This is a genomic window from Pantoea sp. UBA5035 (assembly GCF_002415245.1).
Lineage (GTDB): Bacteria > Pseudomonadota > Gammaproteobacteria > Enterobacterales > Enterobacteriaceae > Pantoea > Pantoea septica.
This window is the reverse complement of record NZ_DICD01000015.1, coordinates 284,884-340,818: the sequence shown is the minus strand read 5'-3', so window position 1 is coordinate 340,818 and position 55,935 is coordinate 284,884. Positions and strand designations below refer to the sequence as shown.

Here is a 55,935-nt window from a genome sequence, read left to right as displayed (position 1 = left end):
CAAAGCGGGCATCGAGTATCTGCTGTTCAAAACCGGTCCGGTGACCACCACCGGCGTGGAAACCTGCGCCTTCTTCGATCCGCTCGATTTCAGCGCGACGCCGACCATACAGATGTTCTGCGTACCCACCGTTTATCTCGATCGCGACGTTATGGGCCGGGATCCGGGCCATGGCGTGACCATTAACTCGCTGCTGCTGCGGCCGAAAGCGACCGGCCGCGTCACGCTGCGCGACGCGCATCCCGCCTCTCTGCCGGTTATCGATACGCAAATTTTCGGCCATCCCGACGATCTGGCCCGCACGCTGGCCGGCTTCAATTTTGCGCGCGGCGTGATGGCGGCATCGCCGATCGCCGACATGATTGAGCACGAAATATTTCCCGGCGCGGAGGTCACAGGCGATGAGGCGATCGCCGCGCACTGCAAGCGCATGGTGAAAACAGGCTACCATCCGGTCGGCACCTGCCGCATGGGCCATGAACAGGATCCCATGGCGGTGGTAAGCGCTGATTTGCGGGTGCGGGGCTTAGAAAAACTTCGGGTGGTCGATGCCTCGGTGATGCCGAATATTATTAGCGGCAATACCAATGCGGCCGTCATGGCGGTGGCTCACCGCGCCGCCGACCTGATTGCGAGGCGCGAACGCGTCGTTGAAGAGACGCGCCGCGCGGAGGTATCGTTATGAGCGAAAGGCTACACACCCTGCAGCGCGCCCTTGCCGGGTGGCAGCTGGATGCGCTGCTGCTCACCCGACGGGATAACATCGCCTGGCTCACTCAGGGCGCCAGCTATTATGTGGTGGAGCGGGCGGAGACCGGCGTCGCCAGCCTGCTGATCTTCCCCGATCGGGTACGGCTGCTGGCGCCGGAGAACGAAATGCCCCGCATTCTGGCGGAAGAGCCGCTGCCGTTCGCCTGCGAAACCGGCTGCTATCCCTGGTATACGTCGCTGGAAACGGCGCTTGCCTCGTGCCGGCCGGCGCGGCTGGGCAGCGACGCGCCGCTCGCCTCGACGGTGAATATGGAACCTGAGCTTCCCCGGCTGCGCCAGGGATTGAGTGAGGATGAAAAACAGCGCTTCCGCCAGCTGGGCCGGGAAGCCGCCCGCATTGTCGAAGAGGTGGCGCGCGCGCTCTGTCCGGGCATCAGCGAGCGCGAGGTCGAAGCGGCGATCGTCGGACGCTGCCTGGCGTGCGGCATTCGCCCGGTCTGCACCCTGGTGGCGGCTGACGAGCGCATTGCGCTGTATAAACATCCGGTGCCGGGCACCAAACGCCTGGCCAGAAAGATGCTGATCACCCTGGGCGCGGAGCGGCTGGGCCTTAACGTCAGCCTGACCCGGATGGTGCATCTCGGCGAACCTGATGAGGCGCTGAAACAGCGTATCGGCACGCTGGCCGGGATCCATGCCGATATTCTGCAGGCTATCGCGGTTAACCGGCGCTGGCAGGATTTCTTTGCGCAGATTCAACAGGCCTACCGGCGCCACGGCTGGACGGAGGGCTGGCGCGAGCACCATCAGGGCGGTCCGGCAGGCTACGGCTGTCGCGACTGGATTGTTACGCCGGACACCGCGGGCGCCATTGCGGCCGATACCGCGCATGCCTGGAATCCTACGCTGAGCGGCGTTAAGAGCGAGGATACGCTGCTGGTCACTGAAGAGGGCGTCGAATGGCTGACCCGCAGCGGCGACTGGCCCTTGATCGAGGAAGCCCGCGACGGCCGGCGCTGGCAGCTTGCCGACTGGCTGATTTTACCGTTGTCATCATAAGGAAGCGAAAATGTCAGAACGTTTAAAACAGAAGACCGCCGTCGTAACGGGCGCGGGCAGCGGCATCGGCAGCGCTATCGCCTCGCTCTTCGCCCGGCAAGGCGCGCGCGTCGCGCTGCTTGATTTGACGACGGAGACGACGGAGCCGCTGGCCGCGCAGCTGCAGCAGCACACAGGCCAGCCGTGCATCGCCTGCGTGGCGGACGTGACGCAGCCGGAACAGGTTGCGGCGGGCGTCCGCCAGGTTGAGGACGCCTTCGGCCATATCGATATCCTGATCAACTGCGCGGGCGTGAATGTCTTTCGCGACGCGCTCGCCCTGACGGACGACGATTGGCAGCGCTGTATCAACGTCAATTTACAGGGGCCCTACAACCTGATACGCAGCGTGCTGCCAGGCATGCTAAAACGCCACTACGGCAATATCGTCAACGTCGCGTCGGTGCACGGACATAAAATCATTCCCGGCGCCTTTCCCTATCCCGTGGCGAAACATGGCCTGATCGGCCTGACCCGCTCGCTGGGTGTGGAGTACGCCAGCCAGGGCATTCGCATCAACAGCATTTCGCCCGGCCTGATCATGACGCCCGCGGCAGAAGCCTGGCTGGCCAGCTGCCCGGACCCGGCGGCGGAACGGCAAAGGCAGCAAAATCTGCTGCCCTGCAAAAGGATCGGCGAACCGGACGAGGTCGCCTACACCGCGCTGTTTTTAGCCTCTGACGAAGCGCGTTTTATCAATGCGACCGACATTGTGATCGACGGCGGCCGCAGCCAGGTCTATCACGATTAAAGGCGCTGGCGCGCTTATCGCACTCTGTCGCCGCCGATAAGGCTCGGCGTCAAAATCATGTGCTGGCTGGCGGTCTCCGGCGCGCTAAGCCGCAGCAGGATGCGCGCCGCTGCCGCGCGGCCCATCTCCCGCGCCGGGCTGCAGACAAAGGTGAGCGGCGGATCGCTCAGGTTCGCCTGCGGCTCGTCGCTGAAACCCACCAGCGCCATCTGCTGCGCGTAATAGCTGTCAACCGCGCCCTGACCCAGCGTGCGCCCGCTGCGCAGCAGCGCGAAGTAGCCGCCCAGCGCGGTGGCGGTGTTGGCGGCGATGATGGCCGTCAGCCGCGGATGGCGCTGCAGCAGCTGTGTGGTCGCCTCGGCCGCCGCCTTCTGGCTCTCTTCGCACTCGATAATCCACTCCGGCTTAAAAGGCAGGCCGTACTGTAGCAGCGTGGCGCAGTAGCCGCCGATGCGCTCGGCGCGCGTCAGCGACGCGCCGCTGCCGCCTAGCCAGGCGATATGCTGATGTCCCTGACGAATGAGATATTCCGTCGCCATGCGCGCGCCCAGCGCGTTGTCGGGCCGCAGGCTGTCCGTCCCCTCCAGATAGCTGGCGCGCGAGGCGCAGATCAGCGGCAGCCCGAGCTCGGCGGCGCGCGTCGCCAGCGCCGCGCCGTTGCCCGCATCGCCGCCCAGCACCACGCCGTCGACGCCCTGCGCCACCAGCGACTCGAAGCAGCGCGCCAGATGCTGACCCTGCGCGCCGCTCTGGGTCAGCACCAGCATCTTGTCCTGCGCCTCCAGCGCCTCGCTGAGCCCGGCCGTCATCTCAGCGTAAAAGCGCTGGCTCAAATCCCTGACGATCAGGCCGATTACGCCGCTGGCGCCGCCGCGCAGCGCCGCCGCCGTGCGGTTACGCACATAGCCTGACTGCTCGATCGCCTCGTTGACCCGCGCCGCCGTGGCGGGCGAGATGCGCCCTTTGCCGGAAAGCACCAGCGAAACGGTGGTGACGGAGACGCCCGCCGCCTCGGCGACGTCGTTAATGGTGATTTTTTGCTGCGACATGTTGCACGCCTGCGGAAAGCTCTTACATGGCCGTATCATATAAGTAAAACGTTAAACCTGCCGAATAAACTTAACTTTATCGCACCAGCGCACAATGTGACAGGCCGCTCAAAACAGCATGGTAAAACGTTTTATCATCTTTTCACCACCATGTACTGTCACTTTCTTTCCAGGAGAAAATATGTCCGCTCCACTTCCGCGCCTGTCGCTCTGGGAGTTCTTTCAGAGCCTGGGCAAGACCTTTATGCTGCCCGTCGCCCTGCTGTCGTTTTGCGGCATTATGCTCGGCATCGGCAGTTCGCTCAGCAGCCGCGACGTGCTGACGCTGATCCCGCTGCTGGACCAGCCGCTGCTGCAGCATCTGTTTGTCTGGATGGCAGCGACCGGCGCCTTCGCCTTCCGCTTTTTGCCGGTGATGTTCGCCATTGCCATCCCGCTCGGCATGGCGCGCGAGAATAAAGGCGTTGCCGCCTTCGCCGGGTTTGTCGGCTATACGGTGATGAACCTCAGCACCAACTTCTGGCTCACGATGAAAGGCATTTTGCCCACCAGCGACGCCGCGCTGCTGAAGGCCAACAACGTGCAGTCGGTGCTGGGCATCCAGGCGATCGACACCGGCATTCTTGGCGCGGTGATTGTCGGCGTGGTGGTATTCTGGCTGCATGAGCGCTTCCACACCATTCGGCTGCCGGACGCGCTGGCCTTTTTCGGCGGCACGCGCTTTGTTCCCATTATCACCCTGCTGGTTACCGGCCTGCTCGGCCTGGCGGTGCCGCTGATCTGGCCTTTCTTCGCGCGCGGCATCGCCGGTCTCGGCTGGATGATTAACGGCGCAGGCGACTTTGGCCCGATGCTGTTCGGCACCGGCGAACGCCTGCTGCTGCCGTTTGGGTTACAGCATATTCTGGTGGCGATTATTCGCTTTACCGACGCGGGCGGCACCATGGAGGTGTGCGGTAAAAGCGTCAGCGGCGCGCTGACCATTTTCCAGGCGCAGCTCGCCTGCCCCGAAGTGCAAGGCTTTTCGGAAAGCGCCACCCGCTTTCTCTCGCAGGGAAAAATGCCCGCGTTTCTCGGCGGCTTGCCGGGCGCAGCGCTCGCCATCTACCACTGCGCCCGGCCGGAGAATCGCCACAAGATTAAAGGCCTGCTGATTTCCGGCGTGGTGGCCTGCGTGGTCGGCGGCACCACCGAGCCGATCGAGTTCCTGTTTCTGTTTGTCGCGCCGGCGCTCTATCTGCTGCACGCGCTGCTCACCGGGCTCGGCTTTACGCTGATGGCGGTGCTGGGCGTCACTATCGGCAATACCGACGGCAATATCATCGATTTTGTGGTATTCGGCATCCTGCACGGCCTCGCCACTAAATGGTACTGGGTGCCGGTCGCCGCCGCGCTGTGGTTCGCGGGCTACTATGCGCTGTTCCGCTTCGCCATCATTCGCTTCAATATCGCCACGCCAGGGCGTGAAAAAGAGAGTGGCGTCGAGCGTCAGGTGAGTCGCGCCGGCGCGGGCAAATCGGGCTATAACGCGCCCGCGATCCTCGAGGCGCTGGGCGGCGTGGAAAATATCAGTTCGCTGGATAACTGCCTGACCCGCCTGCGTCTGCGCATCGTCGATATGAGCAAGGTCGATGACGCCGCGCTCAAGGCCAACGGCGCCATCGGTGTGGTGCATCTCAGTCCGGTTACGCTGCAGGTGGTGATCGGACCTCAGGTGCAGTCCGTTAAGGAAGAGCTGGCGTCGCTGATGAATGTGACGGTGTAACGCATATGACGGAACATTTCGATTTTAACCAGGTTATTGACCGGCGCGGCAGCTACTGCACCCAGTGGGATTTTGTCGCCGATCGCTTTGGCGCGCCGGATCTGCTGCCTTTCACCATTTCGGATATGGATTTCGCCGTCGCGCCCGCGATTCGCGCGGCGCTGCAGCAGCGGCTCGATCACGGCGTGTTCGGCTACAGCCGCTGGCAGCATAGCGACTTTCTCTCGGCAGTCTGCCACTGGATGCAGACGCGATTTAACACAACGCCGGATGAGAGCTCGCTGGTCTACGCACCGTCGGTGATCTATATGGTGGCGCAGATGGTGCGCCGCTGGAGCGCGCCAGGGGACGAAGTGCTGATCCACACGCCCGCCTACGATGCCTTTTACGCCTTGTTGACTGCCAGTCAACGCCAGATTCTGACGCAGCCGCTGCAGCGTGACGCCCAGGGCTGGCGCTGCGATATGCAGGCGCTTGAGCAGCAGCTCGCCCGGCCGCGCTGCAAAGTGATGCTGCTCTGCAGCCCGCACAACCCCACCGGCAAGGTCTGGACGCGCGACGAGCTGACGCAGATGGCGGCGCTGTGCGAACGTTATCAGGTCCGCGTGATCAGCGATGAAATCCATATGGATATGGTCATGGCTGATGTTGTGCATTTGCCCTGGAGCGAAGTGGCGCGCAGCGACTGGGCACTGTTCACCTCGGCATCGAAGAGTTTTAACGTGCCGGCGCTGACCGGCGCATGGGGAATCATTCCCGACCCTGCCGATCGTCAGGCGTTTCTGCGCCAGATGAAAGCGGCGGACGGCCTCTCTTCCCCTGCGGTTCTTGCCGTCGCGGCGCACATCGCCGCCTATCGCCATGGCGCGCCCTGGCTCGACGCGCTGCGCGACTATCTGCGGGCGAATATGCAGTGGTTGGCGCAGCGGCTCAACGGCGCCTTTCCGCAGCTTGGCTGGCAGCCGCCGCAGGCGACCTATCTGGCGTGGATCGATCTCAACCCGCTCGGCGTCGACGAGGCGGCACTTCAGCAGCAGCTTATCCAGCGGCAAAAAGTGGCGATGATGCCTGGCTCGACCTACGGCGACGCAAGCCGGGGCTTTCTGCGTCTTAACGCCGGCTGTCCACGCAGCAAGCTGGAGGATGGCGTCAGCCGCCTGTTGGCGGCGCTGCACGCGCTCAGGGTGTGACAACGGGCGGCTGAACAGCCGCCCTTTCGCTTACTATCCCAGCAGTTGCGGCGCGGGTTGCGCAAAGGACTCGCTATGTTGCGCAAGTTGTTTCTATAATGGTCTGCACTTTTATTCCTGTCAGAGAGTGCAGCATGTTCGATTCCAGCCTTCCCGTTACCGATATCCATCGCCATCTTGACGGCAACATCCGCGCGCAAACCATTCTGGATTTAGGCCGCCAGTTTAACCTCGCCCTGCCCGCCGCCACGCTGGAAGCGCTGCGCCCCCACGTTCAGGTAGTGGAAAACCAGCCCGATCTGGTGAGCTTTTTAAATAAGCTCGACTGGGGCGTTAAGGTGCTGGGCGATCTCGACGCCTGCCGCCGCATCGCGCTGGAAAATGTGGAAGATGCGGCGCGCGCCGGCATCCACTATGCCGAGCTGCGCTTCTCCCCGGGCTATATGGCGATGAACCATAATCTGCCGGTGGCGGGCGTGGTGGAAGCCGTTATCGACGGGATTAAAGCGGGCTGTCAGAAATATAACGTCGACGTGCGCCTGATCGGCATTATGAGCCGCACCTTCGGCGACGAAGCCTGCCTGCGCGAGCTGGAAGGCTTGCTGGCGCACCGCGATCATATCACCGCCGTCGATCTGGCAGGCGACGAGCTGGGCTTTCCCGGCAGCGAGTTCCTGAGCCACTTTACTCAGGCGCGCGACGCCGGCTTCCGCGTCACGGTGCATGCGGGCGAAGCGGCCGGACCGGAGAGCATCTGGCAGGCGATCCGCGAGCTGGGCGCCGAGCGTATCGGCCACGGCGTGAAGGCGATTGAAGACCGCGCGCTGATGGATTTTCTCGCCGAGCACCGCATCGGCATCGAGTCCTGCCTCACCTCCAATATTCAGACCAGCACCGTCTCCTCGCTGGCACACCATCCGCTAAAACAGTTCCTGGAGCACGGCATCCTGGCGACTATCAACACCGACGATCCGGCGGTTCAGGGCATTGAGCTGGCGCACGAGTATCAGCACGCCGCGCCCGCCGCCGGGCTGAGCGCCGCGCAGATCCGCCAGGCGCAGGAGAATGGCCTGACCATCGCCTTCCTGAGCGACGCCGAGAAAACCGCTATCCGCAATAAAGTGCAGGCGTAAAAAAAGGCCGCCAAGGCGGCCCTGTTCGGCAAAAGCCGGCTGCACGCAGCCGGTTCTTTCGTTACTTCAGCGAAAGCGTCTGGCGCTTTTCCGCCGACTGCAGTCCCAGCTCGATCAGCTCCATGACCTGGATCGCCTCTTCCGCCGTTACCGGATTATTGCCGCGCCCGCTGATCGCGTCGCGCACCGCCGCATAATAGGCAGGATAGTTGCCCGGCTGTGTCATCAGCGTCTCTTCCTTGACGCCTTCGCCGTCGGCCAGCGTCAGCACGCCGTCGCGCATATCGTAGCCCCAGTCCTCGGCCGGCGGAAAATCGCCCGCCTTCAGCCGGTCTTCCTGCGGATCCAGACCATATTTCACATAGCTGCCGCGCGTGCCGTGCACCACATAACGTGGCGACTCGGCCGCCACCAGCATGCTGGCGTGCAGCACCACGCGACGCTGCGGATAGGTGAGCGTGGCGTGGAAGTAGTCGGTGGTCTGCGCGCCAGGACGCATCTCCGCCATATCGACATTGATGGCGACCGGCGCGCCGAACAGCTGCAGCGCCTGATCGAGCAGATGCGGCCCCAGATCGTACCAGATGCCGCTGCCGGCGCCTTTCATCTCGCGCCAGCGCTGACGCACTTCAGGGCGGAAGCGATCGAAATGCGATTCAAAATAGCGCACTTCGCCCAGCGTGCCCTCTTTCAGCAGCTGTTTCAGGGTCAGGAAATCGCTGTCCCAGCGGCGGTTGTGGAATACGGAAAGCAGCAGGCCCTTGGCCTTCGCCAGCGCTTCCAGCTCGCGCGCCTGTGACAACGTCACGGTAAAGGGTTTATCCACCACCACATGCTTGCCGGCGTTCAGCGCAGCCTTGGCCAGCGGAAAGTGGGTATCGTTGGGCGTCGGGATCACGATCAGCTGCAGCGACGGGTCCTCTAACAGCGCCTGAGGATCGGCCACCACTTTCACCTGCGGCCAGTCAGCGTGCACTTTCCCTTCGTCGCTACTGGAGATGGCGGCCAGCTCGACGTCCGGCGTGCCCGCAATCAGCGGCGCGTGAAACGTCTTGCTCGCGAAGCCGTACCCTATCAGTCCAACACGAAGTTTGTCGCTCATTATCACTCCTCTTATTCGCATACCCGACTGATTTAAGACCATAGCGTCGGTTAGAACAAGCAGGAATCCCCCGAAAAATCAGGAGATAGCACTCTGCGCCATCGGCCAGGGCGTTTCCGCGAGCAAGGTATCCTGCGCATCCTGATTGCGACGGCGAAAATCGCTGGGGCTGACGCCGACCCGTTTGCGGAACACGCGTGAAAAGTAGAGCTGGTCGTCATAGCCTACTTCGCGCCCGACGCTGGCGATCGGCTCCTGAGTGGTTTGCAGCAGCAGCTTGGCGCGGATGACGCGCTGATCTTCGCGCCAGCGCAGCAGATTGACGCCCATCTGTTCGCGGAACAGGTGCGCCAGGCGCGACGGCGACAGGCAGACGTGGCGCGCCACCTCTTCAATCTTCACTTCGCTGGCCAGATGGTTGGTGACGTACTGGCAGGCCTCGATGATGCGCGGGTCGCGCACCTGCTGATGGCTGCGCGGATCTTCCTCTACCGCGCGCAGCAGCAGGCGCTCCAGCAGGTTCATCGCCAGCTCTTCGGCGAAGCGGCGGCCGGAATTATGGGTTTGCTCGATGCTGGCGAACAGGCGGTCGAACTCGGCGCGCAGCGTCTCATTGAGATGCAGCCGCCCGACGCCTTCGCGCGCGTCCTGCCACTGCAGCCAGTCGTTCCAGTAGGCGCGCGGACGGAAGTAGACCCAGCGGTGATGCCACTCCGGGCTGTCCGAGGCGCGCCCGTAGTAGTGCGGCGTTTTGGGCTGAAACAGCAGCATATCGCCCGGCAGGCAGTCAAAGCCGTTTTCGCCGTCGAACACCCGGCCCTTGCCTTTAATGGTGAGGTTTAGAATGAAGCCTTTCATACCGTGCGGACGGTCAATAAAAAAATCGAGCGGACCGTCGGCCGCAATCGGCGTCAGCCCGGCGACCAGCCAGGCGTTGAAGGGATAACCGGGCAACAGAGGATTTTGCTGCGCCGCTGTGGATTCACGGTGATACATAACGTCCTCACTCAGTCAGGGTTAAACAGAGCGCGGCGCCGGGGCGCCGCCTCTTTTTGCCGTCAGGCTTTATGCTTTTGCTTGTAGCGGTCGAAAATCACCGCCGCTAACAGTATCAGACCACGCACCACGTACTGTGAGAATGGCGAGATATTGAGTAAATTCATCGCATTTTCAACGGTGCCGAGGATCAGCACCCCCGCCACCACATAGGAAATTTTGCCGATGCCGCCCTTCAGCGAGACGCCGCCCAGCACGCAGGCGGAGATCACCACCAGCTCATAGCCCAGCGAGGTCATCGGCTGGCCGCTGGTCATGCGCGAGGCGAGAATAATGCCCGCCGCCGCCGATACCAGCCCGGAGAGAATAAAGATGATGATGCGGGTGCGCACCACCGGCACGCCCGCCAGCCGCGCCGCCTCTTCGTTGCCGCCGATCGCCAGCGTGTTGCGGCCAAAGGTGGTTTTGTTGAGCAGGAAGCCGAAAATCAGCATGGTGGCGATGGTCAGCCAGATCGGCGCAGGCACGCCGAGCCAGTTGGCGAAGCCGAGGGTAAAGAAACGCTCATCTTCGATGCCGACCGCCTTGCCGTCAGAGAAGATATAGGCCAGGCCGCGCACGATCTGCATGGTCGCCAGCGTGGTGATCAGGGCGTTGATTTTCAGACGCGCAATCACAAAGCCGTTGACAAAGCCGGTGGCGACGCCGATCAGCAGACCGGCGAAGACGCCGATCCACAGGCTTTCGGTCATGTTGATCACCACCGCGGCGACCACGCCCGCGCAGGCGATCACCGAGGCGACCGACAGGTCGAAATCGCCGGAGGCGAGGCAGAACAGCATGCCGCAGGCCACCATGCCCGACATCGACATCGCCAGGCCCAGCCCCTTCATATTGATAAAGGAGCCGAAGTTAGGCACGAACACGGCGCAGGCGACGAACAGCAGCGCGAACACCACCAGCATGCCGAAGTTATCCCAGATACGCCCGAAGCGCATGCCGCTGCGCTGCTGCACCGGCGGCGTACCTGAAGTTGTGGATGAAGACATAATATTTTCCTCTGTCAGGCCACAGCGGCCGCTTGGGTGGTTTTGGGCATCGCCAGGCTCAGCGTCTGCTGCTCCGTGGCGGCGTCATGCAGCAGTTCGCCGGCGATGGCGCCTTCGCGCATCACCACGATGCGGTCGGCCAGGCCCATCACTTCCGGCAGATCGCTGGAGGCGAACAGCACCGCGATGCCTTTGCTCGCCAGCTGATAGATCAGGTTATAGATTTCATGCTTGGCGCCAACGTCGATGCCGCGCGTCGGCTCGTCCAGCAGGATCACCTTCATCTCTTCCGACAGCCAGCGGCCGAGAATCGCCTTCTGCTGGTTGCCGCCGGAGAGATTCATGATCAGCTGCTCGGCGTGAGGCGTTTTGATATTGAGCGAGCGAATATGGCTGTCGGCGTTGCGCGTCTCCCACTGATTTTTGATCAGGCAGCCGGCGGTCAGGTTGTGACGTCGCGCGCTGATATTGATGTTGTCACGCACCGAGTGCACCGGGATGATCCCTTCGGCTTTGCGGTCTTCCGGGCAGAGCATTACGCCGGCGCGGATCGCGTCGATCGGCTCGCGCAGCTTCAGCACCTCGCCGTCCAGCAGAATGCGGCCGCCGCGCAGCCGGGTCGCGCCGAAGATGCCCTTCATCAGCTCGCTGCGTCCGGCGCCCACCAGCCCGAACAGGCCGACGATTTCACCGGCGCGCACCTCGAGCGAGATGGGCTCGCGCACGCCCTTCGCCTCGACCTTCTCCAGCACCAGGCGCACCGGCCCGTGCGGACGCGGCGTATAGCCGTAGATATCGCCCAGGTTGCGTCCCACCATCGCCTGCACCAGATCGTCGTGATGGGTGTTGGCCATATCGGTAAAGGTGCGCACGTAGCGGCCATCTTTAAATACGGTAATGGCGTCGCTGAGGGCGAAGATCTCCTCCATGCGGTGCGAGACGTAGAGCACCACGCGCCCTTCCGCGCGCAGCTGGCGGATCACGCGGAACAGGTTCTCGATTTCGCGCGCCGACAGCGAGCTGGTCGGCTCGTCAAAGGCGATAATGCGCGCGTTGCGCGCCAGCGCCTTGGCGATTTCCACCATCTGCCACTGGCCGAGGGAGAGATATTTCAGCGGCATATCGGGATCGATATCCATGCCGAGGTTTTTCAGCTGCAGGCCCGCTTCGTAGCGCAGCACCTTGCGGTTCACCAGGCCGCGTTTGTGCGGGATCTGACCGAGGTAGATGTTCTCCGCCACGCTCATTTCCGGCACCAGATGCAGCTCCTGGTAGATAATGGCGACGCCGGCATCCAGCGCCTCGCTGGTATGCTGAAAACTAACCGGCTCGCCTTTAATGCGGATTTCGCCGCCGCTGGGCTGATAGCTGCCGCTGAGAATTTTCAGCAGCGTCGATTTGCCTGCGCCGTTCTCGCCCATCAGGGCGTGCACTTCGCCGCCGCGACAGTCGAATGAGATATCCTGCAGCGCTTTAACGCCGGGAAACGTCTTGCTGATGCCATGAAACGACAGAAAGGTTGGCTCGCTATTCATGGTAACTCCTCTGGTTTACCGTAAAGGTGCCGCCGCGCAGGCGGCGGCACGGTACGCGGGTTTACATCAACCCTTTCTTCGCCAGTTCGGTTTTGAAGTTGTCGCGGGTAATCAGCACCACGTCGGTGACTTCGGTGAATTTCGGCGGCTCAGCCCCTTTGCTCACCCACTCATAGAGCATCTGGCTGCTCTTGTAGCCGTGCACGTCCGGGCTGGGCAGCAGCGATCCGTAGAAGCCGGTCGCTTTGTCTTTCGACAGTTCGCTGATGGCGTCGACGCCGTTGATGCCGATGCCGATCACGTCCGCCGCCTTAAAGCCCTGGCCTTCGGTGGCGCGTACGCCGCCCAGCACGGTGTTGTCGTTCATGCCGACAATCAGCCAGTGTTTCACTTCCGGATGCTGCACCAGCAGCGAGTTACCGGCGTCAAACGCGCCAGGGATATCGTTGGATTTGGTGGGCACCTGATAGATCTGCGCCGCCGGGAAGCCGGCCGCTTTCAGCGCATCCATCGATCCGCCGGTGCGGCGGCGCGCGGTATCGAGCTCGTTGGCGGTAATCGCCATCACGCCGGTCTCTTTGGCGTTCCAGCCGCGCTTCTGCATCTCTTTATAGAGTTCCTGCCCCTGACGCTCGCCGATTTTGGTGGCGGCCATCATTACCAGCGGCACGCTGTCCATCGGCTTGCCTTTCGCGTTGACGAACTGGTCGTCGACGGCGATCACCTTCAGATCGTAGCCGCGTGCCTTAGCGACGATAGCGGAGCCGAGTTTGGGATCGGGGGTACAGATAACAAAGCCCTTCGCGCCGCTGGCGGCCAGGCTGTCGATGGCGTTAAGGGTCTTCTCGCCGTCGGGAATGGCGATTTTGATCACTTCAAAGCCTAAATCCTTACCGGCTTTGTCCGCGAATTTCCATTCGGTCTGGAACCAGGGTTCTTCAGGCTGCTTAACGAGAAAACCCAGCTTCATGGTTTCGGCGATAGCGGAATGTGACATAACCGCTGCCAGGCCGATGGCCGCGAACGCTTTAGTGAATTTATGCATGATGCTCTCCGGAGCCAGGGTGTTTTTCCCTGCTGTTAACGAATCGGTGTAAACGCTACCAGTCAATTTTCTTTTTTGGGTACAGATGAAAATCAGCGCGTTAGACGGGCGAATGAGTAAAGCCTGTGCAAACGCTGGGCTAGTTGTAGCGGGAAAGGCGATGAAAAATGTAGAGCGGTATCACACCCTGAAATCACGACAAAATGTTCCATATATTCAGCAATTTTAACCGACCGGTAACTTTTGTCGGCGATCACAAAATCGCTGCTCATGACAGAAAAGTGCATATTCTCAGCGATTGGGGAATAACGTTTCCTGCGCCGCCGCCACAGGATAAGAGTCGATTATTCATAACAGGAGATTTCCGATGCGTGCTGGAGCCATCACTCTGGGCCTCGACTTTGGTAGTGATTCGGTGCGTGCGCTGGCGGTAGACTGCGACAGCGGCAGCGAGCTGAAAACCGCCGTCGTGAACTACTCGCGCTGGCAGCAGGGACTGTACAGCGATCCCCACACCAACCGCTTCCGCCACCATCCGCTGGACTATATTGAGGCGATGGAAAAGGCGCTGCTGGGCGTGCTTGACGCGCTGACGCCGGAACAACGTGACAGTGTCACTGGTATCGGCGTTGATACCACCGGTTCGACGCCCGCGCCCATCGACCGCGACGGCAACGTGCTGGCGCTGCGTCCCGACTTTGCCGACAACCCCAACGCCATGTTCGTGCTGTGGAAAGATCACACGGCGATTGAAGAGGCGGAAGCGATTAACCAGCTCTGCCGCAGCGGCCGCTTTACCGACTACAGCCGCTATATTGGCGGCATCTACTCATCTGAGTGGTTCTGGGCGAAAATTCTGCACGTCTCGCGCGCCGACGCCGCGGTGCGCGACGCCGCCGTATCATGGGTTGAGCTGTGCGACTGGGTGCCGGCGCTGCTGAGCGGCACCACCGCCCCAGCCAGCCTGCGCCGCAGCCGCTGCGCCGCCGGGCATAAGGCGCTGTGGCATCCCGACTGGCAGGGACTGCCCGACCCCGACTTTCTTAACGCGCTCGACCCGCTGCTGACCCAGCAGCTCGACTCGCCGCTGTTTCACGACACCTGGACCGCCGATATTCCGGTCGGCACGCTGAGCGCCGACTGGGCGCAGCGGCTCGGCCTGAAGCAGACCGTCACCATCGCCGGTGGCGCGTTCGACTGCCATATGGGCGCCGTCGGCGCAGGCGCGCAGCCTTATACGCTGGTGAAAGTGATCGGCACCTCTACCTGCGACATCCTGATCGCCGATGCAGAACAGGTCGGCGACCGCGCCATTAAAGGCATCTGCGGCCAGGTCGACGGCAGCGTCATGCCGGGCGCCATCGGCTGCGAAGCGGGCCAGTCGGCGTTCGGCGATATTTACGCCTGGTTCAGCCGCCTGCTCGGCTGGCCACTGCAGCAGGCGGCGGCGGCGCATCCTGAACTTCAGCCGCAACTGGCTGAGCTGCAGCGCAACCTGATCCGCCAGCTGACCGAAGCCTGGGCTGCCGATCCGCAGCTGGATCATCTGCCGGTGGTGCTCGACTGGTTCAACGGTCGCCGCACCCCCAACGCCAACCAGCGCCTGAAAGGGGTCATCACCGATCTGAATCTCGGCACCGACGCGCCCGCGCTGTTCGGCGGTCTGATCGCCGCCACCGCCTTCGGCGCGCGCGCCATTATGGAGTGCTTCGAACAGCAGCAGATCCCGGTCGAGAACATCCTCACGCTGGGCGGCATCGCGCGCAAATCGCCTGCCATCATGCAGGCGTGCTGCGACGTGATGAACCGTCCGCTCGATATCGTCGCCTCTGACGAGTGCTGTGCGCTGGGCGCGGCGATCTTCGCCGCCGTCGCCGCGGGCGTTTACGCCTCGGTGCCTGAGGCGCAGAAAGCGATGGCCAGCCCGATTGCCGTCACGCTTCAGCCCGACGCCGCCCGAGTCGCGCGCTATCAGCAGCTTTACGAACGTTATCAACTCTGGTGCGCGGCGGCTGAGCCGCAGTATGCGTCGCGCCCCGCCAACGCTAATTAAGGAGTGGTTTTATGGATCAGTACAACGCGCACAGCGTATGGTTTGTGATTGGCACCCAGCATCTTTACGGCGCGGAAACCCTCCGTCAGGTAGAAGAGCACGCGCGCCAGGTGGTCGACGGCCTGAACGCCTCTTCCGCCTTGCCGTTAAAGCTTATCGCCAAACCGCTGGTGAAGTCGCCGGATGAAGCGCTGGCGGTCTGCCGCGACGCCAGCCACGACGATAGCTGCGTCGGCATCATTACCTGGCTGCACACCTTCTCGCCCGCCAAAATGTGGATCGGCGGGCTCAGCGTGCTGAACAAGCCGCTGCTGCAGTTCCATACCCAGTTCAACGCGGAGATCCCGTGGGACAGCATGGATATGGACTTTATGAACCTGAACCAGACCGCGCACGGCGGCCGCGAGTTCGGCTTTATCGGCGCGCGCATGGGGCTACAGCACAGCGTAATCACCGGCCACTGGCAGGATGCGGCAAGCCAGCAGCGCATCGGCAACTGGATGCGCGCCGCCTTCGCGAAGCAGAGCAGCCAGCAGCTGAAAGTGGCGCGCTTTGGCGACAATATGCGCGAAGTGGCGGTGACCGAAGGGGATAAAGTCGCGGCGCAGATCCAGTTCGGCTACGCGGTCAACGGCTGGGGCGTCGGCGATCTGGTTGAGGTGATTAATCAGGTAAGCGACGGCGAGGTCAACGCGCTGATCGACGAGTATGAAAGCCTCTATCGCTTCAGCGACGTGGCGGCCAGCGGCGGCGAGAAGCGCCAGAACGTGCTCGACGCGGCGCGTATCGAGATCGGCATCAAGCGCTTCCTCGACAGCGAGGGCTGCAAAGCCTTCACCACCAACTTCCAGACGCTGCACGGCATGACGCAGCTTCCAGGACTGGCGGTGCAGCGCCTGATGGGCCAGGGCTACGGTTTCGCCGGCGAAGGCGACTGGAAAACCGCCGCGCTGCTGCGCATTTTTAAAGTGCTGGCGGGCGATCGTCCTGGCGGCACCTCCTTTATGGAGGATTACACCTATCACTTCTCGCCAGGCAACGATCTGGTATTAGGCTCGCACATGCTGGAGGTCTGCCCCTCTATTGCCAAAGAGGAGAAGCCTCTGATCGACGTGCAGTTCCTCGGCATTGGCGGCAAAGCGGATCCGGCGCGCCTGATCTTCTCTACCCCGGCCGGCCGCGCGGTGAACGCCAGCGTGATCGATATGGGCGACCGTTTCCGCCTGCTGGTGAATGTGGTAGATGCGATTGAGCAGCCGAAGCCGCTGCCGAAGCTGCCGGTCGCGCGCGCCCTGTGGCGTGCCCAGCCGTCGCTGGCCACCGCGTCCGAGGCCTGGATTCTGGGCGGCGGCGCGCACCATACGGTGTTCAGCCAGGCGCTGACGCTGGAGGATATGTATCTCTACGGCGAGATGAACGACATCGAAGTGCTGGTGATCGACGAGCACACACGACTGCCGGCGTTTAAAGACGCGCTGCGCTGGAATGAGGTGTATTACCGTTCGAAGCGCTAAGCTGCGGGTTGAGAGCAATCAGCGCCGACTTTTAAAGTCGGCGCTGTTGTTTAAGAAAGACCGCGCTGCCCAGTCGGGAAGATGGGCAGTTCCGTGAAGACGGCGTAAATCCATCCCTGGAGCCTCGGCCTCGCCATCCCTGGCTCGGACGCTTCACTCCACTGCCCATCCTCCCTCCTTTATGAAACTCTGTGCGGTTTGTTTTAACAGCCCTAAAAATGCTTATGCGTGGAAGAAATTTTGGGCGAAGAGTAAAGCGCCAGAGCCATGGACAAAACGCCGGGAACGTATTTGAACTACGCGTGGCTGTTGCCCGTTTGCGGGCGTGCCACAAGGATGGGGCGAGTAAGACAAGGCCGATCGGCATAAATACGATGGGTTTAAACAGCCATAAAAATGCTCAACCGTGGAAGGGGGTTCTGCCCGAAGAGCAAAGCGTCCGAGCCACATAATTGCGATGGTTTTAAACAGCCATAAAATGCTCATCGTGGAAGGGGGTTCTGCCCGAAGAGCAAAGCGTCCGAGCCATGGACAAAAACGCCGGGAGCGTTTTTGAACAACGCGTAGCGTTGGCCCGCGTGCGGGCGAGCCCCAGGGATGGGGCGAGTAAGGCGAGGCCGATCCGCATGGATGCGGGAATCCTTTGCGATCGGGCAGAACCCCCTTTCACGCCGCACACTCTTACAGCCACACCGCATATTTTCCCAGACACAAAAAAAGCCGCCCGCAGGCGGCTTAACTCGACTCCGACTGGTCAGGTCGCTATACGCTTCACCGGCGCATTCTTCTGCCGATCCCACATCACCGTCAGCAGGCGCTGCAGCGCGATAAAGGCGAACAGCAAAATGCCGATGGCGATCTTGGTCCACCAGGAGCTCAGCGTACCGTCAAAATTAATCCAGGTCTGAATCAACCCCTGAATCAGCACGCCAAACAGCGTGCCCAGCACCGTCCCGACGCCGCCGGAGAGCAGCGTGCCGCCAATCACCACCGAGGCGATAGCGTCAAGCTCAACGCCCAGCCCCGCCAGCGCATAGCCCGCCGAGGTATAAATCGAGAAAACGATGCCCGCCAGCGTCGCCAGCGTGGTCGACAGCATATAAATGCGAATCGTGGTGGCGCGCGTGGAAATGCCCATCAGCTGCGCCGAGGTCACATTGCCGCCTACCGCATAAACCTGATTGCCGAAGCGCGTACGGTGCGCCAGCAAAATGCCGCCCGCCACCACCAGCAGCATCACCAGCGCCAGCAAACTCAGACGACCGCCGCCCGGCACCTTCCACGCCAGGCTGGAGAGCGTGGCGTACAGCGGATGATCGATGGGAATCGAATTCTCCGACACCAGATAGCTACAGCCGCGCAGAAAAAACATCCCCGCCAGCGTAATAATAAACGCCGGGATCTTCAGCGCGTCGATCAGCCAGCCCATCATGGCGCCGAACAGCGCGCCCGCCGCCAGAATAATAGCGAACGCCAGCAGCGGATGAATATGCAAATCGCCGATGGCGCGCGCCAGAAACACGCCGGTAAAGGCGATCACCGCGCCCACCGACAGATCGATGCCGCCAGAGAGGATCACAAACGTCATGCCGACGGCGATAATGCCCAGAAAAGCGTTATCGGTCAGAATATTGCAGATCACGCGCGTCGAGGCGAAGCCGGGAAACTGACTCAGACAGAACAGATAGCCGGCGACAAACACCAGCAGCGTAATCATCAGGGGAAGATGACGTTTAATCATTGAGGCCGTCTCCGTTTCAATATCGCCAGAAAGCGCGGCGACTGCAGCAGCAGCACGCCCATTACTACCACCGCCTTCACCACCTGATTCAGCTCCGGCGGAAAACCGGAAAGCAAAATGCCGGTATTCATCGCCTGAATAATCAGCGCGCCGATCAGCGACAGCACCAGATTAAAACGGCCGCCCATCAGCGAGGCGCCGCCGATCACCACCGCGAGAATCGCATCCAGCTCCAGCCAAAGGCCGGCGTTATTGGCGTCGGCGCCGCGAATATCGGCGGTCACGATCAGGCCCGCCACCGCCGCGCACAGCCCGCTAATCACATAGGTGGACATCACCACCAGCCAGCCGGTCACGCCCGCATTGCGCGCGGCGCGCAGGTTAATCCCTACCGCCTCGATAAACAGCCCGAGCGCGGTCTTGCGCGTCAGCAGCCAGACCAGCAGCGCCGCCGCCAGGGTAATCCACACCGGCACCGGCAGCAGCCACAGCGACCCGCTGCCCAGCCATCCGAGCGCCGCGCTGTCGAAGGTCACGATCTGCCCCTGGGTAATCAGCTGCGCGATGCCGCGCCCCGCCACCATCAAAATCAGCGTGGCGACAAAAGGCTGAATGCGCAGCAGCGCCACCAGCACGCCGTTCCAGAGCCCGCACAGCAGCCCGGCGCCCAGCGCGGAAAAAATCACCGTCGTCAGGCTATGACCCGACACCGTCAGAGTAGCGGCGGTCGCGCCCGCAATCGCCATCACCGCGCCCACCGAAAGATCGATACCGCCGGTAGCGATCACCAGCGTCATGCCGATCGCCAGCAGCGCCACCGGCGCGGCGCGGTTAAGAATATCGATCGGGCTGCCGAACAGACGGCCGTCCTGCAGATGCACGGCGAAAAAATTATTCGCCACCAGGCTATCTACCAGCAGCACCAGAATCAGCGCGGCGATCTGCGGCAGGCCCGGCGGCAGGCGAAACTTACGGCGTTCTGGCTTCGTCATATGGGATTCAAGCATGTTGTGCCCCTCCGTCCGCGATGGCGTTAACAATCGACGCCACCGAAAGCTGCTCAAGCGGGATCTCCGCCACCTGTTTCAGGTCGCGCATAATCACCACGCGATCGGCGTAGCCCACCAGCTCCTCCAGCTCGGAAGAGATCACCAGCAGCGCCAGGCCATCGGCGCACAGGGATTCGATCAGGCGAATAATCTCGGCGTGGGCGCCGACGTCGATGCCGCGCGTGGGTTCGTCCAGGATCAGAAACTGCGGTTTGGTCACCAGCCAGCGCGACAGCAGCACCTTCTGCTGATTGCCGCCGGAAAGCAGCTCCACCGGCTGGTCGGCATGCGGCGTGCGGATGCCGAGGCTCTTGATAAAGCGCTCGGCGATCGCCTGCTGCTCGCGCCGCTTGATCGGCCGCAGCCAGCCGCGCTGCGCCTGCAGCGCCAGGATAATATTTTCACGCACCGAGGCGGCGCCGATAATGCCGTCGGTCTTGCGATCCTCCGGACAAAAACCGATGCCGAGCCGCGACGCCTGCGCCGGCGAGCGGATCGTCTGGGGTTTGCCTTTAATGGTCGCCGTGCCGCGATCGGGCCGGCGAATGCCGAACAGCACTTCGGCGGTCTCGGTGCGGCCGGAGCCAAGCAGCCCAGCCAGTCCCACCACTTCCCCTGGACGCACCTCAAGGTCGAAAGGCTCAATGGTGCCCTTCTTGCCGTAGTCGCGAAACGACGCCACCGGCTGATTGCTGCGCAGCGTGCTGCCCTGGCGCTGCAGCGCGGTCTCCAGCAGATCGCGCCCCAGCATCAGCTTGATCAGTTCAATCTGCGGCAGCGTGGCGGTATCGCGCGTGGCGATAAACTGACCGTTGCGCAGCACCGTAATGCGGTCGGTGATGCGGTAGACCTGATCGAGAAAGTGAGTGACGAAGATCAGGCTCATCCCTTTGGCCTTCAGCTGCGCCATCAGGGTAAAGAGCATCTCTACTTCGCTGGCGTCGAGGCTGGCGGTCGGCTCGTCGAGGATTAGCACCTGCGCCGAGAGATCGACCGCGCGGCAGATGGCGATAATCTGCTGCATCGCCACCGAGTAGTGTCCCAGCGGACGCGTCACGTCGAGAATAAAACCGTAATTGCGCATCAGCGTGTCGGCATCGCGCACCATCTTGCGGCGGTCCACCATGCCCAGTCGGCGCGGCTCGCGCCCGATAAACAGGTTGTCGGCCACCGACATATTCGGCAGCATATTGACCTCCTGATAAACGGTGCCGATGCCCATCTTTTGCGCATCGGCGGTGCTGCGCGGCGCAATGGTCTGCCCGTTCAGCGTCAGCGTGCCCGCATCGCGACTGTAGACCCCGGTCAGCACCTTAATCAGCGTCGACTTGCCCGCGCCGTTTTCGCCCAGCAGCGCCATAATTTCGCCTTTGCGCACGCTAAACGACACGTTATCCAGCGCCTTCACGCCGGGAAACCCTTTGCTGACGCCGCTGATGGTGAGCAGCGCATCGTCATTGTGCCTAATCATCTTGTCAGCCCCGCCTCAACAGATAAAAAGCCGCTCCTGAGAGCGGCTCGCGGCTCAGTAACCCATGCCTTTTTTCAAATCCAGCTGCGCCTGCGCATCGGCTGGCAAAAAGAGCCGGGTTTCGGTTTTGGTGATCTTCGGCGGCAGCGTGCCGTCTTTTTTGAACTTCTCCAGCGCGTCGAATGCCGGGCCTGCCATGTTCGGCGTCAGCTCGACGTTGGCGTTGGCCTCGCCCGCCAGCATCGCCTTATAGATATCGGGCACGCCGTCGATTGAGCCGGTGAGGATGTCTTTGCCTGGCTTGAGCCCAGCCTCTTTAATCGCCTGAATCGCGCCGATCGCCATATCGTCGTTATGGGCGTAAACCATGCAGATGTTCTTGCCGTTGTTTTCCGCCTTGATAAAGCTCTCCATTACCTCTTTACCCTTGCTGCGGGTAAAGTCGCCCGACTGCGAGCGCACCACCTTGATATTGGGATGCCCGGCGATCGCCTCGGCAAAGCCTTTCTTGCGGTCGATGGCGACGCTGGCGCCCACGGTGCCCTGCAGTTCGACCACGTTGCACGGCTTGTCGCCGACGGTTTTCGCCAGCCAGTCGCCAATCAGCTTGCCTTCCAGCACGTTATCGGCGGTGACCACCGTCATATAGAGCGATTTATCCTTCACTACAATGGCGCGGTCGAGCAGGAAGACCGGAATTTTGGCGTCTTTAGCTTCTTCCAGCACCGGCTCCCAGCCGGTCTGCACCACTGGCGCGATAAAAATCGCGTCGACGCCCTGAGCGATGAACGAACGTACCGCCTTGATCTGGTTCTCTTGTTTCTGCTGACCGTCGGCAATTTTCAGCGTGATGCCGCGTTTCGCCGCTTCGCTTTTCGCCACGCTGGTCTCTGCTGCGCGCCAGCCCGATTCGGAGCCGACCTGAGAGAAGCCGACCGTCAGGTCTGCCGCCATTACCGGTGCAGTGAGTGCGGCGCTGACCAGACTGGTCAAAAGTAAACGTTTCCACATAGTTTGCATTCCTCTGAAGGGCTTTTGCGAGTAAGGGTAAAGAGCCCGTTTAGCCTGGCGTAAATCGGCGTGAATAAGGGCGACGCGCTTCACAAATCGGTTCAAATTAAAGGGGTTACGTGCAGGTATGGCAGTCTGGCGCGCTAGCGTTCATGGACAAAACGACTGAGTTATTTAAACGTGCTGGTTAAATAAATGTAATAAACAGAATCGCTTATGAAATCTTCCTCTGAAAGCGATTACAATAATACGTAAACTTTGGTCACCGCCTGTCGTGCAGGCGAGATAACAATTTTGTGATTTCCCGCACAGTGGTGCGCGTTAAGCGGCTTAACACGGCAATGTTAGCGCAGCGGATCAAGAGGCTCCTGACTGATGAAAGAGAGATTATTATCTGCCTTTATCCAGCCAGCGCATCGGGGCGCGTAATTGATCATGCTTTCATGCCCTAAGCGAAGCGGTTTTCACCTGAGAAAGCAGAAGTAACGCATGTGCCCCTCACTGACGGCGGTTAGCGCAGCGGCGCAGCGCCAAAAGCGGCCTGCCAGATTTTTGCCGTTTCGCTTTACTGATGCGCGGATGATCAAAAGTGGTTTTTTTAGCGCATTGATAAACAAAAATTAAGAATTTGTCTTTTTTCCAGAATAAGTCGCTGGACAGCCCGCCCCTGCTCCCTATACTGACCGCTTCTCTGTTCTCTCTAATTATGGCAATCATGACTGCGCAAGATTACCTGCTCAAATTCCGCAAAGTGAATAATCTGGAAAGTCTGGAAAAACTCTACGATCACCTTAACTACTCGCTTACCGATGACAACGAGATTATCAGCATGTACCGCGCGGCTGATCACCGTCGCGCTGAGCTGGCCTCCGGTGGGCGACTCTACGACCTGGGTCGCGTGCCGAAAACGGTGTGGCGCTACGTGGTCTGATTAAGGTTTATCAGGCCTGCCGGCGAGACGCCGCCTCTGCGCAGGCAGGCCCTGTCTGAACGTGTTATCCTCCTCGCTTTCCTTGTCGCAACAGGATCTCCTCGATGAATGAATCGATAACCGCGCCGCGTCTGGGCGGCTGGCTGCTTGTGCCGCTCGCCTGGCTGATTATGATGATGCTCACCAGCGCGATGGTGCTGGCGATGTACCTCAGCCCCCTGTTTAATCCGGTATGGCGCGCCACGCTGTTTTCGCACGGCGGCATGCTGGTGACCAACTGGGCGATCTCCCTGCTGACCGCGCTCGCCGTCTGGCTCTACAGCCTGTGGGTCTGCTGGATTTTCTGCAAACGCTCGCGCCGTCTGCCGCGCCACTACATTATCTGGCTGCTGGTCACGCTGCTGCTGGCGCTGAAGACCTTCGCGTTTACGCCGGTCTCCGACGGCAAGGCCGCCCAGACGCTGCTGCTGGCGCTGCTTGCCGCGGCGGTGTTCGTGCCCTATTTCAAACGCTCTCAGCGCGTGAAATCGACCTTTATCCAGCCGTAACGCCGTGAGTTTCGTCAACAATTTAATTCTGAGTGCGAAACAGCGCACTGCGTTTCGCGCAGTGGTTGAGATAGCGTCACAGATCACAGATAATGGGCCGCTTTCCGAATCAATGGCGAAAAAATGACCGATTATCTGCTGCTGTTTGTAGGCACTGTGCTGGTGAACAACTTCGTTCTGGTGAAATTTCTTGGCCTCTGCCCCTTTATGGGCGTTTCCAAAAAACTGGAAACGGCGATCGGCATGGGCCTGGCGACCACGTTCGTCATTACTCTGGCGTCGATTTGCGCCTGGCTGGTAAACCACCTGATACTGGTGCCGCTCGACCTCGTCTATTTGCGCACTATGGCCTATATCCTGGTGATCGCCGTCGTGGTGCAGTTCACCGAAATGGTGGTGCGTAAAACCAGCCCGTCGCTCTACCGGCTGCTCGGCATCTTTCTGCCGCTGATCACCACCAACTGCGCGGTGCTCGGCGTGCCGCTGCTCAGCGTCAATCTTAATCATACCTTTCTGCAGGCGGCGCTTTACGGCTTCAGCGCCTCGCTCGGTTTTTCGCTGGTGATGGTGCTGTTCGCCGGCATGCGCGAACGTCTGGTGCTGGCAAACGTGCCTGCCCCCTTTAAAGGCTCCTCTATCGCGCTGGTGACCGCCGGCCTGATGGCGCTGGCGTTTATGGGCTTTACCGGTCTGGTGAAATTCTGATGAGCGCGATCTGGATTGCCATTATCGTTCTGAGCGCGCTGAGTCTGGTGTTCGGCGCCCTGCTCGGCTATGCCTCGCGCCGCTTCGAAGTCGAAGAAGATCCCATCGTCGAGCAGATCGACGAACTGCTGCCGCAAAGTCAGTGCGGCCAGTGCGGCTATCCCGGCTGCCGTCCCTATGCGGACGCGGTGGGCAATAACGGCGAGGCGATCAATAAATGCGCGCCGGGCGGCGAGCAGACCATGCTCAAGCTGGCGGCGCTGCTGAATGTTGACCCGCAGCCGATTGACGGTGACGAAACGGCGAAAGAGCCGGTGCGCACCGTTGCCTGGATTGATGAAGCGAACTGCATCGGCTGCACCAAGTGCATCCAGGCCTGCCCGGTCGACGCCATTGTCGGCGCAACGCGCGCCATGCATACCGTGCTGAGCGACGTCTGCACCGGCTGCGACCTCTGCGTTGCCCCCTGTCCCACCGACTGCATCGAAATGCGTCCTGTGGCGACCACCACCGCTAACTGGAAATGGGATCTTGAGACCATTCCTGTACGGGTGATCCCGGTAGAAAGTCATGCTTAATCTGTTGAATATCTTTCGTAAAGAGAAGCTGTGGGATTTCGAGGGCGGTATTCATCCGCCGGAAATGAAAACCCAGTCGAACGGCACGCCGCTGAGCCAGCTGCCGCTGCCGGACCGCTTTATTATCCCGCTGAAGCAGCATATCGGCCATGAGGGCGAGATTTGCGTCGCGCCAGGCGATCGCGTGCTGCGCGGCCAGCCGCTGACTTTCGGCAGCGGCCGGATGCTGCCGGTGCACGCGCCGACCTCCGGCACCATCGACGCCATTGGCCAGCATATGACCGCGCACCCCTCCGGGCTGTCGGAGCTGTGCATTTTTATGTCGCCGGACGGCGAAGATCGCTGGACGCTGCTTGAGCCGATGGCGGACTACCGCCAGCGCGAGCGCGCCGCCATCGTGCAGCGTATTCACGACGCGGGCGTCGCTGGCCTTGGCGGCGCGGGTTTCCCCACCGGCACCAAGCTGCGCGGTGGCCTGCGCGGGGTGAAAACCCTGATTATCAACGCCGCCGAGTGCGAGCCCTATATCACCGCTGACGATCGCCTGATGCAGGATTATGCCGCCGAAGTGCTGGAAGGCAGCCGCATCCTCGCCTGGGTGCTGCAGGCCGAGCGCGTGCTGATCGGCATCGAAGACAACAAGCCGGAAGCGATTGCCGCGCTGAAGCAGGCGCTGGGCGGCGAGCGCGATCTGCAAATCCGCGTGATTCCGACCAAATATCCCTCCGGCGGCGCAAAGCAGCTCACCAAAATTCTTACTGGACTGGAAGTGCCGCACGGCGGACGCTCTACCGATATCGGCGTGCTGATGCAGAACGTCGGCACCGCCTGGGCGGTGAAGCGCGCGGTGATCGACGGCGAGCCGCTCACCGAGCGCGTGGTGACGCTGACCGGCGAGGCGATTGCGCAGCCGCGCAACGTCTGGAGCCGCATCGGCACCCCTATCAGCCATCTGCTGCATCAGGTCGGCTTTACGCCCGCGCCACGTCAGATGGTGATTATGGGCGGCCCGCTGATGGGCTTTACCCTGCCGTCGCTCGACGTGCCGGTGGTGAAGATCACCAACTGCATTCTCGCCCCCTCCGCCAGCGAAATGGGCAACAACGACGAAGAGCAATCCTGTATTCGTTGCTCCGCCTGCGCCGACGCCTGCCCGGCGAAACTGCTGCCGCAGCAGCTTTACTGGTACAGCCAGGGCGGCGATCACGATAAAGCGCGCGCCCACCATATCGACGACTGCATCGAGTGCGGCGCCTGCGCCTATGTCTGCCCGAGCAATATTCCGCTGGTGCAGTACTACCGGCAGGAGAAGGCGGAACTGCGCGCCATCGATCTTGAAGCGAAGCGCACCGCCGAGGCGAAAGCGCGCTTCGAGGCGCGCCAGGCGCGTCTGGAACGTGAGAAGCTGGCGCGTGAAGCGAAGCATGAACAGGCGAAACAGCGCGTAGCGCGCAGCGACGAAGGCGAGCTGGCCGCCGCCCGTGAACGCGTTATGGCGAAACGCCAGGCGGCGGGCGTAGTCGATCCGGCGGTAGAGGAAGCGCAGCGTCAGGCGCGCCATGCGCAGGCGCATCTGCGTCAGGCGGAAGCGCAAGCGGAAACCCAGCCGGTGACCCGCCAGACGGAAGATCCGCGCAAAGCGGCGGTGGAAGCCGCCATCGCCCGCGCTAAAGCGAAGAAAGTCGCGCAGCCGGAAGCGGCGGAAGAATCCCAGACTGAGGCGGTCGATCCGCGCAAGGCGGCAGTTGAAGCCGCTATCGCCCGCGCCAAAGCGAAGAAAGCTGAAGCGGCCCAGGCCGCCGCCGGCGCGCCGACCGAAGAGACGCAGCCGGTCGAGGATGCGCCAGCGGTCGATCCGCGCAAGGCGGCAGTTGAAGCTGCCATTGCCCGCGCCAAAGCGAAAAAAGCTGAAGCGGCCCAGGCCGCCGCCGGCGCGCCGACCGAAGAGGTGCAGCCGGTCGAGGATGTGCCAGCGGTCGATCCGCGCAAGGCGGCAGTTGAAGCCGCCATCGCCCGCGCCAAAGCGAAGAAAGCTGAAGCGGCCCAGGCCGCCGCCGGCAAGCCGACCGAAGAGGTGCAGCCGGTCGAGGATGTGCCAGCGGTCGATCCGCGCAAGGCGGCAGTTGAAGCCGCCATCGCCCGCGCCAAAGCGAAGAAAGCTGAAGCGGCCCAGGCCGCCGCCGGCACGCCGACCGAAGAGGTGCAGCCGGTCGAGGATGCGCCAGCGGTCGATCCGCGCAAGGCGGCAGTTGAAGCCGCCATCGCCCGCGCCAAAGCGAAGAAAGCCGCTGCCGCGCAGGCATCAGAAAAGGACGTCGTGACCCTCGACGTTGCAAACAGTGATGCGCGTCCGTCGGAAGACGCGCGCAAGGCAGCCGTCGCTGCCGCTATCGCCCGGGCGAAAGCGCGTAAAGCGCAGCCGCCGTCGACGTTTGAGGAATAAATGGCTTTTCGTATCGCAAGCTCCCCTTATACCCATAACCGTCGCAGCACCGGCAACATTATGTTGCTGGTGGTGCTGGCGGCCGTCCCCGGCTTCGCCGCGCAGTGGTATTTCTTTGGCTACGGCAGCGTGCTGCAGGTGCTGCTGGCGGTCCTGACCGCGTGGCTGGCGGAAGCGGCCATTCTGCGGCTGCGCAAGGCGCCGATCGCTCCCAGCCTGGCGGACAACTCCGCGCTGCTGACCGCCGTGCTTATTGGCATCAGCCTGCCGCCGCTTGCGCCCTGGTGGCTGGTGGTGATCGGCACCCTGTTCGCTATCGTTATCGCCAAGCAGCTCTACGGCGGTCTCGGACAAAACCCGTTCAATCCGGCAATGGTCGGCTACGTGGTGCTGCTAATCTCCTTCCCGGTGCAGATGACCAGCTGGCTGCCGCCCGACGCGCTGCAGGCGGTGAAACCGGGCCTGCTCGATTCGCTGAGCATGATCTTTACCGGCCATACGCTGGCGGGCGATACCATGCAGCAGCTGCAGCTCGGCGTCGACGGCGTCAGCCAGGCAACGCCGCTGGATACGTTTAAAACCGGCCTGCGCGCCGGTCACAGCGCGGAGCAGCTGCTGGCGCAGCCGATCTATACCGGCGTGTTGGCCGGGCTCGGCTGGCAGTGGATCAATCTCGGTTATCTGGCCGGCGGCCTGTTCCTGCTGTGGAAAAACGCCATTCGCTGGCATATTCCGGCGGCGATGCTGCTGTCGCTGGGGTTCTGCGCCACGCTGGGCTGGCTGATCTCCCCGGAGAGCCTTAACACGCCGCTGATCCACCTCTTTTCCGGCGCCACCATGCTCGGGGCGTTTTTTATCGCCACCGATCCGGTGACCGCCTCCACCACCAACCGCGGGCGTCTGCTCTACGGCGCGCTGATTGGTCTGCTGGTATGGCTGATCCGCAGTTTTGGCGGTTACCCCGACGGCGTCGCCTTTGCCGTGCTGCTGGCGAATATCTGCGTGCCGCTAATCGATTACTACACGCAGCCGCGCGTCTACGGCCATCGCAAGGAGTGATCGATGCTTGAGACTATCCGTAAAAACGCCGTTACCCTGGCGCTGTTCGCGGTGTTCACGACCGGTTTGACCGCCGTGGTGAACTACGTAACCAAACCGACCATTGCCCATCAGACGGCGCTGAATCAGAAAAACCTGCTGGATCAGGTGGTCCCGGTGGATCTGTACGATAATCAGATTCAGCGCGAATGTTACCTTGTCACCGATGCCGCGCTGGGCAACGCCGCGCCGCACCACCTCTATCTGGCGCGCAAAGGCGATGCCCCGGTGGCGGCCGCGCTTGAGACCACCGCGCCGGATGGCTATTCTGGTGCGATACAGATGCTGGTCGGCGCCGATTTTCACGGCAAGGTACTGGGCGTACGCGTTATCGAACATCACGAAACCCCCGGCCTTGGCGACAAGATCGAGCTGCGGATCTCTGACTGGATTAACAGCTTTAACGGCAAAGTGGTGCACGGCGCCGACGACAAAGCCTTTGCGGTAAAGAAAGATGGCGGCGAGTTCGACCAGTTTACCGGTGCCACCATTACGCCGCGCGCCGTGGTTAACGCCACGAAGCGCGCCGCGCTACTGATTGAAACGCTGAGCGGCAACGTCTCGTCGCTGCCCGAATGTGGAGACGCAAATGAGTGAAGCCAAAAACCTGCTGGTAGGCGGCCTGTGGAAAAACAACTCGGCGCTGGTGCAGCTGCTGGGGCTCTGCCCGCTGCTGGCCGTCACCTCGACGGCGACCAACGCGCTGGGACTCGGTCTGGCGACCACGCTGGTGCTGACCATAACCAACAGCGCCATTTCCGCCTCGCGCCGCTGGGTGCCGTCGGAAATCCGCATCCCCATCTACGTGATGATCATCGCCTCGGTGGTGAGCTGCGTGCAGATGCTGATCAACGCCTATGCCTATGGCCTTTATGAGTCGCTCGGCATCTTTATTCCGCTGATCGTCACCAACTGCATCGTAGTCGGCCGCGCTGAAGCGGTCGCCTCAAAGAGCAGCATTCCCCTTGCCGCGCTGGATGGCTTCGCTATCGGCATGGGCGCAACCTGCGCCATGGTCACCCTCGGCTCGATTCGCGAGCTGATCGGTAGCGGCACGCTGTTTAACGGCGCGGATCAGCTGCTCGGCCCGTGGGCCAGGGCGCTGCGCATCGAGGTGGTGCACTTCGACTCGCCAATGCTGCTGGCGATGCTGCCGCCAGGCGCTTTTATCGGCCTCGGCATGCTGCTGGCCGCGAAATACCTGATCGATCAGAAACTGAAACAGCGCGTCGCGCGCCGCGATGCTGAAGCCGCGGCGGCCGAACCGCACGCGCCTGCAGGGAAAGCGGTGTGAATCAGGCGAAACGCAGAGAGATCCTTACCCGGCTGCGGGACAACAACCCGCATCCCACCACCGAACTCAATTTTACTTCGCCGTTCGAGCTGCTGATCGCCGTACTGCTGTCGGCGCAGGCGACCGACGTCAGCGTCAATAAGGCGACCGCGAAGCTCTATCCGGTAGCCAATACCCCCGCCGCGATGCTGGCGCTGGGCGTAGAGGGCGTGAAAGAGCATATCAAGACGATCGGCCTGTATAACAGCAAAGCTGAGAATGTGATCAAGACCTGCCGTATTCTGCTGGAGAAGCATGGCGGCGAGGTGCCGGAAGATCGCGCCGCGCTGGAAGCGCTGCCTGGCGTCGGGCGCAAAACGGCTAACGTGGTGCTGAACACCGCGTTCGGCTGGCCGACTATCGCCGTGGATACTCATATTTTCCGCGTCAGCAACCGCACTCGCTTCGCGCCAGGCAAGAACGTGGAAGAGGTCGAGGCGAAGCTGCTGAAAGTGGTGCCGGCCGAGTTTAAGGTGGATTGTCACCACTGGCTGATCCTGCACGGCCGCTACACCTGCGTCGCGCGCAAGCCGCGCTGCGGCGCCTGCCTGATTGAAGATCTGTGCGAGTTTCCCGACAAGACGGAAATCTGACGGGCGCGCCGCGCCCGTTGTGCCTCAGCGCCCTGCCAGCGCCGCCTGCAGCCAGGCGATCGCCAGCGGCGAATCTTTCCCCTGCAGCGCCGCCCGCTCCGACTGGAACAGGGTCGCGACGAAGAAAGGGTGATCGGTCAGTTCAATGCCGCGCACATCTCCCGAAGCGTCCCATGAGGTGATACGCAAATTCTCCCCTTCCAGCGCCTCGCTAAAGGCGGGATTAACGCCGAAATTACAGTGGTAGCCCTCATCGCTTGACTGCGCGCCGTAGGCCTCGGCGATGCGCGATCCCGGCGCGAACCTGACTTCGCCCCGCTGCTCCACCAGCGAACAGCTAAGCGGCGCGATAACCATGCGGCCGCCCTCGTCGGTCTCGGCGTGATTCGCATCCTCCCAGCCCAGCACGTTGCGGGCATACTCAATCACCGCATACTGAAAACCGCCGCAGGAGCCGAGAAACGGGAGCTGCTGTTCTCGCGCCCAGCGAATGGTTTTAAACACCGCCTCATCGTTTTTATAGGGGCTGCCCGGCACGACCCAGACGGCGTCGCTCTCTTTCACGGCGCCCAGATCGCCGAGCTGGTCAGTAGAGAGCCAGCGAAAGCTGACGGCGGCGCCCAGATGCGCGGCGGCGCGATCGATAGCCAGAGGAATAGCCTGATGCGCAACGGCGCTGGCGCGGTAATCGCCCACCAGTGCCAGGTTTACTAAAGCTGCCATGAATACGTCCTGTAGATGGAAATTTCGAGGTTAGCGGATCGCTATTTTGATGTCGAGACGGTAAAAATCGCATTTTTCTGCCTCTGGCTCCCTACGCAAACGCTTTCTTCTTTTACTTAATGAATTAATTGGCAATTCTGTGCGAAGGATCAACTTTTACCCATTCGTTCTCATTACTGGAAGCCATTTTGCTGATTTGTTGTTCAAATTAGCTGATAAATCCGCCGACTCCAGCATAATAAACCGGTTAATTATCGAACGACGCTACCTTAACCTGTTAAATTATCCGCAAGCAGCTTATATGGTTATTGTTATCCTCTGACCGTGAAAAACAAACGTTTATTCTGGTAGAATTATCTCTGCTGAAATTAAAACCCATTTAACAAAGTCAGATCGGTTTTTAAACCTTACACACACCAGGCTTTCCAGCATTCAAAAAATTCTTGCCCTGATGCGCGTTATCAGCCACATTAGGCGCCGCTTTTCCCTACTAATAACAATGTCGCGCATGGAATCCTGACATGACGCGGACTTATTTCCTGTCGTAAAACAGGGTACGCGAAAAACTGAGGTACACGTGTCAACTGCAAACAAACACACTGATGAGGCCGTTAGCCTCAATGCGTTCAAACAGCCGAAGGCCTTCTACCTGATCTTCTCGATTGAGTTGTGGGAGCGCTTCGGTTTCTACGGCCTGCAGGCCATCATGGCTGTTTACCTGGTTAAACAGCTGGGCATGTCGGAAGCGGCTTCTATTACTCTGTTCGCCTCTTTTAGCGCGCTGGTTTATGGCCTGGTGGCTATCGGCGGCTGGCTGGGCGATAAAGTGCTGGGCACCAAGCGCGTTATCGTGCTGGGCGTCATCGTGCTGGCGCTGGGTTACGCGCTGGTGGCCTTCTCCGGCCACGACGTCGGCATGGTCTATGTCGGCATGGCGACCATCGCGGTAGGCAGCGGGCTGTTTAAAGCGAACCCCTCTTCGCTGCTCTCTACCTGCTACGAGAAAGATGATCCGCGTCTCGACGGCGCCTTCACCATGTTCTACATGTCAATCAACGTCGGCTCGCTCTTCTCAATGATGCTGACTCCCTGGCTGGCGGCGAAATATGGCTGGAGCGTAGCCTTTTCCCTCTCGGTTGTCGGTCTGGTGATCACCCTGCTCAACTTCCTGTTCTGCAAAGGCCTGGTGAAAAACTACGGCTCGAAGCCGGACTTCGCGCCGCTTAACGTCAGCAAGCTGCTGATGACGCTGGTAGGCGTTGTGGTGCTGGTAGCTATCGCCACCTGGCTGCTGCATAACCAGACTATCGCGCGCATTACCCTGGGCGTGGTCGCGCTGGGCATTATCCTGATCTTCGCCAAAGAGGCTTTCTCGCTGCACGGCGCGGCGCGGCGCAAAATGATCGTGGCGTTTCTGCTGATGGTCGAAGCGATTGTCTTCTTCGTGCTCTATATGCAGATGCCGACCTCGCTTAACTTCTTTGCGATTCGCAACGTCGAACACACCATTCTGGGTATTACCTTCGAACCCGAGCAGTTCCAGGCGCTCAACCCGTTCTGGATTATGCTGGCGAGCCCGCTGCTGGCGGCGGTCTACAACAAGCTGGGCGACCGTCTGCCGATGCCGTTTAAGTTCGCTATCGGCATGGTGCTCTGCTCGGCCGCCTTCCTGGTGCTGCCGCTGGGCGCGAAGTTCGCCTCGGATGCTGGTATCGTCTCCGTTAACTGGCTGATCCTTAGCTATGCGCTGCAGAGCATCGGCGAGCTGATGATCTCCGGTCTCGGTCTGGCGATGGTGGCGCAGCTGGTGCCGCAGCGTCTGATGGGCTTTATCATGGGCTCCTGGTTCCTCACCACCGCTGGCGCGGCGATGATCGCCGGTAAAGTGGCGGGCCTGATGGCCGTGCCGGAGAACGTGACCGATCCGCTCGCCTCGCTGAACGTCTACAGCAGCGTCTTCCAGCAGATTGGCATCGTCACCGGCGTGATCGCCGTGCTGATGCTGCTGACCGCGCCGCTGCTGAACCGCATGGCGCAGACGCCGCAGGCGGAGCTGAAAAAAGCGCAGGCCTGATCGTTCAGGTGACATGCAGCCGGGCCATGCGCCCGGCTTTTTTTTATCCTTTTCCGGACCAGGGGCAACCCATGATCGCGGTCACTGGCAATTCGGCGACGAGGCATTAAGCTGCAATGATCCTGTCGCAATCCGGAGGTCCGTGATGAAACTGTTCTGTAAGGCTGGCGCCTGCTCGCTTTCGCCGCATATCGTGCTGCGTGAGTGTGGGCTCGACTTCACGCAGGTTAATGTCGATCTGATGAAAAAAGTCACCGAATGCAGCGAAGATTACTGGCAAATCAATCCAAAAGGCCAGGTGCCGGCGCTGGAGCTGGATGACGGCACTCTCCTGACCGAAGGCGTGGCGATTGTGCAGTATTTGGCGGATCTGAAGCCCGATCGCCAGCTGCTGGCACCGGTCGGCAGCCTGACGCGCTACCACACGCTGGAGTGGCTCAGCTTTATCAGCAGCGAACTGCATAAAACCTTCACGCCCCTGTTTAAGTCCGATACGCCCGACAGCTACAAGCCCCTGCTGCGCGCCCGGCTGGAGCAGCAGTTCCGCTTCGTCGACAAGGCGCTGCAGGACAAGCAGTGGTTAATGGGGCTGCGCTTCAGCGTGGCGGATGCCTATCTTTACGTGATGGTGCGCTGGGCGCATGCGCTAAAGCTGGAGCTGGAAGGGTTGTCGGCGCTGGACGCCTGGTTTCAGCGAACGTCGCAGCGGCCTGCGGTGCAGGCGGCGCTGAAGGCGGAAGGCGCCGCCTGACGAGCGGGGCCGATACGATATCGGCCCCGCAGGTTTACAGCGCTTCGGCGGCGAAGTGCTGGGTCGGCTGGGCGATAGCGTCCTGCGCCGCTACCAGCTGCAGCTCATATTCGCCCATAGCGTGCGTCGTCAGCATCACTTCGTACACGGCGGCGGTAACGTGCTCCAGCGCCTGCTTCAGATCCTTGCCGTGCAGCAGATTGACCAGCAGCAGGCCGCTGGTGAGGTCGCCGACGCCAACCGGCTGGCGCACGCCAAAATCCACCAGCGGACGGCTAATATGCCAGGCCTCTTCCGCCGTGACCAGCAGCATCTCGAAGCGATCGCTGCGACGCCCGGCGCGCGCCAGATGTTTCACCAGCACCACGCGCGGGCCCTGCGCAATCAGCGCGCGTGCCGCCGCGGTCGCCTCTTCTACGCTGGTGACGCTGCGCTCGCTGAGCATCTCCAGCTCCAGCAGATTCGGCGCGATAATGTCGCTGGCGGGCATGGCGTATTTGCAGTGATACTCCGCCACGCCAGGCGCCACGATGCACCCTTTTTCAGGATGTCCCATCACCGGATCGCAAAAGAACCAGGCGTCCGGGTTGGCAGCTTTCACCATGCGCACGATCTCGAGGATCTGTTCGCCCTGTTCAGCCGAGCCCAGATAGCCGCTCAGCACCGCGTCGCAGGTTTTCAGCCGGTCGATATCGCTGATGCCTTTGACGATCTCCGTCAGGTGCGTCGCGGGCATGACCGTGCCCGTCCAGTGGCCGTACTGCGTGTGGTTAGAGAACTGTACGGTGTTGAGCGGCCAGACGTTAGCCCCCATGCGCCGCATCGGAAATTCGGCGGCGGCGTTACCGGCGTGGCCGAATACCACATGCGACTGAATTGCGAGAATATTTTTCATTATGTTCTGAACTGCCTTGCCCTTGCCTGCCATAAAAAAGGGCCGGAAACCGGCCCTGAACGCTTACTGCCAGACGATCAGGCAGTAGTGTTTTTTCCCGCGACGCAGCAGCGTGTAGCGGCCAAACAGCTTATCGCTCTCGCTGAAGCGGTACTCCGCGTCTGACTGCTTTTCACCGTTGATGGCAACGGCGTTGGAGCTAATCATGGTGCGCGCCTGGCCGCGTGACGGCACCAGCTCGGCATTCACCAGCGCCTGCTGCAGATCGTCTTCCGCACCCAGCTGCACGGTCGGCATGCCGTCCTGCGCCAGCTGTTCGAAGTCCGCCTCGGTCATGTCGCTCAGCGCGCCGGAGAAAAGGCTCTCGGTAATGCGCTTCGCCGCCGCCAGGCCCGCTTCGCCGTGCACCAGGCGCGTGACGCTCTCGGCGAGCACGTACTGCGCGCGCGGCGCTTTGCCGCTGTTTTTGTCTTCCTCTTCCAGCGCGTTGATCTCGTCAAGGCTGAGGAAGGTGAAGAACTTCAGGAAGCGGTAGACGTCGGCGTCCGCGGTATTGATCCAGAACTGGTAGAACTTATAGGGGCTGGTTTTCTTCGCATCGAGCCACACCGCGCCGCCTTCGGTTTTGCCGAACTTGGTACCGTCCGATTTGGTGATCAGCGGCACCGTCAGGCCGAAGACCTGGTTCTGATAAAGACGACGCGTCAGGTCGATGCCGGAGGTGATGTTGCCCCACTGATCGGAGCCGCCAATCTGCAATGACACGCCGTGGCGTTTGTTAAGCTCGGCGAAGTCGTAGCCCTGCAGCAGATTGTAGGAGAACTCGGTAAAAGAGATCCCCTGATCGTCGCGGTTCAGGCGCTGTTTGACCGCTTCTTTGTTAATCATCTGATTCACAGAGAAGTGTTTGCCGATATCGCGCAGGAAGGTCAGCACGTTCATGCCGCCGAACCAGTCGTAGTTGTTGGCGGCGATAGCGCTGTTGTCGCCGCAGTCGAAATCGAGGAAAGGCGCCACCTGACGGCGGATCTTCTCCACCCACTCGCCGACGGTTTCGCTGGTGTTGAGTTTACGTTCTGCTGCTTTAAAGCTGGGATCGCCGATCAGACCGGTGGCACCGCCCACCAGTGCGACCGGTTTGTGTCCGGCATCCTGAAAACGTTTCAGGCAGAGCAGCGGCACCAGATGGCCCAAATGCAAGCTGTCAGCGGTCGGATCGAAGCCGCAATAGAGGGCAATCGGCCCTTGCGCCAGTCGCTCTGCTAACGCTTCTTCGTCCGTTACCTGGGCGATTAAGCCTCGTTCCTGCAATTGTTGTATCAGGTTACTGCTGGTCATTACTGACTCCAAATTGATCAGACTGCACCTATGCTGGTACACAGCTTTCCGCTGAGTGCGGAAGACAAAAAAGAGGGCTATAGCATAAAGCGCTGGCGACTTCTGTGCCAGCGCTGAGAGAGGAGAAAAACGCTGTTTTACGGGGCTAAGCGGTCGATTTTCCAGCCGTTGTCGTCGCGCTGGTAGAGGAAACGGTCATGCAGGCGATGTTCGCCGCCCTGCCAGAACTCCATGGTGTGAAATTTGACGCGGTATCCGCCCCAGAAGCTCGGCAGCGGCACCTCGCCCTGCTGAAACTTCTGCTTCAGCTCGAGGAATTTTCCCTCCAGCACGCCGCGCGCCGATATCCGGCTCGACTGACGCGATACCCAGGCGCCGATTTGGCTGTCGCGCGGGCGGCTATGGAAATATTTCAACACCTCCAGCGGCGACAGCTTCTCGACGTCGCCGAGCACCATCACCTGGCGCTCCAGAAAGTGCCAGGGAAAGTGCAGCGAAATGCGCGGATTGTTGGCCAGCTGCTGCGCCTTGCGGCTGCCGAGGTTGGTATAGAACACCAGGCCGCTGTCGTCATAGTGCTTGAGCAGCACGATGCGCTGGTAAGGCTGTCCTTGATCGTCCACCGTCGCCACGGTCATGGCGGTGGGATCGGGCAGCTGCGCCTCGCACGCCTGCCGCAGCCAGGTTTCAAACAGCGCCAGCGGCTGGTCCGGCAGATCCTTGCGCCGCAGCCCGCCGCGCGTATATTCGCGGCGCAGGCTGGCGATATCTTGCAGAGTGAAATTCGTGCTCATACGGGTTACTCGAAATGAACAGGCTGGCTGGCAGGCTGCAATTCACAGTCGTTAACGACGATTTTATCGTCGCGTTCGATAAAGGCGGTTTCGCCTTTGCTCCAGAATACATATTTTCCGTCGCTGTAGCGCGCGCCTGAGGCGGAGATCGCCCGCTTCAGCGTTAACGGCTGACCGTCCATGATAAAGCTGACCTGCTCGCTGGCGTTGTCGAGCGTGACGGTCAGCGGCAGGGTGCCGCAGCGGTAGTGCAGCGTTTGCGGCGCTTCAGCCTGTTTGTGCAGCAGTCCGCAGCCGCTCAGCAGCAGCGCGGCGGCAAGCGTTAACCCCTGTTTCATCGTGATTCTCCTTACTGTCAGTAGAGCGGATTAGCCGGATAGATAGCGCCGAGCACGCTTTTTGCCGCCGCGCCGGTCACGGCGGGCAGATTGCCGGGTAAACCGGAGAGCGTGCGGCTGGCAAGCCAGGCAAACGCCAGCGCCTCCATATCGTCGCCGCGAATGCCTGCGGCGTCGGTGGTGGTCACTTCGGTTCCCGCCAGCAGCGCGGCGAGGCGCGCCATCAGCAGCGGATTGCGGCCGCCGCCGCCGCACACCAGCAGCCGGTCGCAGCCGTCGTTGAGCTGCACCTGATCGGCGATGGTGACGGCGCTCAGCTCGGTCAGCGTCGCCTGCACGTCCTGCGGCGCCAGGCCCGGGAAAGTTTGCAGCTGACGCTCAACCCAGCCCAGATTGAAATATTCGCGCCCGGTACTTTTCGGCGGCGGCAGCGCGAACCAGGGATCGCGCAACATCTGCTCCAGCAGCGCGGGCACCACGCTGCCGCCGCGCGCCCAGCTGGCGTCCTGGTCGAAAGGCTTGCCCTGGTGACGCCAGATCCACGCGTCGATCAGCATATTGCCGGGGCCGGTGTCGAAGCCGCGCACCGGCTGGCCGGGGATCAGCAGCGAAAGATTGGCGATGCCGCCAATATTGAGCACCATACGGCGCTCGACCGCATCCATCAGCAGCGCCTGATGAAACGCGGGCACCAGCGGCGCACCCTGCCCGCCCAGCGCCATATCGCGGCGGCGGAAGTCGCCGACCACGGTGATGCCGGTGGCGGCGACAATCTGATTATTATCGCCGATTTGCAGCGTGTTCGGCGCGTCGCTTTGCGGTTCGTGCCAGACGGTCTGCCCGTGACAGCCGATAGCGACAATATCGCTCGGCTCCAGCGCCTCGCGCCGCATCAGAGTATTGACCGCGTCGGCGAACAGTCGGCCAAGGCGCGTATCGAGCTGGCCGAGTTGCGAAAGCGTCAGCTGCTGGCCCTGGCTCACCGCCAGGATCTGCTGACGCAGCTCGCCCGGCATCGGATGACAGTAGCTCGCCTGCTGCGCCACCATATGCTCATCGATGGCGGCCAGCACCACGTCCACGCCGTCCAGGCTGGTGCCTGACATAACGCCGATATAACGTCCTGATTTCATTCCTGGTCCTTACTGGGTGGCGGAAGTGCGATTCAACGCCCTTCAGTCTGGCAAATTCTTGCGCCCGATTCGACGATTACCTGATGTTTTCCCCGACTTTATGCAACAAATAACATTGCGCAACTTTTTTTCTCGCCTGGTTGAATTTTTGTTGATCGCCAATAGTCTATGCTTGGCTTCACCATGTTTTACTCAGACTAAGATTAATTTGCTTTGTGTCTTATACTGTTTGCAGGATTTCGCGATACACATGGCGCATTGCTTAAGAAAGGAGTTACAAATGATCAAGCGTTTCGTTGCTGTCGCACTGGCTGGCATTACGCTGGCTGGCTGCACAAATACCAGTACTCTGTCAGGCGATACCTACAGTGCCAGTGAGGCCAAACAGGTTCAGAGCGTGTCTTACGGCACGCTGGTCTCGGTCCGTCCAGTTAAGATTCAGGGCGGCGATGACAACAACGTGATCGGCGCTATCGGCGGCGCGGTGCTGGGCGGTTTCCTCGGCAATACCATCGGCGGCGGCACCGGACGCAGCCTGGCCACCGCAGGCGGCGCGATCGCCGGCGGCCTGGCAGGCCAGGGCATTCAGGGGGCAGTGAATAAAACCGACGGCGTCGAGCTGGAAATCCGTAAGGATGACGGCAATACCATCATGGTGGTGCAGAAGCAGGCGGCCAGCCGCTACTCTGTCGGGCAGCGCGTCGCGCTGGCGTCCAACGGTAGCCAGATCACCGTGTCGCCGCGCTGATCGCCTTAGCCAAAAAAAACCGACGCCGCGGCGTCGGTTTTTTTATTTTTCCCGATGCTGCAGCTCGAGAATGTTTTTCTCCAGACGGGCGATAAGGGTCACCATCTGGTTGATCTCTTCGCGGCTGATGCCAGCGAGAATATCGTCGCGCGTCGCGTCGATCACGCTCTCAACCTGTTCGATAATCGGCTCCGCCTGACGCGTCAGCTTGATGCGCTTCGCGCGGCGATCGTTCGCACAGGTCGAGCGGGTAATCAATCCTTTCTCTTCCAGCTGATCCAGCGTGCGCACCAGCGACGGCTGCTCAATGCCGATGGCCTTCGCCAGCTGAATCTGCGACTGTTCCGGCGGCAGCTGATGAATGTTGTGCAGCGTGACCCAGTGCGTCTGCGTCAGCTCAAGCGGCTTCAGTCGCTGATCGATCAACGCGCGCCAGATGCGCACCAGGCGAGACAAATCCGTTCCAAGGGGCGTATCCATTTCATCTCCTTATAATTAGCTTGCTAGCTATCAAGCCAGATTTTACACTATTCTGCGAGTTTAAAGGACAAATTACAAACCCCGGGCGAAGCCCCAGCGGTTCATCTACGCTTTTTGAGACCGGTGCCAGGGTGATATCAGAAGGATGATGCGTGGCTATTTTTCCCTTTCATGCGGCGGGACCCCTGACCGACCTGGTGTTCGGCGCCTCGCTGTTTTTTCCACCGCTGTTTAAAGCGGTCCTGCTCGGCTTCTTCTTCTGGCTTATTCTTCATCCGCTGCTGCGCGGCTGGATCTATTCGGGGGATATCTGGCATCCGACGCTGCTGGATCTCTCTCTTTTCGTACTTTGCGTCGCCGCCGCGCTTTTTCTGCTGGGACAGGGATACTCAACATGAAATTCAATGCAGTGAAATATTTTTCCACGCTGATCGTCTTCGCGGCCGCCCTGCTGGCGGGCTGGTGGATGTGGAACTACTACATGCAGTCGCCCTGGACGCGCGACGGCAAAATCCGCGCCGAGCTGGCGCAGGTTACTCCTCAGATCTCGGCGCGCATTGTCTCGCTGGCGGTGAAGGATAATCAGTTTGTGCATCAGGGCCAGACGCTGCTGACGCTGGACACCGTGCCCTGGCAGATTGCGCTGGATAACGCCGAAGCGCAGCTGGCGAAGGCGCAGGCCGACCTGGCGAAGGCGCAGCATGAAGCGAGACGCCGCGCCAGTCTGCCGCGCAACGTGATTTCGGCAGAAGATCTCGACGCCGCGCAGCTGAACGCCGCGTCAATGGCGGCCAGCGCCAAAGCGGCGCAGGCCGCGCTGGATCAGGCGCGCTGGAACCTGCAGCAGACCACCGTGACGGCGCCGACCGACGGCTGGATCAGCAACCTGACGCTGCGCGTCGGCGACTACGCCACGGCGGGCACGCCGCTCTTCGCGCTGGTCGACAGCCGCTCTTATTACGTGATGGGCTATTTCGAAGAGACCAAGCTGCGCCATATCCGTCCCGGCGCGTCGGCGCAGATTGTGCTCTACAGCAATGGCGCGCGCCTGCAGGGCGAGGTAGAAAGCATCGGCCGCGCCATCTACGACCAGAGTATCGACAGCGACAGCGGCCTGGTGCCCGATATCAAGCCGAACGTACCCTGGGTGCGGCTGGCGCAGCGCGTGCCGGTGCGCATTCGCCTGGCGCAGATACCGGATAATGTGCCGCTAGTGGCGGGCACTACCTGCTCTATCGCCATTCAGCCGTGAGCGCGCGATGAATCTGCACTGGCTGGCGTGGGACCAGCTCCCCTGGGTGAAGGCAGACGCCGGTCAGTGGCGCTACGCGCTACGCAACGCCATCGCAATGTGTCTGGCGCTCAGCATCGCCTATGCGCTCGACCTGGATGAGCCCTACTGGGCGATGACCTCGGCGGCGGTGATCAGCTTTCCCACCGTCGGCGGCGCGATAAGCAAAAGCCTCGGCCGCATCGTCGGCAGTCTGATGGGCGCAGGCGCCGCGCTGCTGATCGCCGGCCATACCCTTAACGAACCCTGGCTGTTCACCTTTTTTATCGCCGGCTGGCTGGCGTTCTGCACCGGCATCGCCAACCACTATCAGAACAACGTGGCCTACGCCTTTTCGCTGGCGGGCTACACCGCGGCGATTATCGTTTTCAGCAGCGTCGACCTGACCGATGCGACGGATCTCTGGAATCTGACGCAGGCGCGCGTCTGCGAGGTGATTTCAGGCATTCTGTGCGCCGGGTTTATGATGATGGTGCTGCCGAGCACCTCGGACGGCGAGGCGCTGATCGCCTCGCTGCAGAAGATGCATGGCCGCCTGCTGGAGCACGCCGGGCTGCTGCTGCAGCCTACCGAGGTCGATCAGGTGCGCGCCGCCCATGAAGCGGTGATCAGCCAGATTCTCACCATGAACCTGCTGCGCATTCAGGCGTTCTGGAGCCACTACCGCTTTCGCCGTCAGAACAACGTGCTCAACTACGTGCTGCACCAGCAGCTGCGCCTGACCAGCGTGCTCTCCAGCCTGCGCCGCATGCTGCTTAACTGGCCCGATGCGCCGCAGCCCCTCTACGACGCTATCGACGCCCTGATGCAGGAGCTGGCGAGCGCGCAGTGCGACAAGTACCGGCTGGCGCAGATCCTGCGCAGCGTTACCCCCGCCGCCGACGGCGATTACCGCCAGCGCGCCTTTTGCCAGCGCCTGCGCTACTTCTGCTGGATGTACCTCAACGTCAGCCGCTGGATCCGCCTGCTGGCCCGCGCCGACGCCGATACCCGCTTTCAGCCGCCGCCGGTGCCCGCGCTGGCGCGGGAGAGCGACAGCGCCGAAGCGGGCTGGAGCGCGCTGCGCACCTTTTGCGCCGTCGTGGCGGGCTGCGCCTTCTGGATCACGACGCAGTGGTCGGCCGGCGCGGCGGCGCTGACCCTGACCGCCATCGCCTGCGTGCTCTACTCGTCTGCGCCTTCGCCCAGCGGCAGCGTCACGCTGCTGCTGAAAACCCTGCTCTGGCTGTCGCTGTTCAGCTTTGTGATGAAGTTCGGCCTGATGGTGCAGATCTCCCAGCTGTGGCAGTTTCTGCTGTTTCTGTTCCCGCTGCTGCTGACGCTGCAGCTGTTTAAGCTACAGCAAAAGCAGCGCGCCGCGCTCTGGGGCCAGTTTATTGTCTTTATGGGCTCGTTTATCGCGGTCACCAACCCGCCGAACTGGGATTACGCCGATTTCCTCAACGACAATATCGCCAAAGTGTGCGGCGTGATGCTCGCCTGGCTGGCGTTTCAGATCCTGCGCCCCAGCTCCGACGCGCGCCGCAGCCGCCGTCATATCCGCGCACTGCGCATGGCGTTTCTCGACCAGTTGCGCCGCCGTCCGCGCCTGAGCGAAAGCCGCTTTGAATCGCAGATCTATCATCGTATCAGCCAGCTGAGCAGCAGCCACGACGAGCAGGCGCGCGTCTGGCTGCTGCGCTGGGGCGTCGTGCTGCTCAACTGTTCGCATATTGTCTGGCAGCTGCGCGACTGGCAGCCTGCGTCAACCGCGCTGGCGCAGATGCGCGAGGCGAGCCTGCAGGATTTACAGCGCATCATCAGCGCGCGCGGCGTGCGGCACAGCTCGCTCGATCAGACCCTGACGACGCTGGAGGAGACGATCCGCCAGCTGGTGGCGGAGGGCGATACGGAGGCGAATACGCTGGCGGGTATTTTATGGCGGCTGCGCTGTTCGCTGGCGCAGCTGAAGCAGGCGGTGCCGGAATAGCTATTTGCAGTACTGCAGCTGCTGACGTTCGAAATCGGCCTGCAGCTGCGCCAGGGTCTTACGCTGCTCGAAACGGGTTTTATCGTTGGCGGACATCGGCTCAATCACCAGCTCGCGCTCTTCCGGCGAGTAGATAAAACGCCGTCGAATTTCGCTGCCGGTAAAGCTCTTGCCGATAATGCTGCCGCACACCATGGTCATGCTGGTGCGGTAGATTGCCGTTTGCTCGAAGTTGGTTTCGGTAGCGCTGCGCAAGATATACTGACAGCCCTTCTCTTCAAGCCGTTTGCGCGTGCTGCGGCTCAGCCACTCGCGTCCTTTCGCGATGGACTCGCACTCCGCGCGTGCCGGGCTGGCGTCGATGGTGCGCTGAAGCTGACGTCCTGCTTCAATCCTGAGCTGGGTTTCATTAGGTTGATCGCAGCCCGCCAGCAGCAGACAGAGCAGCAGTGCGCCCGTTTTCTTCATTCCATTTTCTCCTTTGACCGCACCAGATGAAAGTGTCCAGAATCAGTATCATAGGCGGTAAATCATCAGGAGAACATAGCCGGAAACTAAACTAAACGATAATAAAACGGCTCCATAAGGAGCCGTCGGTGAATCAACCATTAGATTACGCCGCAGGCGTAGCGCCCGCCGCCGCCGCCAAGCGGCTCTGGATGATCGGCGTGGTTATCGCCGCCAATATGCACCATCAACGCTTTGCCCTTGATCTCATCCAGGGATTTCAGCCGCGGTGCCAGCACTGAATAGTCGGCATTGCCCTTTTCATCGACGTAAATCGCCGGCAGATCGCCGAGGTGACCCTCGCCGTAAGGACCGAGGTGCTTGCCGGTTTTTTGCGGATCGAGATGGCCGCCCGCCGCGCCCGCCGCTACCGTTTTGCCTTCAGAGACGCCGGGTTCGCAGCTGCCGTTGGCGTGAACATGAAAGCCGTGCACGCCGGGCGTCAGGCCGTTCAGCTTCGGCGTAAACAGCAGACCATATTTCGTCTGCTCGATATCGACCGTGCCAATCGCCTCGCCGACGCCCTCGGCGCTCACTTTATGCAGTGTGACCTCTTGCGCCAGCGCGTTGCTGGCCAGGGCGCCGCTTATTGCGAACAGACATGCTAAGACCGATTTTTTCATTATCGCTTGCCTCTTATCTCCCACAGGGTGTGATAAGCCTGGCCGCAATTTCCAATCTGCGCCGCTGTTTGACACAGCTTTACGCTTCAGGGCACATCGTAACCCAGCGCCGCTTTGCGGATGCGGAACCACTGCTGGCGATCCAGCGTAACCCCAAGCGCCGCCACCGCTTCGCTGACGCGTTCAGGATTGCCGGAGCCGATGATCGGCAGCGGCTGACTCGGCAGCGCCAGCACCCAGGCGTAGACCACCTGCGCCAGGCTGGCGGCGCCGGTTTCGAGGCGCACCTGCTCCAGTTCGTCGCGCAGCGGCTGATAGTGCGGATCCTGAAATAGCTCGCCGCCGCCCAGGCAGGACCACGCCATTGGCCGCAGGCGCAGCTGCTGACACTGATCGAGGGTGCCGTCCAGCAGTACGTTTTGCTGAATCGGCGAGATCTCCACCTGATTGGTGGTCAGCGTAAAGGGCAGACGCGACTGCAGCAGCATGAACTGCGACGGCGTGAAGTTCGACACGCCGAAATGCAGCACTTTACCGCTCTGATGCAGCGCCAGAAACGCCTCGGCCACCGCATCGGCGTTCATCAGCGGATCGGGACGATGGATCAGCAGCAGGTCGAGCCGGTCGGTGGCGAAATGACGCAGCGAGTTTTCCGCGCTCTGCACGATATGGGCTTTGTCGGTGATGTAGTGTCCAATGCGATGTTCCGGCTTCGCGCGCGTGGCGATGCCGCATTTGGTGACGATCTGCAGGCGATCGCGCAAGCCGGGCGACAGCTTCAGCGCCTCGCCAAAGGCGGCTTCGCAGCGGTAGTCGCCATAGATATCGGCGTGATCGACCGTGGTGATGCCTAATGAGAGATGATGTTCGATAAAGCTGACGCGCTGTTGCGGGGTCATTCCCCACTCCATCAGGCGCCAGTAACCCATGATCAGCGGAGAGAAAGCGGGGCCCTGCGGCGAGATCTGTTGCGCTTGTAGCATAGTAATATCCCTGTGTTTGCTCTTTCAGTCAGTGTCAGGGAGTATAACGAAAAGCGCTCAGAACAGGGATGGCTGCTGCGGTTCGGCATCGTCTTCCGGTTTCTGCTGGCGCAGCAGACGCAGGCGGCGCTGATGGCACAGGCGCAATACGTCGCGCTTCTGCGCGTCGCTGAATTTCATCCAGTTGAAGCGCTCTTCCCGGCTGCGCAGGCAGCCGAGGCAGTAGCCGCGCGCATCCACCTGGCAGATGCCGCGACAGGGACTGGGTACCGGGAAAAATTCAAGTTGCTCCGCCACAGGCTCTCCACATCGCTGATTATCTCTTTTAAAGATAGCTCAAGGCACGAGCCTTTCCCGCGGCGGCGCGCGCCTCTCGTCACTAAATGTAACTAATTAGTTTGGCTAAACAGATAATTCCGCGCATAGTGTTGAGCCTTTGTTAAGGTTTTCCCAAGTTATTACCTTTATTCTCTTTTGGCGATCATTTGTTTTTTACTGGATACTCATGCAGTTGAAAAAGTTACGCTGTCACGAAAATAGCTTTAATTTGGCGGTTTCCCTGTTTTTCGCGCTGGTCTTGAACGGTTTATTTCTGTTCCGCGCCTGGGAGCGCATTCCTTATACATCTCTGCACGACTATTTTTTTGCCGCCAGCCTGCCTCTTGTGCTGACGGCGGCGTTCGGCCTGATCTTTAACCTGGTCGCCTGGCCTTACCTGCGCAAGCCGCTGCTGGCGGTGCTGATCCTGACGAGCGCGGCGGCAAACTACGTTATGTTTAGCTTCGGCACCGTTATCGATACCAATATGGTGCAGAACGTCTTTGAAACCGATCTACAGGAGTCCACCGCCCTGCTCAGCCGTAACGCCGTTATCTGGCTGCTGCTGATGGGCGTGGCGCCGACCATTATTATACTCCTGACGCGCTTCAAACGCCGCGAATGCTGGTGGATGAATCTTGCGTGGCGCGCGCTGTTTATGGCGGCGTCGCTGGGCATTATCCTCCTGATGGCGCTGCTTTTTTATAAGGATTACGCCTCGCTGATCCGCAATAACAAAGGGCTGGTCAAAATGATCACCCCGGCCAACATCGTCAGCGGCGCCGGTCACTACGTTAATAATCGCTGGATGAGAGGCAGCCAGGCCTGGGTGCATATCGGCCAGGACGCGCGCAAAGGCCCCATCATCGCGGCGGAGCAGAAAAAAACGCTGGTGGTGCTGGTCGTCGGCGAAACCGCGCGCGCGGAAAACTTTTCGCTGGGCGGTTACGCGCGCGAGACTAACCCGCAGCTGAAAAAGCAGAATGTCATTTACTATCCGCAGGCGACCTCATGCGGCACGGAAACCGCCATCTCCGTGCCCTGCATGTTCTCAAATATGCCGCGCGCTCACTACGACGCTAATCTGGCGCATCATCAGGACGGCGTGCTGGATATCCTCGGCCATGCGGGCGTCAGCGTGCTGTGGCGCGAAAACGACGGCGGCTGCAAAGGCGCCTGCGATCGCGTGCCGCATACCGATATGACGCTGTGGAAGCTGAACGCCTGGTGCCAGGAGGGATCTTGCCTCGACGACGTGCTGCTGCACCGGCTGGATAACTATACCCATAGCCTGAATAACGACGGCATTATTGTGCTGCATCAGATGGGCAGCCACGGCCCCGCCTATTATCGTCGCTATCCGCCGCAGTTCCGCCAGTTTACGCCGACCTGCGACAGCAACCAGATTCAGGACTGCGACCATCAGGCGCTGATGAATACCTACGACAATACGCTGCTTTACAGCGACGATATGATCGCCCGCACCATCGATATGCTGAAGGGGTTGAGCGACCGCTTTAACGTGGCGCTGGTTTATCTCTCCGATCACGGCGAATCGCTCGGCGAGCACGGCATGTATCTGCACGGTGCGCCCTATCTGTTTGCGCCGTCTCAGCAGACGCATATCCCCCTGCTGCTGTGGATGTCGGACGATTACGCCAAAACCTACGGCATCAGTCAGGCCTGCCTGCGCCAGCAGGCGCCAACGGCGGAGGTATCGCAGGACAACCTCTTCCATACGCTACTGGGGATGTTCAACGTGCAGACCAGCGAGTACCAGCCGCAGCTCGACATGATCAGAACGTGCCGTAAGGCGGGCTAGCGGTTGCATCCGACCGATCGGTCTACTACCTTAAGCGCCATGAACAAGACGCTGCAACGCACCGAAACCCGTGAACATCTGCTCGCCACCGGCGAGCAGCTCTGTGTGCAGCGCGGTTTCACCGGAATGGGACTCAGCGAGCTGCTGACGCTGGCCGAGGTGCCGAAAGGCTCTTTCTATTACTATTTCCGATCGAAAGAGGCGTTTGGCGTGGCGCTGCTGGAGCGCTACTTTCTCCATCTGCACCAGCAGGTGGAGGCGCGGCTGCAGCACGGCGAAGGCACGCCGCGCGAGCGTCTGCTGGCGCACTTTCGCCAGGCCGAGCAGCTGTTCAGCGAACAGGGACATATCGTCGGCTGCCTGGCGGTGAAGCTCTCCGCGGAAGTCTGCGATCTCTCAGAGCCGATGCGCGACGCCCTGCAGCGCGGCGCCAGCCGCATTATCGCGGCTTATACGCAAACGCTGGAAGCGGCGCTGCGGCAAGAGATGATGAAGCTGCCCTACGCGCCGCGCGAGATGGCGGAAGTGATCTATATTCTGTGGCTGGGCGCCAGCCTGCAGAGCAAGCTGTCCCGCGAGCCGCAGCCGCTGCGCCTCGCTTTGAGCACTCTCGAACAGTGGCTACAAACCCACTGATTTTAAAAACGCCGTTTTATAGCAGACCGGTCTACTACAGGAGTTGTTATGGCAAGTACCCAGCTGTTTAGCCCGCTTAAAGTGGGTGCGATTACCGTACCGAACCGCGTATTTATGGCGCCGCTGACGCGTCTGCGCAGCATCGAGCCAGGCGACATCCCGACGCCGCTGATGGGCGAATATTATCGTCAGCGCGCCAGCGCCGGGCTGATCATCACCGAGGCGACGCAGGTCTCCTTCCAGGCGAAAGGCTACGCCGGCGCGCCGGGTCTGCATACCCAGCCGCAGATTGCCGCCTGGAAAGCGATTAACGCAGGCATTCACGAGGCGGGCGGTCACAGCGCCGTTCAGTTGTGGCATACCGGCCGTATTTCGCATAACAGCGTGCAGCCGGAAGGCAAAGCGCCTGTCGCGCCCTCCGCCATCGCCGCCGGCACGCGTACCTCGCTGCGCGCGGAAGACGGCAGCGTCTATCGCGAAGAGACCTCGACGCCGCGCGAGCTCACCGTCGCCGAGATCAAACAGATTGTGGCCGACTTCGGCCAGGCGGCCGCCAACGCGCGCGAGGCGGATTTCGATCTGCTGGAGCTGCATTCGGCGCACGGCTATCTGATGCATCAGTTCCTGGCGCCAGACTCCAACCGTCGCACCGACGAATATGGCGGCAGCATTGAAAAACGCGGCCGCTTCGCGCTGGAAGTGGTCGACGCCGCCATCGCCAACTGGTCCGCCGATCGCGTCGGCATTCGCGTTTCGCCCATTGGCAGCTTCCAGAACCTGGATAATGGCCCTGAAGAAGAGAAAGCCGCGCTGTGGTATATCGGCGAGCTGGCGAAACGTAATATCGCCTATCTGCACCTCTCCGAGCCGGACTGGGCGGGCGGCAAGCCCTACAGCGACGCCTTCCGTGAAAAAGTGCGCGCGCTCTTCCCCGGCGTGATTATCGGCGCGGGCGCCTATACCGTGGAGAAAGCGGACGACCTGATTGCGCGCGGCCTGATCGACGCCGTGGCCTTTGGCCGCGACTTTATCGCCAGCCCTGATCTGGTGGCGCGTCTGCAGCAGGACGCCCCGCTCAACCCGCAGCGCCCGGAGAGCTTCTACGGCGGCGGCGCGGAAGGCTATACCGACTACCCGACGCTTTAAGCGCGACGCTGGCGTGACAACGGTTACGCCAGCGTGCGTTTTTTGCTATTTTCACCGCTATACTTAGCGTTTGAGTCATCAGAAGATGACGATTTAATAAAAGAGGAAGTTATGCGTTTACTTCACACCATGCTGCGCGTTGGCGATCTGCAACGTTCCATCGACTTCTACACCCGCGTTCTCGGCATGCGCGTGCTGCGTCAGAGCGAAAACACGGAGTATAAATATACGCTGGCATTCGTGGGCTATACCGAAGAGAGCGAAGGCGCAGTCATCGAGCTGACCTACAACTGGGGCGTGGACAGCTACGATCTCGGCAACGCCTACGGCCATATCGCGCTGGGCGTGGACGACGTGGCAGCGACCTGCGACCGCATCCGCAACGCGGGCGGCAAGGTCACGCGCGAAGCGGGTCCGGTGAAAGGCGGTTCGACCATTATCGCCTTCGTCGAAGATCCAGACGGCTACAAGATCGAGCTGATCGAAAATAAACATGCCGGTCACGGCTTGGGCAACTAAGTTTGCCGCTTCAGTCTGCGCGCTGCGGCAGGCTGAAGCTTTCCCTTCTGCTGCACCCTCCTCTTTTTTTTGCCATAATGCGCGCTGCCTATTTTCTGCTATGAGATGCTGATGTCTGAAACGAACTCCCTGAACGCGCTGAATCAACGTTTCCGAGGTTTCTATCCTGTGGTGATCGATGTCGAGACCGCAGGCTTTAACGCGCAGACCGATGCGCTGCTGGAGATCGCCGCCACCACGCTGAAAATGGACGAAGACGGCTGGCTGCATCGCGACCAGACGCTGCATTTCCACGTCGAGCCTTTCGAAGGCGCGCTGCTTCATCCAGAGGCGCTGGCGTTTACCGGCATCGATCCCAGCAACCCGCTGCGCGGCGCGATTAGCGAATATGAGGCGCTGCACGCCATCTTTAAGATGGTGCGCAAAGGCATCAAGGATCACCACTGTAATCGCGCCATCATGGTGGCGCACAACGCGACCTTCGATCTCAATTTTATGATGGCCGCCGCCGGGCGCGCTGGGCTGAAGCGCAACCCCTTCCATCCGTTCGCCACCTTCGACACCGCCGCGCTGAGCGGGCTGGTGCTGGGGCAGACGGTGCTGGCGAAAGCCTGTAAAGCGGCAGGCATGGATTTTGACAGCACCCAGGCGCACTCTGCGCTCTACGATACCGAGCAGACGGCGACGCTGTTCTGCGAGCTGGTAAACCGCTGGAAACGGCTGGGCGGCTGGCCGCTGCCGATGGCGGCGAGCGACGACGACGCGGAAGCGGCGCCGGAGCAGGCGTAAAAAAAAGGCCGACTTGCGTCGGCCTTTTTTATTGCGCTTCTTTTATTCCGCTTCTTTGTGCTTTTCCGCCGTCTCTTTAATCAGCGACTGCAGTTCGCCGCGCTGGAACATTTCCACGATAATATCGCAGCCGCCGACCAGCTCGCCGTCTACCCACAGCTGCGGGAAGGTCGGCCAGTTGGCGTATTTCGGCAGCTCGGCGCGAATATCAGGGTTCTGCAGAATATCCACGTAAGCAAAGCGCTCACCGCAGGCAGAGAGCGCCTGCACCGCCTGCGCAGAGAAACCGCAGCTTGGCAGTTTCGGCGAGCCTTTCATATACAGCAGGACCGGGTTTTCTGCGATCTGGCGCTGAATTTTTTCTACAGTACTCATAATTGCCTTCCTTAATTCCCTACTTCGTGTTTGTTTATTGTAGCGACTTCGCCCCGTCCCTGAAAACGACAATTTCTCGCTTGCCAGGCGAAACCGCCATGTTTGTTAAGTTCTTTAGTAAAGATCTGACTTTTTCTGACGATAATCAAAACTTAAGCTGTTCATAACTGGTAATAACTTTGCTGCTATAAACTGCTGAAATTGCTCATTTATGCGTCAGATGCAACCCTGTAACAGTTTAATAGAAAAATGGCTTAACTTTTGAAAAAAACCTGGCTTAGAATGGCCCCGGCGCTGATCTCCGATCAGATTTTTCTAACCTCGTTACGGCCTGTTGTCGTAACCGCTAACCCTGTAACCGGACTATGCGATTACTGATTACGCTCTTTATATTAGCTTTCGCGCAGCTGTTCATGAACATCGCTTCGGCCTCGCCGCAAGCGCCGGTTAACGCCAGCCTGCACAAGGCGGAGAAAAAAAGCGCGCGCGAAGATGAGCGCCGCAAACGGCGACCGGTTAAAATCAGCGCTAAAAAAACGCGCCCTTCTACTGCGCAAAAACTCAAACTGAAAAAGCAGAAGAAAATTGAAACGGCTAAGCTTTCCCCTTCCGCCGCCGACACGAAAAAAACCCTTAAATCTTCTCGCAAACGCTATGGCCGCCAGCGCACGCTGAGCACCGCAAAAGCCGCTGCTCTCCCGCTGCTGGATACCGACGGCACGCCCACCATCAAAATGAGCAAGTCCCATCGCCTGCGCTACCAGAAAGCGCGCGAAACGGCGATGACCAAGCTGATGGGCCAGTTAGGCAAGCCCTATCAGTGGGGCGGGACCTCGCCGCATACCGGTTTCGACTGCAGCGGCCTCGTCTGGTACGCCTATAAAGATTTGGTAAAATTCAGAATCCCGCGCACCGCTAACGAAATGTACCACCTGCGCGACGCTGCGCCGGTGAAGCGCGAGTCGCTGGAGAAAGGCGATCTGGTCTTCTTTCGTATCAACGGCCGCGGCACCGCCGACCACGTTGGGGTTTACCTCGGCAACGGCAAATTCATTCAGTCGCCGCGCACCGGAAAAGATATTCAGATTAGCGGACTCTCGGATGATTACTGGCAGCGTCACTATATCGGCGCGCGCCGGGTGATGACGCCGAAAACCATTCGCTAAACGCCATAAAAAAACCGGGATTATCCCGGTTTTTTTATCACTGCCTGTTAGTGCATGACGGCGGTAAAGCTAAAGGTCACAATCATCAGCAGCGCCGCGCCGGTGGTCATTAATGCCAGTTTTAAATCAGTGCTCATTACCTCTCCTTATCCACACAATTGTCAGGGTCTTGTGCAATTTTCCCATAGTTGCCGGTAAAAATCTCGTTTTATCCCGCAAGCCTTGTTAGAATCCCCGGCTTTGTTGCGCAACTGACGCGACGCCCGTGCCGTTCGCACGCAACAGCCCCTGTTTTGTCCTGCCCAGTGAGTATTTCACCGACAAAAACTGTAGCGAATTAACAGAAAACTCTCTTAGCGGACGCAAACGTTTAACATTATGCTTATCAGTGGCTTATTGATAAGTTCTGGAGTCTCTTTTTAATGGCAACAATCAAAGATGTCGCGAAGCGCGCGGGTGTTTCCACCACCACCGTTTCCCACGTGATCAATAAAACGCGCTTCGTTGCGGAAGAGACGCGCAACGCCGTCTGGCAGGCGATTCAGGAATTACACTATTCGCCCAGCGCCGTGGCGCGCAGCCTGAAGGTCAATCACACCAAAACGCTAGGGCTGCTTGCCACCTCCAGCGAAGCGCCCTATTTTGCGGAAATTATCGAAGCGGTCGAGCACCACTGCTTCGAGCGGGGCTACACCTTAATTCTCGGCAACGCCCACAACGATCTGCAGAAGCAGCGCGCCTATCTGTCAATGATGGCGCAGAAGCGCGTCGACGGCCTGCTGGTGATGTGCTCCGAGTATCCGGACGATCTGCTGAAGATGCTGGAAGAGAACCGCAATATTCCGATGGTGGTTATGGACTGGGGCGAATCGCGCGGCGATTTTACCGACACCGTGCTCGATAACGCCTTCCAGGGCGGCTATCTGGCGGGACGCTATCTGATTGAACGCGGCCATCGCGATATCGGCGCCATTCCCGGCCAGCTGGAGCGCAACACCGGCGGCGGGCGCCATGCGGGCTTTTTGCAAGCGCTGGAGGAAGCGGGTATCGCGGTGCGTCCCGAGTGGATCGTACAGGGCGATTTCGAGCCGGAATCGGGCTATCAGGCGATGCAGCAGATCCTGCAGCAGAAGCAGCGCCCGACGGCGATCTTCTGCGGCGGCGATATTATGGCGATGGGCGCGATCTGCGCCGCCGACGAGATGGGACTGCGCGTGCCGCAGGATATTTCGGTAATCGGCTATGACAACGTGCGCAACGCGCGCTACTTCACTCCGGCGCTGACCACCGTGCATCAGCCTAAAGCCCAGCTGGGCGAGAAGGCGCTGGAGATGCTGCTCGATCGCATCACCAGCAAACGCGAAGTGTCGCAGACCATCGAAGTGCATCCCACGCTGATTGAGCGCCGCTCGGTCGGCGACGGCCCGTTCCGCGACTACCGCCGTTAATCCTCGCTTAACCACTCCTGATTGAGCGTGTGCGCATCGCCGAGATAGCTGAGCAGCCAGCTAAGCGCCGGCGATGCGCGCGCCTCCGACCAGCTCACGCAGCAGGGACTTTCCGGAAAGGGCGCGGGCAGCGTCAGCTCCGCCAGCTCGCCTTTATCCAGCAGCGGACGCGCCAGATGGCCCGGCATCATCGCCACGCATAAGCCGTCCAGCACGCATGCCAGCCCCGCCTGCCAGTCCGGCACCACCAGTCGCCGCTGATTATCCAGCGTCCAGGTCATGCGGCGCGGCAGCGCGCGCGAGGTATCCTCCAGCACCAGCGACGGCCAGCCGCGCAGCGCGTCGTCGTCGAGCTGCGGCTGCTGCGTCAGCGGGTGATGGCGCGCCACGACGCAGCGCCAGTTCAGCGCGCCCATATCGCGAAAGGAAAAGCGCCCGCCGACCGGGATAGCCTGGGTGGCGCCGATCGCCACGTCGACGCGTCCGTCGGCCAGCGCGTCCCAGACGCCGTTAAACACCTCATAGCTGATGTGCAGCTCCATATCGGGAAAGTGACGATAGAAGTCGGTCACCAGCTGGCGGCTGCGCGGCAGCTTCACGATGCGATCGACCGCGATGCTGAGCTGCCCGCGCCAGCCGTTCGCCAGCTGCTGGCACTGTCTGCGGGTGGCGAGCATTTTTTTGATAACCTCGCGGCCTTCGCGTACGAAATGCTCGCCAGCGGCGGTCAACGCCACGTCGCGATGCTGCCGTTCGAACAGCGGCACCGCCAGCCAGGTTTCCAGCTGGCGCACCGTATAGCTGACGGCAGAGGGCACGCGATGCAACTCCTGCGCGGCAGCGCTAAAACTGCCGGTGCGCGCCACGGCGTCTACCACTTCAAGCGCATATTCGGACCACATGCTTTTTCCTTTCAAAAATTTTCACAGCACTCTGCAAATATTAACGTTTCACAGCGGCAGGCGCACCCTTTTACACTTTGCCGCGTTTAACCTGCCTGACAAAATATGAGATAAAAAACCATGCTGTCATCAAAAGGATTTATGCCCTACCTCGCCCTGCTCAGCATGCTGGGCTTTCTGGCGACCGATATGTATCTGCCCGCCTTCGGCGCGATGCAGATCAGCTTCAATACCTCGCCCGGCATTATCAGCGCCAGTATGAGTCTGTTCCTGGCGGGTTTCGCCATCGGTCAGCTTTTCTGGGGCCCGCTTTCCGACCGCATCGGCCGCAAACCGGTTCTGCTGATGGGGCTGGGGCTGTTCGCGCTCGGCTGCGCCGGCATGCTGTGGGTGGAAAATGCGGTGCTGATGCTGGCGCTGCGCTTTATTCAGGCAATCGGCGTCTGCGCTGCGGCGGTAAGCTGGCAGGCGCTGGTGGTGGATCGCTATCCGCGCGCGCGCGCCAATAAGGTGTTCGCCACCATTATGCCGCTGGTGGCGCTTTCGCCCGCGCTGGCGCCGCTGCTTGGCGCCTGGCTGATAAGCCACTTTCACTGGCGTTCGATCTTTCTGGTGCTGACGCTGACCGGCGTGGCGCTGATGCTGGTGACGCTGCGCCTGCCCGCCAGCCGCCCAACGGTGAAAGAGGCGAGCGATCAGCCGGGCTTTTTCTCGCTGCTGCGCTCTGGCGTCTATGGCGGCAACGTATTGATCTATGCCGCCTGCTCCGCCAGCTTTTTCGCCTGGCTGACCGGCTCGCCCTTTATTCTCGCCGATGCGGGCCTGACGCCGGCGGATATCGGCCTGAGCTATATCCCGCAAACTATCGCCTTCCTGCTGGGCGGATTTGGCTGCCGCGCCCTGCTCAACCGCTTTGCCGGCGCGCAGCTTCTCCCCTTGCTGCTGGCGCTCTACAGCCTGAGCGTGGCGACGCTGTTCGCCGTGGCGCTTACCGGAAGCCACAATCTGATCGCCCTGCTTGCGCCCTTTTGCGGCATGGCGCTGGCGAACGGCGCGATTTACCCGATCGTAGTGTCGAATGCGCTGCTGCCGTTCCCGCACGCCACCGGTAAAGCCGCGGCGCTGCAGAATACCCTGCAGCTCGGTCTTTGCTTCCTTGCCAGTCTGGCGGTCTCCGCAGGTTTACAACAGCCGCTGCTGATGACTACGCTGATTATGGTGACCACTATCGCACTGGCGATAGCGGGCTACGTCTGGCAGCGATGCGCCAGCGCACAAATGGATATTGTCCGCGTCACCACTCCCTGCCAGGATAATCACTAAGGCAACTTTTATAGTTAGCTGCCTAACAATAAGTCGTTGAATACTGACCTGGTTGAGCATATACTCGATCAGGTCAATAATTCTGCAACAAATCAATAACATAATTGTTTTATTATTAGGCGAAGCTTATCGCCCGGATGGTGTCTGCACGCGCGTTTCCTGCTGCGTCAGACAACGAATTTCAGATCCAATCCTCTGTAAAACGTCGGATATCAGGCGCACGGAGCAATCCGTGACATTTCTCACAGGCCTTGAGAAATTGACTATTCTTTTTCTCAGGTTCAACGCGGACAGGTGATGGAGTAGCTATGAGTTCATCGTTAATAGAAGAAGTGAGCCTTGAAGAAAACCA

57 protein-coding genes (2 of these 57 cut by a window edge) are annotated in these 55,935 nt (G+C 60.7%); 32 read left to right on the top strand and 25 right to left on the bottom strand.

Going from position 1 to position 55,935, the window contains the following annotated elements:
- The 3 genes in view from B3229_RS13070 to B3229_RS13060 are tightly spaced (at most 10 nt apart) and all read left to right on the top strand, a layout consistent with a single transcriptional unit that may run on beyond the window.
- A protein-coding gene (locus B3229_RS13070; protein WP_286871335.1) for a GMC family oxidoreductase crosses the window boundary here: on the top strand, positions 1-685 show its 3' portion. Its footprint begins 968 nt before the window's first position; the window shows 685 of its 1,653 coding nt (coding positions 969-1,653); its start codon lies off the left edge, out of view; the stop codon is at positions 683-685.
- The gene (locus B3229_RS13065) at positions 682-1,770 is read left to right on the top strand and encodes a M24 family metallopeptidase (RefSeq protein ID WP_286871333.1); all 1,089 of its coding nucleotides are present in this window, start codon (positions 682-684) and stop codon (positions 1,768-1,770) included. The genes B3229_RS13070 and B3229_RS13065 overlap by 4 nt, the downstream gene beginning before the upstream one ends.
- Positions 1,771-1,780: 10 nt before the next feature.
- A complete protein-coding gene (locus tag B3229_RS13060; RefSeq protein ID WP_286871331.1) occupies positions 1,781-2,560 on the top strand; it encodes an SDR family oxidoreductase in 780 nt (259 codons plus the stop codon).
- Positions 2,561-2,574: 14 nt separating this feature from the next.
- Here the strand turns inward: B3229_RS13060 and malI are convergent, their stop codons facing one another.
- Positions 2,575-3,609: a Mal regulon transcriptional regulator MalI gene (gene malI / locus B3229_RS13055; protein WP_033747350.1), complete on the bottom strand. Its 1,035-nt coding sequence runs from the start codon at positions 3,607-3,609 to the stop codon at positions 2,575-2,577.
- A gap of 181 nt (positions 3,610-3,790) precedes the next feature.
- Between malI and malX the strand changes: the two genes are divergently transcribed.
- From malX to add, 3 genes are all read left to right on the top strand, one after another.
- The gene (gene malX, locus B3229_RS13050) at positions 3,791-5,374 is read left to right on the top strand and encodes a maltose/glucose-specific PTS transporter subunit IIBC (protein WP_286871328.1); all 1,584 of its coding nucleotides are present in this window, start codon (positions 3,791-3,793) and stop codon (positions 5,372-5,374) included.
- A gap of 5 nt (positions 5,375-5,379) precedes the next feature.
- Positions 5,380-6,564: a MalY/PatB family protein gene (locus B3229_RS13045; protein ID WP_286871326.1), complete on the top strand. Its 1,185-nt coding sequence runs from the start codon at positions 5,380-5,382 to the stop codon at positions 6,562-6,564.
- Positions 6,565-6,698: 134 nt separating this feature from the next.
- On the top strand, positions 6,699-7,697 hold the full coding sequence (gene add / locus B3229_RS13040) for an adenosine deaminase (protein ID WP_033747357.1): 999 nt from the start codon (positions 6,699-6,701) through the stop codon (positions 7,695-7,697).
- Between the two features lie 61 nt (positions 7,698-7,758).
- Here the strand turns inward: add and B3229_RS13035 are convergent, their stop codons facing one another.
- From B3229_RS13035 to B3229_RS13015, 5 genes are all read right to left on the bottom strand, one after another.
- The gene (locus tag B3229_RS13035) at positions 7,759-8,799 is read right to left on the bottom strand and encodes an oxidoreductase (RefSeq protein WP_048782396.1); all 1,041 of its coding nucleotides are present in this window, start codon (positions 8,797-8,799) and stop codon (positions 7,759-7,761) included.
- A gap of 78 nt (positions 8,800-8,877) precedes the next feature.
- Complete coding sequence (gene araC, locus B3229_RS13030) at positions 8,878-9,795, bottom strand: arabinose operon transcriptional regulator AraC (RefSeq protein WP_033789919.1); 918 nt, start codon at positions 9,793-9,795, stop codon at positions 8,878-8,880.
- Positions 9,796-9,857: 62 nt separating this feature from the next.
- Positions 9,858-10,844: an L-arabinose ABC transporter permease AraH gene (gene araH, locus B3229_RS13025; protein ID WP_033747362.1), complete on the bottom strand. Its 987-nt coding sequence runs from the start codon at positions 10,842-10,844 to the stop codon at positions 9,858-9,860.
- Positions 10,845-10,858: 14 nt separating this feature from the next.
- Complete coding sequence (araG, locus tag B3229_RS13020) at positions 10,859-12,379, bottom strand: L-arabinose ABC transporter ATP-binding protein AraG (protein ID WP_048782398.1); 1,521 nt, start codon at positions 12,377-12,379, stop codon at positions 10,859-10,861.
- 61 nt (positions 12,380-12,440) lie between these two features.
- Positions 12,441-13,424, bottom strand: a complete 984-nt coding sequence (locus tag B3229_RS13015; protein WP_033747366.1) for an arabinose ABC transporter substrate-binding protein — start codon at positions 13,422-13,424, stop codon at positions 12,441-12,443.
- A gap of 367 nt (positions 13,425-13,791) precedes the next feature.
- On the opposite strand from B3229_RS13015, the gene B3229_RS13010 reads away from it, so the two are divergent.
- On the top strand, positions 13,792-15,477 hold the full coding sequence (locus B3229_RS13010; RefSeq protein WP_048785065.1) for a ribulokinase: 1,686 nt from the start codon (positions 13,792-13,794) through the stop codon (positions 15,475-15,477).
- An 11-nt stretch (positions 15,478-15,488) separates the two neighbouring features.
- Complete coding sequence (gene araA / locus B3229_RS13005; RefSeq protein ID WP_286871319.1) at positions 15,489-16,991, top strand: L-arabinose isomerase; 1,503 nt, start codon at positions 15,489-15,491, stop codon at positions 16,989-16,991.
- A 754-nt stretch (positions 16,992-17,745) separates the two neighbouring features.
- Here araA and yjfF read toward each other — a convergent pair.
- The 5 genes from yjfF to B3229_RS12980 all read right to left on the bottom strand — a co-directional run bounded on the left by yjfF (position 17,746) and on the right by B3229_RS12980 (position 22,980).
- Positions 17,746-18,732, bottom strand: a complete 987-nt coding sequence (gene yjfF / locus B3229_RS13000; protein WP_033747374.1) for a galactofuranose ABC transporter, permease protein YjfF — start codon at positions 18,730-18,732, stop codon at positions 17,746-17,748.
- A complete protein-coding gene (gene ytfT / locus B3229_RS12995) occupies positions 18,729-19,739 on the bottom strand; it encodes a galactofuranose ABC transporter, ATP-binding protein YtfT (RefSeq protein ID WP_286871316.1) in 1,011 nt (336 codons plus the stop codon). Before ytfT ends, yjfF begins: the two co-directional genes overlap by 4 nt.
- The gene (locus B3229_RS12990) at positions 19,732-21,252 is read right to left on the bottom strand and encodes a sugar ABC transporter ATP-binding protein (RefSeq protein ID WP_286871314.1); all 1,521 of its coding nucleotides are present in this window, start codon (positions 21,250-21,252) and stop codon (positions 19,732-19,734) included. Before B3229_RS12990 ends, ytfT begins: the two co-directional genes overlap by 8 nt.
- A 54-nt stretch (positions 21,253-21,306) precedes the next feature.
- On the bottom strand, positions 21,307-22,263 hold the full coding sequence (gene ytfQ / locus B3229_RS12985) for a galactofuranose ABC transporter, galactofuranose-binding protein YtfQ (RefSeq protein WP_048783510.1): 957 nt from the start codon (positions 22,261-22,263) through the stop codon (positions 21,307-21,309).
- 498 nt (positions 22,264-22,761) lie between these two features.
- Positions 22,762-22,980, bottom strand: coding sequence for a hypothetical protein (locus B3229_RS12980; protein ID WP_286871312.1), 219 nt, complete (start codon positions 22,978-22,980; stop codon positions 22,762-22,764).
- On the opposite strand from B3229_RS12980, the gene ydgT reads away from it, so the two are divergent.
- The 9 genes from ydgT to nth all read left to right on the top strand — a co-directional run bounded on the left by ydgT (position 22,979) and on the right by nth (position 30,492).
- Positions 22,979-23,194 (top strand): transcription modulator YdgT, encoded by a 216-nt coding sequence (gene ydgT / locus B3229_RS12975; RefSeq protein ID WP_033747384.1) that lies wholly within the window; start codon positions 22,979-22,981, stop codon positions 23,192-23,194. The genes B3229_RS12980 and ydgT overlap by 2 nt on opposite strands.
- A gap of 104 nt (positions 23,195-23,298) precedes the next feature.
- On the top strand, positions 23,299-23,742 hold the full coding sequence (locus tag B3229_RS12970) for a DUF2569 domain-containing protein (RefSeq protein ID WP_286871309.1): 444 nt from the start codon (positions 23,299-23,301) through the stop codon (positions 23,740-23,742).
- A 123-nt stretch (positions 23,743-23,865) separates the two neighbouring features.
- On the top strand, positions 23,866-24,447 hold the full coding sequence (gene rsxA, locus B3229_RS12965) for an electron transport complex subunit RsxA (RefSeq protein ID WP_033747388.1): 582 nt from the start codon (positions 23,866-23,868) through the stop codon (positions 24,445-24,447).
- On the top strand, positions 24,447-25,025 hold the full coding sequence (gene rsxB, locus B3229_RS12960) for an electron transport complex subunit RsxB (RefSeq protein WP_033747391.1): 579 nt from the start codon (positions 24,447-24,449) through the stop codon (positions 25,023-25,025). The genes rsxA and rsxB overlap by 1 nt, the downstream gene beginning before the upstream one ends.
- The gene (rsxC, locus tag B3229_RS12955; RefSeq protein WP_286871306.1) at positions 25,018-27,468 is read left to right on the top strand and encodes an electron transport complex subunit RsxC; all 2,451 of its coding nucleotides are present in this window, start codon (positions 25,018-25,020) and stop codon (positions 27,466-27,468) included. The genes rsxB and rsxC overlap by 8 nt, the downstream gene beginning before the upstream one ends.
- Entirely contained in the window at positions 27,469-28,527 is a 1,059-nt protein-coding gene (rsxD, locus tag B3229_RS12950; RefSeq protein ID WP_286871305.1) for an electron transport complex subunit RsxD, read from the top strand.
- Positions 28,528-28,530: 3 nt separating this feature from the next.
- A complete protein-coding gene (gene rsxG / locus B3229_RS12945) occupies positions 28,531-29,163 on the top strand; it encodes an electron transport complex subunit RsxG (RefSeq protein WP_033747401.1) in 633 nt (210 codons plus the stop codon).
- Positions 29,156-29,860: an electron transport complex subunit E gene (locus tag B3229_RS12940; protein WP_286871302.1), complete on the top strand. Its 705-nt coding sequence runs from the start codon at positions 29,156-29,158 to the stop codon at positions 29,858-29,860. Before rsxG ends, B3229_RS12940 begins: the two co-directional genes overlap by 8 nt.
- The gene (gene nth / locus B3229_RS12935; RefSeq protein ID WP_286871300.1) at positions 29,857-30,492 is read left to right on the top strand and encodes an endonuclease III; all 636 of its coding nucleotides are present in this window, start codon (positions 29,857-29,859) and stop codon (positions 30,490-30,492) included. Before B3229_RS12940 ends, nth begins: the two co-directional genes overlap by 4 nt.
- A gap of 24 nt (positions 30,493-30,516) precedes the next feature.
- Here the strand turns inward: nth and B3229_RS12930 are convergent, their stop codons facing one another.
- Entirely contained in the window at positions 30,517-31,215 is a 699-nt protein-coding gene (locus B3229_RS12930; protein ID WP_048781189.1) for a CTP synthase C-terminal region-related (seleno)protein, read from the bottom strand.
- A 577-nt stretch (positions 31,216-31,792) separates the two neighbouring features.
- On the opposite strand from B3229_RS12930, the gene dtpA reads away from it, so the two are divergent.
- The gene (dtpA, locus tag B3229_RS12925) at positions 31,793-33,289 is read left to right on the top strand and encodes a dipeptide/tripeptide permease DtpA (protein ID WP_286871298.1); all 1,497 of its coding nucleotides are present in this window, start codon (positions 31,793-31,795) and stop codon (positions 33,287-33,289) included.
- Positions 33,290-33,434: 145 nt separating this feature from the next.
- Positions 33,435-34,040: a glutathione transferase GstA gene (gene gstA / locus B3229_RS12920; protein ID WP_048781191.1), complete on the top strand. Its 606-nt coding sequence runs from the start codon at positions 33,435-33,437 to the stop codon at positions 34,038-34,040.
- 34 nt (positions 34,041-34,074) lie between these two features.
- Here the strand turns inward: gstA and pdxY are convergent, their stop codons facing one another.
- The 5 genes from pdxY to anmK form a co-directional block, all read right to left on the bottom strand.
- Positions 34,075-34,935, bottom strand: coding sequence for a pyridoxal kinase PdxY (pdxY, locus tag B3229_RS12915; RefSeq protein WP_048781192.1), 861 nt, complete (start codon positions 34,933-34,935; stop codon positions 34,075-34,077).
- A gap of 63 nt (positions 34,936-34,998) precedes the next feature.
- On the bottom strand, positions 34,999-36,273 hold the full coding sequence (tyrS, locus tag B3229_RS12910) for a tyrosine--tRNA ligase (RefSeq protein ID WP_286871294.1): 1,275 nt from the start codon (positions 36,271-36,273) through the stop codon (positions 34,999-35,001).
- Between the two features lie 137 nt (positions 36,274-36,410).
- The gene (gene pdxH, locus B3229_RS12905; RefSeq protein ID WP_033747417.1) at positions 36,411-37,067 is read right to left on the bottom strand and encodes a pyridoxamine 5'-phosphate oxidase; all 657 of its coding nucleotides are present in this window, start codon (positions 37,065-37,067) and stop codon (positions 36,411-36,413) included.
- A 5-nt stretch (positions 37,068-37,072) separates the two neighbouring features.
- Positions 37,073-37,405, bottom strand: coding sequence for an MliC family protein (locus B3229_RS12900; RefSeq protein WP_048784637.1), 333 nt, complete (start codon positions 37,403-37,405; stop codon positions 37,073-37,075).
- Positions 37,406-37,422: 17 nt separating this feature from the next.
- Positions 37,423-38,538 (bottom strand): anhydro-N-acetylmuramic acid kinase, encoded by a 1,116-nt coding sequence (anmK, locus tag B3229_RS12895; RefSeq protein WP_048784636.1) that lies wholly within the window; start codon positions 38,536-38,538, stop codon positions 37,423-37,425.
- Positions 38,539-38,818: 280 nt separating this feature from the next.
- Here anmK and B3229_RS12890 point away from each other — a divergent pair, with 280 nt between their 5' ends.
- Complete coding sequence (locus B3229_RS12890; RefSeq protein ID WP_286871291.1) at positions 38,819-39,286, top strand: glycine zipper 2TM domain-containing protein; 468 nt, start codon at positions 38,819-38,821, stop codon at positions 39,284-39,286.
- A gap of 42 nt (positions 39,287-39,328) precedes the next feature.
- Here B3229_RS12890 and slyA read toward each other — a convergent pair whose 3' ends face one another.
- Complete coding sequence (slyA, locus tag B3229_RS12885) at positions 39,329-39,766, bottom strand: transcriptional regulator SlyA (RefSeq protein WP_033747426.1); 438 nt, start codon at positions 39,764-39,766, stop codon at positions 39,329-39,331.
- Positions 39,767-39,918: 152 nt separating this feature from the next.
- Here slyA and B3229_RS12880 point away from each other — a divergent pair, with 152 nt between their 5' ends.
- The 3 genes from B3229_RS12880 to B3229_RS12870 are packed head-to-tail and all read left to right on the top strand — an operon-like array spanning position 39,919 to position 43,026.
- Positions 39,919-40,164 carry a DUF1656 domain-containing protein gene (locus B3229_RS12880; RefSeq protein WP_033747427.1) on the top strand — a complete coding sequence of 82 codons (246 nt, stop codon included), beginning with the start codon at positions 39,919-39,921 and terminating at the stop codon, positions 40,162-40,164.
- Positions 40,161-41,018 carry an HlyD family secretion protein gene (locus B3229_RS12875; RefSeq protein WP_286871287.1) on the top strand — a complete coding sequence of 286 codons (858 nt, stop codon included), beginning with the start codon at positions 40,161-40,163 and terminating at the stop codon, positions 41,016-41,018. Before B3229_RS12880 ends, B3229_RS12875 begins: the two co-directional genes overlap by 4 nt.
- A 7-nt stretch (positions 41,019-41,025) precedes the next feature.
- Complete coding sequence (locus tag B3229_RS12870; protein WP_286871285.1) at positions 41,026-43,026, top strand: FUSC family protein; 2,001 nt, start codon at positions 41,026-41,028, stop codon at positions 43,024-43,026.
- On the opposite strand, the gene B3229_RS12865 is transcribed toward B3229_RS12870, so the two are convergent.
- The 4 genes from B3229_RS12865 to B3229_RS12850 form a co-directional block, all read right to left on the bottom strand.
- Positions 43,027-43,494 carry a hypothetical protein gene (locus tag B3229_RS12865; RefSeq protein ID WP_286871283.1) on the bottom strand — a complete coding sequence of 156 codons (468 nt, stop codon included), beginning with the start codon at positions 43,492-43,494 and terminating at the stop codon, positions 43,027-43,029.
- 140 nt (positions 43,495-43,634) lie between these two features.
- Complete coding sequence (sodC, locus tag B3229_RS12860) at positions 43,635-44,156, bottom strand: superoxide dismutase [Cu-Zn] SodC (RefSeq protein WP_286871281.1); 522 nt, start codon at positions 44,154-44,156, stop codon at positions 43,635-43,637.
- 86 nt (positions 44,157-44,242) lie between these two features.
- Positions 44,243-45,139, bottom strand: a complete 897-nt coding sequence (locus B3229_RS12855) for an aldo/keto reductase (RefSeq protein ID WP_286871279.1) — start codon at positions 45,137-45,139, stop codon at positions 44,243-44,245.
- Between the two features lie 57 nt (positions 45,140-45,196).
- A complete protein-coding gene (locus B3229_RS12850) occupies positions 45,197-45,436 on the bottom strand; it encodes a DUF1289 domain-containing protein (RefSeq protein ID WP_033747441.1) in 240 nt (79 codons plus the stop codon).
- Between the two features lie 208 nt (positions 45,437-45,644).
- On the opposite strand from B3229_RS12850, the gene eptA reads away from it, so the two are divergent.
- From eptA to rnt, 5 genes are all read left to right on the top strand, one after another.
- The gene (gene eptA, locus B3229_RS12845) at positions 45,645-47,279 is read left to right on the top strand and encodes a phosphoethanolamine transferase EptA (RefSeq protein ID WP_286871276.1); all 1,635 of its coding nucleotides are present in this window, start codon (positions 45,645-45,647) and stop codon (positions 47,277-47,279) included.
- Positions 47,280-47,318: 39 nt separating this feature from the next.
- Entirely contained in the window at positions 47,319-47,915 is a 597-nt protein-coding gene (locus B3229_RS12840; protein WP_286871274.1) for a TetR/AcrR family transcriptional regulator, read from the top strand.
- A gap of 48 nt (positions 47,916-47,963) precedes the next feature.
- Positions 47,964-49,061 (top strand): alkene reductase, encoded by a 1,098-nt coding sequence (locus tag B3229_RS12835; protein ID WP_286871272.1) that lies wholly within the window; start codon positions 47,964-47,966, stop codon positions 49,059-49,061.
- Positions 49,062-49,172: 111 nt separating this feature from the next.
- Positions 49,173-49,580, top strand: coding sequence for a lactoylglutathione lyase (gene gloA, locus B3229_RS12830; protein ID WP_033747448.1), 408 nt, complete (start codon positions 49,173-49,175; stop codon positions 49,578-49,580).
- A gap of 111 nt (positions 49,581-49,691) precedes the next feature.
- Positions 49,692-50,369 (top strand): ribonuclease T, encoded by a 678-nt coding sequence (gene rnt / locus B3229_RS12825; RefSeq protein ID WP_048784638.1) that lies wholly within the window; start codon positions 49,692-49,694, stop codon positions 50,367-50,369.
- Between the two features lie 42 nt (positions 50,370-50,411).
- Here the strand turns inward: rnt and B3229_RS12820 are convergent, their stop codons facing one another.
- A complete protein-coding gene (locus B3229_RS12820) occupies positions 50,412-50,747 on the bottom strand; it encodes a Grx4 family monothiol glutaredoxin (RefSeq protein WP_179256429.1) in 336 nt (111 codons plus the stop codon).
- Positions 50,748-51,109: 362 nt separating this feature from the next.
- Here B3229_RS12820 and B3229_RS12815 point away from each other — a divergent pair, with 362 nt between their 5' ends.
- Positions 51,110-51,910, top strand: coding sequence for a C40 family peptidase (locus B3229_RS12815; RefSeq protein ID WP_286871270.1), 801 nt, complete (start codon positions 51,110-51,112; stop codon positions 51,908-51,910).
- A gap of 47 nt (positions 51,911-51,957) precedes the next feature.
- Here B3229_RS12815 and B3229_RS12810 read toward each other — a convergent pair whose 3' ends face one another.
- Complete coding sequence (locus tag B3229_RS12810) at positions 51,958-52,047, bottom strand: YnhF family membrane protein (protein ID WP_286871268.1); 90 nt, start codon at positions 52,045-52,047, stop codon at positions 51,958-51,960.
- Positions 52,048-52,332: 285 nt separating this feature from the next.
- Between B3229_RS12810 and purR the strand changes: the two genes are divergently transcribed.
- Entirely contained in the window at positions 52,333-53,358 is a 1,026-nt protein-coding gene (purR, locus tag B3229_RS12805) for an HTH-type transcriptional repressor PurR (RefSeq protein ID WP_033747455.1), read from the top strand.
- On the opposite strand, the gene punR is transcribed toward purR, so the two are convergent.
- Positions 53,355-54,260, bottom strand: coding sequence for a DNA-binding transcriptional activator PunR (punR, locus tag B3229_RS12800; protein ID WP_286871265.1), 906 nt, complete (start codon positions 54,258-54,260; stop codon positions 53,355-53,357). The two genes, purR and punR, sit on opposite strands and share 4 nt — an antisense overlap.
- Before the next feature lie 120 nt (positions 54,261-54,380).
- Between punR and punC the strand changes: the two genes are divergently transcribed.
- A complete protein-coding gene (punC, locus tag B3229_RS12795; protein ID WP_286871263.1) occupies positions 54,381-55,583 on the top strand; it encodes a purine nucleoside transporter PunC in 1,203 nt (400 codons plus the stop codon).
- A 308-nt stretch (positions 55,584-55,891) separates the two neighbouring features.
- Positions 55,892-55,935, top strand: partial view of a cyclopropane fatty acyl phospholipid synthase gene (gene cfa, locus B3229_RS12790; RefSeq protein WP_286871261.1) — the start only. 1,105 nt of this gene lie beyond the right edge of the window; only the first 44 of its 1,149 coding nucleotides appear in the window; it begins with the start codon at positions 55,892-55,894; the stop codon falls past the right edge of the window.

Bases quoted from the DNA above. Each gene is read 5' to 3' on its own strand.
- B3229_RS13065 (WP_286871333.1), top strand. From the start codon at position 682: ATGAGCGAAAGGCTACACACCCTGCAGCGCGCCCTTGCCGGGTGGCAG.
- B3229_RS13060 (WP_286871331.1), top strand. From the start codon at position 1,781: ATGTCAGAACGTTTAAAACAGAAGACCGCCGTCGTAACGGGCGCGGGC.
- malI (WP_033747350.1), bottom strand. From the start codon at position 3,609: ATGTCGCAGCAAAAAATCACCATTAACGACGTCGCCGAGGCGGCGGGC.
- malX (WP_286871328.1), top strand. From the start codon at position 3,791: ATGTCCGCTCCACTTCCGCGCCTGTCGCTCTGGGAGTTCTTTCAGAGC.
- B3229_RS13045 (WP_286871326.1), top strand. From the start codon at position 5,380: ATGACGGAACATTTCGATTTTAACCAGGTTATTGACCGGCGCGGCAGC.
- add (WP_033747357.1), top strand. From the start codon at position 6,699: ATGTTCGATTCCAGCCTTCCCGTTACCGATATCCATCGCCATCTTGAC.
- B3229_RS13035 (WP_048782396.1), bottom strand. From the start codon at position 8,799: ATGAGCGACAAACTTCGTGTTGGACTGATAGGGTACGGCTTCGCGAGC.
- araC (WP_033789919.1), bottom strand. From the start codon at position 9,795: ATGTATCACCGTGAATCCACAGCGGCGCAGCAAAATCCTCTGTTGCCC.
- araH (WP_033747362.1), bottom strand. From the start codon at position 10,844: ATGTCTTCATCCACAACTTCAGGTACGCCGCCGGTGCAGCAGCGCAGC.
- araG (WP_048782398.1), bottom strand. From the start codon at position 12,379: ATGAATAGCGAGCCAACCTTTCTGTCGTTTCATGGCATCAGCAAGACG.
- B3229_RS13015 (WP_033747366.1), bottom strand. From the start codon at position 13,424: ATGCATAAATTCACTAAAGCGTTCGCGGCCATCGGCCTGGCAGCGGTT.
- B3229_RS13010 (WP_048785065.1), top strand. From the start codon at position 13,792: ATGCGTGCTGGAGCCATCACTCTGGGCCTCGACTTTGGTAGTGATTCG.
- araA (WP_286871319.1), top strand. From the start codon at position 15,489: ATGGATCAGTACAACGCGCACAGCGTATGGTTTGTGATTGGCACCCAG.
- yjfF (WP_033747374.1), bottom strand. From the start codon at position 18,732: ATGATTAAACGTCATCTTCCCCTGATGATTACGCTGCTGGTGTTTGTC.
- ytfT (WP_286871316.1), bottom strand. From the start codon at position 19,739: ATGCTTGAATCCCATATGACGAAGCCAGAACGCCGTAAGTTTCGCCTG.
- B3229_RS12990 (WP_286871314.1), bottom strand. From the start codon at position 21,252: ATGATTAGGCACAATGACGATGCGCTGCTCACCATCAGCGGCGTCAGC.
- ytfQ (WP_048783510.1), bottom strand. From the start codon at position 22,263: ATGTGGAAACGTTTACTTTTGACCAGTCTGGTCAGCGCCGCACTCACT.
- ydgT (WP_033747384.1), top strand. From the start codon at position 22,979: ATGACTGCGCAAGATTACCTGCTCAAATTCCGCAAAGTGAATAATCTG.
- B3229_RS12980 (WP_286871312.1), bottom strand. From the start codon at position 22,980: ATGATTGCCATAATTAGAGAGAACAGAGAAGCGGTCAGTATAGGGAGC.
- B3229_RS12970 (WP_286871309.1), top strand. From the start codon at position 23,299: ATGAATGAATCGATAACCGCGCCGCGTCTGGGCGGCTGGCTGCTTGTG.
- rsxA (WP_033747388.1), top strand. From the start codon at position 23,866: ATGACCGATTATCTGCTGCTGTTTGTAGGCACTGTGCTGGTGAACAAC.
- rsxB (WP_033747391.1), top strand. From the start codon at position 24,447: ATGAGCGCGATCTGGATTGCCATTATCGTTCTGAGCGCGCTGAGTCTG.
- rsxC (WP_286871306.1), top strand. From the start codon at position 25,018: ATGCTTAATCTGTTGAATATCTTTCGTAAAGAGAAGCTGTGGGATTTC.
- rsxD (WP_286871305.1), top strand. From the start codon at position 27,469: ATGGCTTTTCGTATCGCAAGCTCCCCTTATACCCATAACCGTCGCAGC.
- rsxG (WP_033747401.1), top strand. From the start codon at position 28,531: ATGCTTGAGACTATCCGTAAAAACGCCGTTACCCTGGCGCTGTTCGCG.
- B3229_RS12940 (WP_286871302.1), top strand. From the start codon at position 29,156: ATGAGTGAAGCCAAAAACCTGCTGGTAGGCGGCCTGTGGAAAAACAAC.
- B3229_RS12930 (WP_048781189.1), bottom strand. From the start codon at position 31,215: ATGGCAGCTTTAGTAAACCTGGCACTGGTGGGCGATTACCGCGCCAGC.
- gstA (WP_048781191.1), top strand. From the start codon at position 33,435: ATGAAACTGTTCTGTAAGGCTGGCGCCTGCTCGCTTTCGCCGCATATC.
- pdxY (WP_048781192.1), bottom strand. From the start codon at position 34,935: ATGAAAAATATTCTCGCAATTCAGTCGCATGTGGTATTCGGCCACGCC.
- tyrS (WP_286871294.1), bottom strand. From the start codon at position 36,273: ATGACCAGCAGTAACCTGATACAACAATTGCAGGAACGAGGCTTAATC.
- pdxH (WP_033747417.1), bottom strand. From the start codon at position 37,067: ATGAGCACGAATTTCACTCTGCAAGATATCGCCAGCCTGCGCCGCGAA.
- B3229_RS12900 (WP_048784637.1), bottom strand. From the start codon at position 37,405: ATGAAACAGGGGTTAACGCTTGCCGCCGCGCTGCTGCTGAGCGGCTGC.
- anmK (WP_048784636.1), bottom strand. From the start codon at position 38,538: ATGAAATCAGGACGTTATATCGGCGTTATGTCAGGCACCAGCCTGGAC.
- B3229_RS12890 (WP_286871291.1), top strand. From the start codon at position 38,819: ATGATCAAGCGTTTCGTTGCTGTCGCACTGGCTGGCATTACGCTGGCT.
- slyA (WP_033747426.1), bottom strand. From the start codon at position 39,766: ATGGATACGCCCCTTGGAACGGATTTGTCTCGCCTGGTGCGCATCTGG.
- B3229_RS12875 (WP_286871287.1), top strand. From the start codon at position 40,161: ATGAAATTCAATGCAGTGAAATATTTTTCCACGCTGATCGTCTTCGCG.
- B3229_RS12870 (WP_286871285.1), top strand. From the start codon at position 41,026: ATGAATCTGCACTGGCTGGCGTGGGACCAGCTCCCCTGGGTGAAGGCA.
- B3229_RS12865 (WP_286871283.1), bottom strand. From the start codon at position 43,494: ATGAAGAAAACGGGCGCACTGCTGCTCTGTCTGCTGCTGGCGGGCTGC.
- sodC (WP_286871281.1), bottom strand. From the start codon at position 44,156: ATGAAAAAATCGGTCTTAGCATGTCTGTTCGCAATAAGCGGCGCCCTG.
- B3229_RS12855 (WP_286871279.1), bottom strand. From the start codon at position 45,139: ATGCTACAAGCGCAACAGATCTCGCCGCAGGGCCCCGCTTTCTCTCCG.
- eptA (WP_286871276.1), top strand. From the start codon at position 45,645: ATGCAGTTGAAAAAGTTACGCTGTCACGAAAATAGCTTTAATTTGGCG.
- B3229_RS12840 (WP_286871274.1), top strand. From the start codon at position 47,319: ATGAACAAGACGCTGCAACGCACCGAAACCCGTGAACATCTGCTCGCC.
- B3229_RS12835 (WP_286871272.1), top strand. From the start codon at position 47,964: ATGGCAAGTACCCAGCTGTTTAGCCCGCTTAAAGTGGGTGCGATTACC.
- gloA (WP_033747448.1), top strand. From the start codon at position 49,173: ATGCGTTTACTTCACACCATGCTGCGCGTTGGCGATCTGCAACGTTCC.
- rnt (WP_048784638.1), top strand. From the start codon at position 49,692: ATGTCTGAAACGAACTCCCTGAACGCGCTGAATCAACGTTTCCGAGGT.
- B3229_RS12815 (WP_286871270.1), top strand. From the start codon at position 51,110: ATGCGATTACTGATTACGCTCTTTATATTAGCTTTCGCGCAGCTGTTC.
- B3229_RS12810 (WP_286871268.1), bottom strand. From the start codon at position 52,047: ATGAGCACTGATTTAAAACTGGCATTAATGACCACCGGCGCGGCGCTG.
- purR (WP_033747455.1), top strand. From the start codon at position 52,333: ATGGCAACAATCAAAGATGTCGCGAAGCGCGCGGGTGTTTCCACCACC.
- punR (WP_286871265.1), bottom strand. From the start codon at position 54,260: ATGTGGTCCGAATATGCGCTTGAAGTGGTAGACGCCGTGGCGCGCACC.
- punC (WP_286871263.1), top strand. From the start codon at position 54,381: ATGCTGTCATCAAAAGGATTTATGCCCTACCTCGCCCTGCTCAGCATG.